Consider the following 46,431-nt stretch of genomic DNA (forward strand, 5'->3'; position numbering starts at 1 on the left):
ACCCGCCTTGCAGGCTTTTCGCTGATCGCTGTCGTTCTGCTGCTTTCCGGCTGCTATCACCACCACTACCGTGATGACGATGGCTGGCGCGATGACGACCGCGGCCACCGCCACCATCACCGACACGACCGCGATGACGACGACCGCCAATGGCGCGGTGACCGTTACGACCGCTGAAGCGTCTCCCCTACCCTGACCCGCCGCCCAACCGTGCGGCACCTTAACCTGATGATTCCTTCGAGGTTCCAATCATGCGTCTGACTCTACCTTCCCTCGCTCTTGGCCTGCTGCTGTGCCAGGGCGCTTTCGCCGGTGACGGTACTGCCGCCATTGGCGGCGGCCTGGGTGGTGTCCTGGGCAACGTTGTCGGCCAACAGCTGGGCGGCCGCACTGGCGCAGCCATTGGCGCCGGTGTCGGCGGTGCAGCCGGTAGCGCGGTGGGCGCGCGCAAAGGCAACCGTACCGAAGCCGCCATCGGCGGTGGCCTGGGTTCGGCCGGCGGTTCGCTGCTGGGTGGCGCGGTTGGCGGCAAGACCGGTTCGACGGTTGGCGCCGGCCTGGGTGGCGCGGCAGGGGGTGCCCTGGGCAACCACCTGGGCGACAACAACGGCAGCAAGAAGCACCGCCGCCACCGTCATCACTGATTGATCACACTCGAAAGGGCCGCTCATTTGCGGCCCTTTCTGTTTGCATTACCCACCCAGAAACTGCAGCACATCAACACCACCTTCACCGCAAGCTGCCACACTGACTGCTACTGTCTTTCGTGCCCCCTTGAGTGAAGGAACACCCCCACCCCATGAACCAGGAACTGCTCTGGGTCCTCGGCCTGCTGGCTGTCGTCGTCATCCTCTTCGTCATCAACCGGCCGCGCATGGACGTGGTCGCCCTGCTGGTGATCCTCGCCCTGCCGCTATCGGGCATCCTCACCGTGGAACAGGCCTTGGCCGGTTTCAGCGACCCCAACGTGGTGCTGATCGCCGCCCTGTTCGTGATCGGCGAAGGGCTGGTACGCACCGGCATCGCCTACCGCATCGGTGAGTGGATGAGTGAACGGGCCGGTAACAGCGAGGCCCGCCTGCTGATCTTGCTGATGGTGTCGGTGGCCGGCCTGGGCTCGGTGATGAGCTCGACCGGTGTGGTAGCGATCTTCATCCCGGTGGTGCTGAGTATTGCCGCACGTCTGAAGCTGTCACCCAGCCGGCTGATGATGCCGCTGAGCTTCGCCGGCTTGATCAGTGGCATGCTCAGCCTGGTGGCCACGCCCCCCAACGTGGTGGTGCACAGCGAGTTGGTACGCCATGGCGAGCGCGGCTTCAGCTTCTTCAGTTTCACCCCGTTCGGCCTGGTGGTGCTGGTGCTGGGCATCGGTTACATGCTGCTGACCCGCCACTGGCTCAATGGCGAAGTGCGCAAGGACGGCCGCGTGGAGAGCCGGCGCACGCTGCTCGACCTGGTGCTCGACTACAAGCTCAGCGGCCGCGAACGGCGCCTGCGCATCCGCCCGCAGTCGCCACTGATCGGCCATACCCTGGGTGAACTGGAGCTGCGTACCAAGCACGGCGCCAACGTGATCGGCATCGAACGCCAGCACAAGTTCACCACCCGGGTGATCGCCGCCGACTCAGGCACCGTCCTGCACCAAGGCGATGTGCTGCTGCTCGACCTGTTCGCCAATCGTGACAACCTGCGCAACCTGTGCCAGACCATGCAACTGGAACCGCTGCACTTCAAGGCGGCCTACTTCATCGACCAGTCCCAGGACCTGGGCATGGCAGAAGTGTCGCTGCCGCCAGGCTCGCAACTGATCGGCAAGAGCATTCTGGAGCTGGCCTTCCGCAGCCGCTACGACCTCAACGTGGTCGGCCTGCGCCGCGAACAGGCGGCCATCGAAGAGCAACTGGTGGAAGAGAAACTGCGCCTCGCAGATACCCTGCTGGTGGTCGGGCCGTGGAAGGCCGTACGCCAGTTGCAGAGCCAGCCCAAGGACTTCCTGGTCTTGAGCCTGCCGGCCGAAATCGATCAGGTCGCGCCCGCCCGCACACGGGCACCGCAAGCACTGGTCAGCCTGGCAGTGATGGTCGGGCTGATGGTCAGCGGTGCCGTGCCCAATGTCATCGCCGCGCTGATCGGCTGCCTGCTGATGGGCGCCGGGCGCTGCATCGACATGAACAGCGCCTACCGGGCCATTCACTGGCAGAGCCTGGTGCTGATCGTCGGCATGCTGCCGTTCGCCCAGGCACTGCAGAAAACCGGCGGCATCGACCTGGCCGTGGGCGGGCTGGTCAGCCTGCTGGGCGGGGCCGGGCCACTGGCGATGCTGGCCTGCCTGTTCACGGTAACGGCCGTCATCGGCCTGTTCATTTCGAACACTGCCACTGCCGTGCTGATGGCACCGGTGGCGATCAGCACCGCAACGCAGCTGGGTATGTCGCCCTACCCGTTCGCCATGACCGTGGCCCTGGCTGCTTCGGCGGCGTTCATGACGCCGGTGTCTTCACCCGTCAACACCCTGGTGCTCGGCCCGGGCCAGTACCGCTTTGGCGACTTCGTCAAAGTCGGCGTGCCCTTCACTGTGCTGGTAATGCTGGTGACGGTACTGATGGTGCCCTGGTTCTTTGGTATTTAGGCAATCTGGCAAGAAATAGAGGCCATTTGATATCAACTTGCACGATCACGGCAGATTGACATCAAGCACCCAGTGCCAACACACTGACACGTCAATACCCAGGTGCTTACAGCCGTTGTCCTGGATTTCGTTTCCGCTTGTCGGTCGAGCCTATGGTTTTTCCAGCACAATCGCGCTTGTTGCCTCACCTGGCCCTGTTCGCCCTGACCTTTGCCCTGACCCTCGGTGGGATCTTGGCCCGGCCGATCGAATCGTTATCGCTGTTCTGGCCGGTCAATGCGGTGCTGGCCGGCGTGCTCTTGCGCTACCCGCGCCAGGCCAGCCTGTTGGGCATTACCCTGGTGTGGCTGGCAATGGTCGCGGCGGACCTTGCCTGTGGCAGTGCCTGGGGGCCAGCCCTGTGGTTCAATTTGTGCAACCTCGGTGTGGTGGTGACGGTGTGGTGGCTGCTGTCGCGCCTGCCCCGCCCGCACCGGCGCATGCGCACTCCGCATGGGGTGCTCAGTGTGTTCGGTGCCTGCGCGGCGGGTGCCGTGGTGACGGCCAGCATGGCCTGCGTGATGGCCGCACCGTGGTTCGAAAAGTCCCTGCAGGCCACCTGGCTGGCCTGGTTCAGCGAACAGTTCTCGACCAGTGTGCTGGTGCTGCCCGTACTGCTCACCGCCCCTTCGGCGCGCGTGCTGATGCGCAGCGGCGCCCAGGTCATCCGCCTGGCGCCCTTGCTGGTGCTGCTGGCCTCACTGGCATTCAGCATTGCCTTCGGCGGGCCAGGCGCCATCGCCTTTCCGATTGCCGCGCTGTTGTGGTGTGCCTGGACGTACTCCCCCTTCCTGGTGTCGTTGCTGGCACTCACCGCCGGCAGCACGCTGATCGTCGCGGTGGCGCAGAACCTCATGCATTTCAGCGTGCCGCAGAGCGAACCGGGGGTCACCACACTGATGTCGGCACGCCTGGGTATCGCCATGCTGGTCCTCGGCCCACTGGTGGTCGCCTGCGTCAGCCAGGCTAATCGCAGCCTGCTGGCGCGCCTGGCACGCCAGGCCACCATCGACCACCTCACCGGCTTGCTCAGCCGCAGCGCCTTCACCCGCCGCGCCAATGCCCTGCTCGACAGCCGCCAGCAGCATGCGCTGCCGCTGACCTTGATGATGCTCGACATCGATCATTTCAAATCGATCAACGACCGCCATGGCCACGCAATTGGCGACCAGGTCCTGCGCCAGTTCGCCCGCACCTTGCAGGACCAGTTGCACGACGAAGAACTGCTGGCTCGCCTGGGTGGCGAGGAGTTCGTGGTGGTGCTCCCGGGGTTGGCACCGGAGCAGGCCAAATTCACCGCCGAGCGCCTGCGCCGTGCCGTGCAGGACCTGCACGCCTCTCAGGGCGATGCGCGCCTGCAGATCACTGTGAGCATTGGCCTGGCCGGCTGCGCCTCAGGCCAAACCGCGCCCAGCCTGGACGAACTGCTGGCACGCGCCGATCAGGCGCTGTACCGGGCCAAGGCCCATGGCCGCAATCGCGTCGAGCAGGCCGAGGCGCAACGCCAGGTGATCTGAATCAGCTCAGCAGGTCCCAGGACAGCTTCGCGATCAACACACACAGCAGAATCAGGAACAGGCCACGCACAAAGCCTGCGCCCTTGCGCACCGCCAGCCAGGTCCCGGTCAGTGCGCCGAGGATATTGCACGCCGCCATCGGCAGGGCAATGGCGTAAAGCACATTGCCCGACGGCACGAAGAACACCAGGGCCGCCAGGTTGGTGGCGATGTTGACCACCTTCGCCGACGCCGAGGCATGCAGGAAGTCCAGAGCGAAGAAGCGGATGAACAGGAAGATCAGGAAACTGCCGGTGCCTGGCCCGAACAGGCCGTCATAGAAGCCGATCGCACCCCCGATCAGTACCGCCAGGCACTGCTCCCGGCGGCCGATCTTCGCCGGCTTGTGCAAGGTGCCGAAGTCCTTCTTGCAGAAGGTGTAGATCGCCATCAGCACGATCAACACCAGCACCGCCGGGCGCATCACGCTCGGTGGCACCAGCGAAACCGTGGCTGCCCCGGCGAACGACATGACAAAGGCGCTGAGTGCCGCTGGCACGATCAAGCCCCAGTCCAGGGTCACCTTGCGAATGAACGAGCGAGCGGCAAAGGCCGTGCCGCACACCGAAGCCAGCTTGTTGCTGCCCAGCAACGCCGCCGGCTGCGCAGTGGGTAACACGTTGAACAGCGCCGGGATCTGAATCAGGCCGCCACCGCCGACAGCGGCATCGATCAGGCCAGCAGCAAAAGCAAACAGAGAAAGTACGGCGATATCCATCATGGCGCGGTTCCAGGCAGTGAAAACAGACTGCAGGCTAATCAAAGCGGCGCGCTTGTGTTGAAATGCCATATTGCGAAAACTGCAACAAGGAGCCTTCCATGGCATTGGACATGCTGCGCGAAATCCAAGCGTTCGTCAGTGTTGCACACAAGCGTAGCTTCGTCGCCGCCGCACGTGCCCTGGGTCGCTCGCCCAGCGCGGTGACCCGGGCGGTGCAAACCCTGGAAGACAACAGCGGCTGCAAGCTACTCAACCGTAACGCCAACGCCGTGTCCCTCACCGAAGCCGGTGAGCGCCTGCTACCCCACGCAGAACGCTTGCTGGATGTGCAACGCGATGCGGCCGATGAACTGGCCGCGCTTACCGGCAGCGCGCAAGGCTGGGTGCGCTTTGCTGCGCCGCAACTGCTCGGCGAGCATGTTTTGCCGGGCGTGCTGGCCAGCTTCAGCCAGCGCCACCCGCAAGTGACCCTCGACGTGCAATACAGCGACGCCGCCCTCGACCCATTGCACGACAAGTTCGATTTCGTGGTCCGTGGCGCCTTTCCGCAGTCTAGCGAACTGATTGGTTACCCCCTGTGGCGCTACCACCGGCACTTGTATGCCAGCCCGGCCTATGTCGCCCGCGCCGGCATGCCCGAGCGGCCCGAGCAGCTGGACAAGCATGCCCTCATCCTGCATACCGCCCCGCGCATCCTCAAAGCTTGGCACTTCTGCCGTGACGGCCAGATCACCAGCCTGCGCCCACACCCACGCTTGCGCCTGGGCTCTGGCGATGCGGTGTATCACAGCACACTCGCAGGTGCCGGCATCGCACGCCTGGCCGACTGGGTGGCAGAAGCACAGGTGAAGGTTGGGCGGCTGGTGCGGGTGTGTGCGGATTACCGGCTGACCTCAAGCACCGGCCAGGACCCGCAGATGCACGCGGTGTACCCCTCCGGCGAGCTGCCCGCCCGCGTGCGCGAGTTGCTGCTGGCCTTGCGCCAGGCGGGTGAAGCGGCCTCTGAACGGGCCGGCTAAAGGCTGCTCAAATTCTGCTCAATTTAACAGAACCCGCAAATTTACTGGCTTACAGAACTTTATCCACAGACCTACCCACGTTTTTTGTGGACAGATTTCCCCGAGCAATGAAGGACTTATCGCACGCTCAGCAGCGCGACATTCGCCGCCTTGACCAGCTCAATCCACTCCTGCGCACTGATCTCCCCGGACTGTTCCAGGGACCCGGCACAGCGTAGCGCCTGATCGTATTGATCCTCTTCAAGGATACCTTCGCTGAGAAAACGGCTACGCCACTCCAGCATGGCTGAAGTGCCCTTCTTGCATTCCATCTATGTACTGACTCCCAAGGCAAAAGACTGGTTCGCTGTATGCGACCCATTATGACGCAGCGGGAGACTACACGAGGCTTTTACACTTGAGAACGACTAGCACCTACCACTAGTCCAGCGGTACGGCGAAGGAGGACTGCCAGGATCTGGCAGCAATCTGGCCCATCTCGCGAGGTAGACGGGCCGGAGGGCATGGGGAGAATCAGCTTGGCGGAATGGTGCCCAACAGGCCAATCAGAATGGTCAACAGCAGAAAGCCACCCAGAAACAGCGCGAGCTTGCCCATCGAAACCTCTTCAGTGTGATAGCAGGGATGAAAAGCATTGTCGGCTTCAGGCTGATACGGTTACAGATTCAGGTTCGAAGAAAAAAAGCGGATCAGATGATGCGGCCCGGAGCAAAACCTGACACCTGTGCTAGGGTCAAACGCTCTCAGACAAGGAACGCTGCATGACCGCACTCGCCGCCAACGCTGCCTTGCTGCTGATCGACCTGCAAGTGGGAATCCACCACCCACGCCTGGGCCGACGCAACAATCCCGAGGCCGAATTGCGCATGGGCGAACTGCTGGCAGCATGGCGCCTGGGCGGGCGCCCAATCGTGCACGTACGGCACGTTTCCCGCTCGCCCGCTTCGGTGTTCTGGCCAGGCCAGGCGGGCTGCGAATTCCAGCCGGCCTTCACGCCGCTGGCCAGCGAAACCGTATTCGACAAGCATGTGCCGGATGCCTTCGCCAACTCGGGGCTGGAGCGCTGGCTGCACAATCGCGGTATCAGCGAGCTGGTGATCGCGGGTGTGATCACCAACAATTCGGTGGAATCCACGGCGCGCTCGGCAGGCAATCTCGGTTTCAGCGTGGTGGTCGTGGCAGACGCCTGCTTCACCTTCGACCAGCATGACCTGCAAGGCCGGCTCTGGCTTGCCGAGGATGTGCATGACATGTCGTTGAGCAACCTGGCTCTCGATTACGCACGGATTCTGGACAGCACCGACCTGTGCGCCTGTATCTCAATGTGTACAAACTGAGACCGGATACACAAGAACGCTCAGCGCAGCCGCAATCGACACATGCTCGATACAGCGATCGTCTTGAATGACTTGCATCCCATAGCGCCGATGGCCAAGCCAAGGAGACGCCCCATGCAAGCTCGCCGACTACCCTTCGCATCGACCGCACCCCGTCGTTTCAGCCGTTCCATCCTGTTTGCCTGTGCCCTCCTGCCACTGGCCGTCACGGCCGCCACCACACAGGCGGCGCAAGCGCAGCCTGCAGTCGAGGCAAGCGACGCGTTCGGCCCGCTGAAACATATCAAGGCGGGCGTCCTCGATGTTGCCTATGTCGAACAAGGCCCGGCGGACGGGCCGGTGGTGATCCTGCTGCACGGCTGGCCCTACGACATCCATAGCTTCCAGGACGTCGCCCCCGCTCTCGCCACCAAGGGCTATCGGGTATTGGTGCCCTACCTGCGCGGCTATGGCGAAACGCGCTTCCTTTCTCCTGACACGCCACGCAACGGCCAACCGTCTGCGCTGGCCAGCGACGTGATCGCCTTCATGGATGCACTGCAGGTCAAGCACGCCGTGCTGGCCGGCTTCGACTGGGGCGCGCGCACTGCCGATATCGTGGCGGCGCTTTGGCCCGAGCGGGTCAAGGCGCTGGTCTCGGTCAGCGGTTACCTGATCAGCAGCCAGGAAGCCGCCAAGGCGCCGTTGCCGCCGAGCGCGGAATTGCAGTGGTGGTACCAGTACTACTTCGCTACCGAGCGTGGCCAGGCTGGCTACGAGAAGAACCGCCATGATTTCGCCAAACTGATCTGGCAGACCGCATCGCCCAAGTGGGGCTTCGACAGCGCCACCTTCGAGCGCAGCGCCAAGGCGCTGGACAACCCGGACCAGGTCGCCATCACCGTGCACAACTACCGCTGGCGCCTGGGCCTGGCCCAGGGCGAAGCCCAGTACGACCCACTGGAAGCCAGGCTGGCCAAACTGCCCAGCATCGGTGTGCCAACCATCACCCTCGAAGGTGACGCCAATGGCGCGCCGCACCCGCCAGCCGAGGCGTACGCACAGCGCTTCACCGGCAAGTACGAGTATCGGCTGATCACTGGCGGTGTTGGCCACAACCTGCCACAAGAAGCCCCGCAGGCATTCGCCAAGGCAGTGGAGGATGCCGATCACCTCTGACCGGCCCACAGAGACGAAAAACGCACGCAGCAGACAGAATGCGCAGCCATTTGCGTTGCGCGGAAACTTGTAACATTCAGTTTCATCTTGCCCACGGACAGTAGCCAGCCCAACGCACCTGATCGAGGCTACTTCCGTGTTGCAACGTCTGTTCTGCTCCCTGTCCCTGCTCACCCTGGCCATTTCCGCTGCCCATGCCGCCGACGCGCTCGACACCCCGCGCCTGGCCGGCATGGACAACTTCCGCGACATCGCCGGCACCACCAGCGCCTACACCACCAGCCATGATGGGGTGATGCGTGCCGGGGTGTTCTACCGCTCCAACGCCTTGACGCCGACGGCGACCGACCTCGCCATCCTCAACGGCCTGGGCATCAGCGATGTCTACGACCTGCGCACTCCCAGCGAAATCGCCAGCACACCCGACACCCTGCCGGCCGGCGCCAGCTACACCAACATCGACATCATCGGCAGCACCACGTCGGGCTCGAACATCACCAGCATCTCGTTCACCAGCGCAGCCCAGGCGCGGGCGATGATGCAGGAAACCAACCGTGCCTTCGTCAGCGATGCCGGCATGCGCGGGCAGTTCAGCGTACTGTTCAACGAACTGGCCAGCGCCGACGGTGCCGCGCTGTTCCACTGCACCGCCGGCAAGGACCGCACCGGCTGGACCGCCGCCGTGTTGCTGAGCATCGCCGGGGTCGACGACGCGACCATCATGAGCAACTACCTGGCCACCAACGACTACACCGCCGCCCGCGTGGCCGCGACGCTGGCATCCATGCCGGCAAGCATGGCTGCGATCTACGCGCCGCTGCTTGGCGTCGAGGCCAGCTACTTGCAGGCCGGCCTGGATGAGGTCACCGCCGAATACGGGACCATGGACAACTACCTGAAACAAGGCCTGGGGCTGTCGCAGGAAACCATCTACGTGCTGCGCGGCAAGATGGTGCGCTATGGCACGCTGCCGGGCGAAGCCGGCCTGCTGGGCAACGCCGAGGCGGGTGCGCAGCTGCTGGGCCAACTGCAAGACACCTCGCTCTCGGGCAACTACACAGCCTACAACTACTACCTGCAGTCGGCCATCGACGCCGGGACGCTGGGTGGCGTCGAGTCGACCGTCGGTGGCCAGGTACATGCCGATGCCGTCAGCTTCCTGCTGCGCCAAGGGGCGATGATCGACCGAGCGGCCGCGCCCTTTGCTGATGGCAGCGACCTCAAGGTCGGCCAATCGCGCCTATGGAGCACCGCGCTGGCCGGCTACCTCGGTACCGATGGCTCTTCCCACGCCGCCAGCAGCAACGAGCACAGCCAGGGCCTGATGGTCGGCATGGCCCAGCGCTTCTCCGAGCAGCTCAGCGCCCATGCCGGTTTCGGCTACAGCAATGGCAATGTCGGTGGAGCCGGCGGCGAAGCGGACACCGACCTGACCTTCCTCAGCCTGGGGGCGCGCTTCGCGCCGAATGGCCTGGAGCAAGGCCTGTTCATTGACGCCGATGCCAGTGCTGGCTGGCTCGACTATTCGAGCAAGCGCGAACTCGGTGGCGGCCTGGGCACGGCCAAGGGCGACAGCCACGGCACCCTGGCCGCCGGCAGCCTGGCGCTGGGCTATCGCCTGCCCACCGGCGCGCTGGTGCTGGAGCCGAGTCTCGGGCTGCGGGTCAGCCGCGTTGACGTGAACGGCTTCACCGAGAAAGGCAGCGAGCTGGCCTTGGAGGTAGATGACCTGAAAGAAACCCGTCGCGCCGCCGTGGCCAACCTCAAGGCCTCCTTTGCGCCGATCGCCATGGGCAGCTGGCTGCTGGTGCCGGGGGTCGAGGTGGGTTACGAGCATGCGCTGGGCGATCATGAGGTCGACAGCGAAGGCCATCTGCTGGGGCTGGATATCGAGCAGCGCGCTGCCTTTGATAATCGTGACCAGTTCGTGGGCGGCGTGAACCTGATGGCCAACCTCGGGGCACTGAGTGTCGGTGCCGAGATGGCGGCCACGGGTGGCGGGGACAGCCATGGGATCAGTGGCAGCCTCAAGGCCAGCTATGCCTTCTGATACTTGAAGCGGGCTGCTTTGCAGCCCATCGCCGCGGTTCGTCGCCACGACAAGCGCGGCTCCCACAGGGATTTCACCGCACCTGAGATCGATACACCCTGTCGGAGCCGCGCTTGCTGGCGATGGACCACAAAGTGGCCCCGACTACCGGCGCCGTATCAAAGCCGGGCTGACACCAAAGGCTTGCTGGAAGTACTGGGCAAACCGCCCGGCGTTACTGAAACCATGGCGCAAGGCAACCTCAGCCACCGACCCACCCTCCCCGCGCGCCAGCACCTCTCGCGCCTGTTCCAGCCGCACCTGCCGCTGATAGCCGATGATCGATGTCCCTGCAAAACGCCGGAAGCCATCCTGCAAAGCCCGCAGGCTGACATTGGCCAATCCCGCCAGCTCGCTACCACTGACCTGCCTGGCTGGATGCTCGCGCAGATAGGCCATGGCCAGCTTCACATGCCGCGGTGCAATCGCCGGTGCCGGGTTGCGCAATGCCTCGCTGTAGTTGTGCGGCCAGGTTTCGAGAAGCGCGTCGACCAGCATCTCCTGCAAGCGCACAGGCATCAGCAGGCCGGTGATGATCAGCTGGTCGAACTCGGTCCCGGTCGCCAGTTCGAGCAAGGCCCGGATCCCCTGAAACGCCGGGTTGCCCAGGTCGACCTGCGGCGCAAAGCGAATCGGCGCGGGCAAGGGTTGTTCGAGCAGGGTCGAAAGCCGCTCGGCGAACGCGCCACGGCGGATCGACATGCCGCACTGGGCGTGCCCCTCGGTGATGCGCACCGAGCGGATGTCGAGCTTGTCGACTGCCAGGCCGACCAGAGCACCGCCGATCGACTCGCCGCGGTGGTCAAAGATGATCTTGCCCGCAGTGGGCAGCACAAAGGTAATTTCGTCCTGCGGTGCCGGCAGGACAATGGTGAAGTCGCCCTGGTAGTGCATGCGCCGCACGCTCATGCCGTCGAAACGGCCGTAGACGCCACCGATGGCGATACCTTCGCCCAGTGGCGCCATGTCGGCATACAGGTTGCCGTACAGTTGCGTAAACAAGGCGGCGAACTCGTCGCTGCGCATGTCGCTGGAACGGAGCATGAACTGCTTGCGGGTCGTGCCGGGATACACCGTTGCACACCTTGTGCCACGAAGGGGACCGGCACACTATCAGGAACGCATTACAGCCGCGTGACGCCCAGGCTCAGCCCAGCCAGCGCACCAGGGCAAAACCGGCGAAGGTCATCAGCAGCGAACCCAGCACATGCGCCGAGACCGTGGCGGCAGCCCAGCCGTAACGGCCATGCATGAGCATCGACAGCACTTCAGCGGAAAAAGTCGAGAAGGTGGTCAGCCCGCCACAAAAACCGGTGGTGATCAGCAGGCGCCAGGCCGGGTCGAGGTTGGGCCAGCGCATGAAGAAGGCCATGGCGCCACCGATGACGAAGCCGCCGATCAGGTTGACCAGCAGTGTGCCGAAGGGCATGCCCGGAAACAGCGAATTGAAGCGCAGGCCGAACCACCAGCGCAGCACGCAACCGCTGCTACCGCCGACGATCACGGAAATGAGGGAAAGGTACATCGGGTTACTCCACAAGGTATCGAAGGCCCTGTGGGTAAACGGCAGGCATGGCCTACGCGCCCTGTCACAGGGGGTGCGTAGGCATCATCAGCGCTAGGGCGGTTCAAGGAGGAATGCCATCTCCTGAAGCCGTGATCTTAATGGGCATCGCCGGGCAATGCCACTATCAACCTACCGATTTCAGTTGCGGCCGCCCTTCCACGCGCTCAAGCATGGTCGCGCAGTACCAGTCATCGAACTGGCAGACACCATTCTCGGCATTTTCGGAGAATGGGCCAGGCTCGTAGCTGGGCGAGGAGACGCCGGCGTGGGTGCCTTCGACCAGGCGACGATCCTGGTCGTTGGTGGCCAGCCAGACCTTGGTCAGGCGATCGAGATCGTAATCGACCCCTTCCACCGCAGACTCCGGCACCAGCCATTTGGTGGTCACCAGCGTCTCGCCTGGCCCGATGGGCAGCACGCGGAAACTCAGCGCGTGGTCGCCCAGGAAGTGATTCCAGGTGGAGGGGTAGTTGAAGTACAGCAGCGCGCCGATATCCGCCTCGCCACTCTTGTCCAGGCGGCCCGCAACGGCTGGCTTGCCATCCATGGTGTAGCTGACCGCACCGGCAGACAACGGAATGCGCGTCATGCGGAAGCGCCCCAGCGGGTCCATGTTCAGCCGGCTTGGCATGCCGGCGGCTTCACAGCGGCCCCAGTGCGCCACCAGCTCTGGGTCGTCATCGCCGCCGACGCCAGCAACCGACAGGTTCTCGACAAAGGAATTGAGCAACTCCGGGTGGGTGCCGTCGCAGTGGTAGCACTCGCGGTTGTTCTCGAAGACCAGTTTCCAGTTGCCCTTCTCGATCAGGTTCGACTCAAAGGCGACCTTGCAGTTTTCCAGGAAGTGCGGCGCGATGAAGGGACTGACGGCGGCGCGGAAGCTGGAGAAGTCCGGGGCCTTCTCCGCGACGCAAACATAGATGTAGGTGTGCACCACTTCGATATGCACCGGCTTCAGGCCGTAGTTGGACTTGTCGAAGTCGGCGCCCATGTTGCCGGCATAGATCAGGTTGCCATCGAGCTCGAAGGTCCACTTGTGGTACGGGCACACCAGCTTGGCGACCTTGCCACTGGCGTGCTCGCACACCTTGGCGCCGCGATGGCGACAGGCATTGTGGAACGCGCGCACCTCGCCATCCTTGCCGCGCACGACGGCCACCGGGTAATCACCGATCTGCAGGGTGAAATACTGGCCAGCCTTGGGAATTTCGAAGGTATGCCCGGCGAACACCCAGTCCTTGTGCCAGATCTGCGCGAGATCCTGCCGGTAGACCTCAGGATCGAGATAGAGCTCACGCGGCAACACATGGCGAGGTTTGCGCTGCTTGATCAGGCCAATCACGGATTCATTGCTGTTCATTATTATCCTCCGGACACTGCAAAGAACTGTAACTTCAATCGCTCCTTCGCATATTACGCCGCACTGAAAAACTTACACCGGCACTAAAATTACCGTACGCATAACTTTAATTCATGCGAGAAAACAAGCTGATTGACGCTGGACAATCGACTATCCACGACATTATGTTACGCAGCCATAACAAGGGGTTATCAAGAAAAGCCTGGAAAAGTCGTTAGACCAGCTTTGCGAATCACCCCTATATTAATGCGCACACTGATGGCAACTTCCGCCCTCTATAAGCATCGACATTCAATGAGTAGCTCAAGCATTGCGCCTGGGCTAAGGGGTGCCGCCATGAAAACAATTACAAGAGCGTTTAGCCGTACCTTCGCCGACCGTAACCTGGGCTTCATCTCCCACGAGCGGATCGAGCGAAAGACCTCCAGGGTAGGTTTTCTCCTGCTCGAGAACTTCTCGTTGCCCTGCTTCACCCAGGCACTGGATGTGCTGGTCACCGCCAATCTGCTGGCGCCGGGTGCGGTGCGCGTGCACACGTTCAGCCATGACCACCGCGAAGTCATGAGCGACCTGGGCATCCCGATCAGGCCCGACACGCCGCTGACCGACACTCGCCTGTCCGACCTCGACCTGATGATCATCTGTGGCGGCTTGCGTGCCGCCAGGACAGCACCGAACTGGTTGTCGGCCCTGCTGAAGAAGATTGCCAGAATGCCAATCGCCCTCGGTGGGCTGTGGAACGGGGCTTGGTACCTGGGCACCGCAGGCCTGCTGGATGGCTACCGTTGTGCGATCCACGCCGAGCAGCGCACGGCCCTGGCCGAACGGGCTCCGCATGCCAACGTGACCCATGAACCCCTGGTGTTCGACCGCAATCGCATGACATCCGCCACGCCCAGTGGCGCCTTCGAGATGATGATTCGCTGGCTCGCTTTCGGTTCTGCCCCCCAGCTTGCCGATGCCGTGCTGGATACACTGGACGCCGACCAGAGCAAGTACCGCAGTGTGCAGAAGCCACAACAACCCAAGGTGAGCAAGGTGCTGCGCGAAGTCATCGCGTTGATGGAGGCGAATATCGAAGAACCGCTGAGCCCGGACCAGCTTGCCGATGTCGTCGGCCTGTCGATACGGCAGATTCAGCGCCTGTTCAAGGACCAGCTGAACACCACACCGCAGAAATACTACTTCCAGCTCAGAATCACCGAAGCCCGCCGCTTGATACAAAACTCCAATGCCTCGATCTTCGATGTTTCGCTGGCGTGCGGTTTCGTCTCATGCACGCATTTCAGCCGATCCTACAGCGCTTTTTTCGGGCACCCGCCGTCGAAAGAAATCAGGTATGAAACCTGATCAGGTCAAGGACAGGCCTCGTTGTACAACAACAATAACGACAACTATCGCCCTCTGAGTTTATTGAGCGAGTCCGCCGTGAAATTCATTGTTCGCGGCGTTGCGCTGCCAAACTTCAAAAGCCTTGTATCAGGATATAAAAATGACGCGCCCTAATCTTTCAGTAGAAGATGTACCGCTCAACAACTTCCACCGGCTACTCACGCTGCGCTCGGGCGGCGGTTCGTTTGTCGACGGTTATGTGCTCAGTATCATCGGCGTGGCCCTGGCACACCTCAGCACTTCGCTGTCCTTGAGCAACTTTTGGGAAGGCCTGATTGCGGCATCGGCCTTGATCGGGATTTTCTTCGGCGGCTTCCTCGGCGGCTGGCTAACCGATCGCCTGGGCCGCAAGCGCTTGTTCTTTGTCGGCCCTACCCTCTTTATTCTTGCCTCCCTCGCTCAATTCTGGGCTGATAGCGCTGCAGCGATCTTTGTTCTGCGCCTGATCATCGGCATCGCCGTAGGCATCGAGTACCCGGTCGCCACTTCGTTGCTGGTGGAGTTCATGCCCAAGAAATACCGCGGCCCGCGCCTGGCGATGTTGACGATCCTCTGGTTTGCCGGCGCAGCGGCGGCCTACATCGTCGGTGAACTGGTGCTGCGCAGCGGTGGCGACGACGCCTGGCGTTGGGTACTGGCCAGTTCGGCCACCATCGGCCTGGCTCTGTTCCTGGTGCGTATCGGCACCCCGGAATCGCCACGTTGGCTGCTGAGCAAAGGCCGTGATGCCGAGGCAGAGCAGGTCATCAAACAGGTATACGGCGATGATTTCGGCCTGCACAACTTGCCGGAAGAGAGCCCCAACTACACCGTCAACGTGTGGAGCCTGATCTACTCGGGCTATGCCAAGCGCATGCTGTTCATCATCGTGTTCTGGACCTGCTGCATCATTCCGCTGTTCGCCGTGTATGCGTTCGCGCCCAAGGTACTGGCCGCGATGAACGTGAAAGGCGACAGCGCCTCCATCGGCTCTGTGCTGATCACCTTGTTCTTCGTGCTCGGCTGCATCATTGCCACCCGCCTGATCAATACCCTCGGCCGTCGCAACCTGCTGCTGTACAGCTTCAGCGTGTCGGGCCTGGCGCTGCTTTGCCTCGGCGCATTCAACAACGGCGCGGGCATCTGGGTACTGCTGTTCTTCGCCCTCTACGCGCTGTTCATTGGCGGCGCCCAGGTGCTGACGCTGGTCTATCCGAACGAAATCTTCCCGACCGAGATCCGCGCATTCGCGGTGGGCGTGGGCACTTCGATCTCGCGCATTGGCGCGGCGGTGGGCACCTACCTGGTGCCGATTTCGCTGGACACGCTCGGCATCGCCCAGACCATGTATGTGGCCGCAGGCATCACCTTCTTCGGCTTGCTGCTTTCTTGGCTGCTGGCGCCGGAGACACGCTCATTGAACCTTCAGCAGGCCTCAGCGCTGAGTTGAATGCGCTGAGGGCTATCGGGTTCTCCTGAGTTTTTCCGCCTTCAAGCGCCGATACAATGCCATCACCGGCCGCAGCATGGCCAGCCGGTCGAATATCGACAAGGCATGCAGGTCGGTGCGCGAAGGCCGTTGGTAACCGAGGTTCCAGGTGAAGTAGTAGGCCTGGATGTTCTTGTCGGAGTGAATCAGCGTATTGAGGGCCGCGTCATAGTGCATCGGCCCGCCGTCCGGATGCCCTGGCGGGCGCTGCAGGATCTGCGCGAGAAAGTCCCGCAGCTTGCCCACGCTCTTGCCGTTCACCGCATAGAAGTGCGACAGGTGGATGGGGCGATCGACCAGCACCCAGCCGGGGGTATCGGAATTGCCCTCGCAGGAATGGCCCAGGTAGGCAATGTCCCAGTCCATGCCCTGCAGGGACTCGATGGCCTTCTTGCCAAACGGGCCAATGCGCCGGGAGAACTGGATGTCGTCTTCCATGATGAGGATGTTGTCGACATTCAGGCGTACGGCTTCTTCCAGTATCTGCATGTGACTCATGAAGCAGCCCCGGGCGCCGATGCTGGGAAAACCCTCTTGGTCGGTAGGCGTCACTGCCGGGAAAAAGCCGATCTTCTGGTCATCGATGTGGAAGCCGTTGCGGGCGAACTCGGCTTTGGTTTCTTCGCGGCGGTCCGTTCTGGACGGGATATTGATGATTCGGGTCCGATCAAAAAAGTCGATCACATTCATCGTTAAGGTCCTTGGTACAGCCGATCAGAAGGCGAACAGGTGGCTGATGAACTGGCCACACAGGGCGCCAAACACCATGACGGGCAGCACCACCAGCTCACGCTTGATACTCAGCATGCCCAGCTGGTGGCTGACCTTGAAAATCAGGAACAGCGTGAAGAAGGTATGCAGGGCCACCCCCCACAGTGCGTAGGTCACCCCGCCAATGGCCAGCAGCAACGGCATCAGGGTGAACAGCGCCACCACCCGGATAATGTTGTCCATGGCCATGTACTTGGTCAGCCCCAGAGCCATCCATATCTGTTGCGTCAGGCCGTAGCGCAAGGTGAACAGCGACAGCGACAGGATCGCCATCATCTGCCCGGCGTCCTGGTACCGGGCGTCATACAGCCAATGGATGATCAGCGGGCTGGCGGTGAACAGGAAGCCGCAGGTGAACAGGGTCAGCACATCGAAGATCAGCCTGAAGCGGAAATACAGATTGCGCAGGCGCTCCATGTCGCCGGTCCTGGCCGCCTCGCTGAAGGCTGGCAAGGCCACGGCTCCGGCCAGCCGCTGCAGGCTGAGCTGGAAGGCCGCCAGAATGCCCACGGCAATCGAATACACCCCCAGCTGCGCCACGGTCATGCTGCCGCCGAACCAGATCCGGTCGCCCTGCATGGCCAGCACGCCGACGGCGGACGACAGGAACACCCAACGGCCGTAATTGACGATCTCGCGCAGGGCTGCAGGGTCCCACTGCGGGCGGTCTTTGTGCCCCGGGAAGATCAGGTGGCTGAGCACCGTGGTAACCAGGGTGGAGACCAGGCCTGCAGCCACCAGCGCCCAGATGGAACGGAAGAGGTAACCGATCACCAGCATCACCACCAGGCCGGCGATTTGCGAAACCAGCTCGACCAGCACCACTTTCTTCTGCTGGAAAGTGCGAATGGCCACGTCGATCTTGGTCGACTGGAAGGCGAAGATGATCGCGAAAAAGCCGGTAACAGCCAGTATCCCAGGCAGCTGAGGGTCAGCGTAGGTGGAATGCATCGGCCACATTTCGAAGTGCTGGGAAATCCACGACGCCAGCGCCACCAGCTGCATCACCACAAACAGCCCCAGGCCGCGAATGATCTGCAGCGACCAGATGGTATTGAGGAACAGCGGCTCGTCGCCGCGCGGGCTTTGAATGATGTTCTGCCGCAGCCCCACATCGGACAGCAACAGCAGCAACACCGAAACCGTGGTGGCGATGGCCATGAGGCCGAACATTTCTGGCAGCAGCAAGCGGGTGATGATCAGGTTGCCACCCAGGCGTATGACCTGGGAAGCGACGATGGAGCCGATATTCAGCGCCCCAGCCAACAACACGCGTTTGCGAAGACTTTGCGAGGACGACAGATCGATCGTAGACATGGCACCCACAGTCCCTGTTTTTAAGACGTTACTATAGTCTCAATCTGCCATGTTGCTATGGCGCCAGCGATCCTGCCCACCGATGGCGCCACCCTGCTCGGCATTGCCGGGCTTTACGGTAGTTACTGCGCTTTCAGGTAGCGCCTTGTATGCTTGCCTGCAGCCAGGAATGGCTATATGCCATGGCCTTCAATGATTGATCGCCAGCGTCGGAATTCGGATTTCCATCAGGTACCACCGTGAAGCGTGACATTCAACTCGTCGTTCTGCTGCTATCGGTCATTGGTTGCTCCCTCGCTTCGCTGACGCTTTGGAAAGTCATGGCTTCCCGCGAACGCGCCCTTGCAGAAGTCGACATCCATGGCCTGAACCTGACCCAAGCCCTGTCCACCTACTCCGAGGGGATTGTCCGGCAAAGCTCCATGATCCTGCTCGGGCTGGTCGAACGCCTTGAAACCGAAGGCAGCGGGCCGCGGCAAATCGAACGCCTCAGCCAGCTTGTCAGCAGGCAGCAACCGCTGATGCCGCAGTTGAGCGGGATCACCGTATACGACAGGGACGGGCGCTGGCTGATGTCGTCCAACCGCCCCATCCCGGCCGGTGCCAACAGCAGCGACCGGGCGTACTTCATCCACCACCGTGACGACCCTTCCCGCGAGCCTTTCATAGGGCTGCCCATACGCAGCCGCGCCAATCAGGAATGGGTCATCACCATCAGCCGCCGCTTCGACGACGCCACCGGGCAATTCGCCGGGGTGGTGGCCGTGACCCTGGGCGTGGAGAACTTCCTGCGCCTGTTCGGCCAGATCGACCTCGGCCACGACGGGGCCATCGGGCTGTCCTATACCGATGGTTCGCTGCTGGTGCGTTACCCGTTTCGCGAGCAGGACATGGGGCGCAATTTTTCCAGCTCACCCATTTATGCGAAGTACCTGATCGACAAGTCGGTGGGAACCGCTTCGTTCACGTCAAGCCTGGATGGCGTCGAACGCCTGTATGCGTTTCGCAAGAGCGACCAGCTTCCTCTGGTGACCACTGTCGCCCTGGGCAAGCGCGAGGCATTGGCGGCCTGGCAGCTGGAAGCGCAACTGTCGGCGCTGGTGGTGAGCGGCCTGCTGCTGCTGACTGGCAGTATCGGCTGGCTGTTGATCGGCGCCATGCGTCGTCGCAGCCTGGCAGAAGGTGAACTGCGGGTGACCCAACAGCAACTGCTCGACAGCAACCAGCAACTGGAGCGCCTGGCCATGCACGATGCGCTGACCGGGCTTGCCAACCGGCGCCGCTTCAACGAGACCCTGGCCCAGGAGGTCGGCAGGGCCAGGCGTAGTGGCAAGCCCCTGGCGCTGCTGATGATCGACATCGATCACTTCAAGCGTTACAACGACAGCCACGGCCACCTGGCCGGTGACGCCTGCCTGCAGCAAGTGGCCCAGCGCCTGGCGGCCTGCACGCGCCGGCCACCCGACTTGCTGGCGCGCTACGGCGGCGAAGAGCTGGCGGCGATCCTGCCGGATACCGACTGCGCAGGCGCGGCCAGGGTCGCCCAGGCGATGCTCGACTGCCTGGCCCTGGAACCTCTTGCCCACGCTGACAGTCCTTTTGAACAGGTGACCGTGAGCATCGGCGTCGCCAGTGCCCGGGGCTGCGATCTGGACAACAGCGAGGCGCTGCTGGCACGCGCCGACCAAGCGTTGTACGTCGCCAAGGAAGCGGGGCGCAACCGCCTGCATATCGGCTGAAAACGGCGCGGACGGCAACCACCCGGCGCGCCTCCCATGGCTTTTCGAGACTGCACGCTTGGAACCTTCAAGGCCACTCGCTTCGCAACACCGCGCCCTGGACTGGCTGAACTTCTTTCTTGCCGACGTCCGCGATGGCCTTGGGCCCTACCTGGCCATCTACCTGCTCGCGGTACACCAATGGCAGCCGGCAAGCATCGGCCTGGTCATGAGCCTGGCAGGCATCGTGGCGCTGCTGGCGCAAACACCGGCCGGGGCATTGATCGACCGCACCACGGCCAAGCGCGCGGTGGTGGTGATCGCCGCCGTGCTGGTCACCGGCAGCTGCCTGCTGCTGCCGTGGATTTCATCATTCGCCGGTGTGGCCTTGACCCAGACTGTCGGCGCCCTGGCTGGTTCGGTGTTTGCCCCCGCGATCGCCGCCATCTCGTTGGGCATCACCGGCCCCAAGGCCTTCACTGCTCGCGTGGGCCGCAACGAGACCTACAACCATGCCGGCAATGCCTGCTCGGCAATGTTGGCCGGCGTCCTGGCCTACCTGTTCGGCCCGGTGGTGGTGTTCTACCTGATGGCGGTGATGACCGTGGCAAGCATCGCGGCCGCGAGCCTGGTACCGGCAGCGGCGATCGACCACCAGCTCGCACGCGGGCTGGCGCAGGGCCCGGTCACCGACGAGCACCCCGCCGGGTTCAAACTGCTGCTACACAACCGTACCCTGTTGGTGTTCGCCGTGTGCTGCGCGCTGTTCCACCTGGCCAATGCGGCGATGTTGCCGCTGGTGAGCCAGAAGCTTTCGCAGGTGAACCTGCAGCTGGCCACTCCCCTCACCTCTGCCTGTATCGTCGCCGCGCAACTGGTGATGGTACCGATGGCACTGCTGGTGGGGGCAAAGGCCGACGATTGGGGGCGCAGACCCTTCATGCTGGCGGGTTTTCTCATCCTGCCACTGCGGGGGGCACTTTATGTGCTCAGCGACAACCCGTTCTGGCTGGTCGCAGTGCAGCTGCTCGACGGCATCGGCGCAGGCATCTTCGGCGCGCTGTTCCCGATTGTGGTCAAGGACTTGACCGAAGGCACCGGCCGCTTCAATGTCAGCCTCGGCGCGTTGACGGCAGTCTTCGGCCTGGGCGCCGCGCTCAGTCCTGGCATTGCCGGGCTGGTGGTGCAGGCAGCCGGTTACAATGCGGCATTCCTGACCTTGGCCGTGATTGCCGGTGCCGCTTTCCTACTGGTGCTGGTGGCGCTGCCCGAGACCCATCCAGGCGCATGGCCATCGCCCTCCTCTGCACCTTCCGGACACTGACCCAGCATGCCTTTGAGCGACAACGCAACGATCATCTGGACGGTGGCCGCCTTGGCCACCTGCGGCGTCATCTTGCGCCCCTGGCGCATCCCCGAATACGTCTGGGCCATGGGCGGCGCATTGCTGTTGGCCGGTCTGGGGCTGATCACCCCTGGCAACGCGCTGGCCGCCGTAGCCAAAGGCAGTGACGTCTACCTGTTTCTGATCGGCATGATGGTGCTGGCCGAGCTGGCTCGCCAGGAAGGCCTGTTCGACTGGCTGGCCCGTTATGCGGTGCACCATGCGCGGGGCTCCGGGCAACGGCTGTTCGACCTGGTGTTCCTGGTGGGCACGCTGGTTACCGTGTTCCTGTCCAACGACGCCACGGCAGTGGTGTTGACCCCGGCGGTGTACGCCGCGTGCAAGGCCGCCAGAGCCGAACCGTTACCGTACCTGTTCATCTGTGCCTTCATCGCCAACGCTGCCAGTTTCGTGTTGCCGATCTCCAACCCGGCCAACCTGGTGGTGTTCGGCAGCCAGATGCCACCGCTGCTGGACTGGCTGAGGCAGTTCAGCCTGCCATCGCTGGTGGCGATTGCACTCACCTACCTGACGCTGCGCCTGGCCCAGCGCCGGCAGATCCGCCAGCCGCTGGCCTTGACCGTGGATACCCAACCACTGACCGCAGGCGCACGCCTGAGCGCAGTGGGCATCGGCTTTACCGCAGCCTTGTTGCTGGGCGCATCGGCACTGGACCGGGCGCTGGGCCTGCCGACCTTCTGCGCCGGCGTGGCGACCACGGCACTGGTTCACATGCGCCAGCGGCGCAGCCCGATGCCGGTGCTGCGCCATGTAGCCTGGGGCGTCCTGCCACTGGTGGCGGGTTTGTTCGTACTGGTCGAAGCAGTCGCTCAAACCGGCGTGATCGTGCGTCTTGCCCAAGCGCTGGCAACACTGGCCGAGAACTCGCCGGGCACCTCCAGCTGGGTGGCGGGTGTGGGTGTCGCCATTGCCAGTAACCTGATGAACAACTTGCCGACCGGGCTGATAGCCGGGTCCATGGGTTCGCTGGTGCAATTGCCGCAGCAGGCGACCGCTGCTCTACTGATCGGCGTAGACCTGGGGCCGAACCTGTCGATCACCGGATCACTGGCGACCCTGCTCTGGCTGGTGGCAATCCGTCGCGAAGGCGAACATGTCAGTGCCTGGCAATTCTTGCGTCTGGGCCTGCTGGTGATGCCTCCAGCCCTGGCGGCTGCGCTGCTGGTGCTGTGGGTGTGAATCAGCGCGCCTGCCTTCCAGTGGTGAGGCATAAATCGGGCGGCGCTCGGTCGCATACGCGCTGCAGATACCGAAATGAACACAGGGTGTTGATGTTCTGCAATGATAGGGCAAGACGACTGCTCTCAAAACACGCGTAACTGTTGAATCGAGACCCCATGCTGACAGTGCAAGAGCTGATTGCCATTGCCCCCCTGCAATTACAGTTGGTGGCCGGCTTCGCGGGCATCACCCGAATGATCACCTGGGCCCACACGGTGGACCTGCCCGACCCGTGGCATTGGGTTTCGCCAGGTGATCTGGTCATGACCACCGGTGTCGGTATGCCGATTGGCGATTCGGCGCAGGCTCAGTGGCTGGAAAAGCTGGTGCAGAGCAATGCAAGTGCCCTGGTGATTGCCCCTCGCGAAGATGCCCCGGCCTTGTCGCCGAGTTTGCTGGAGACAGCTGATCGCCTGCTGTTCCCGCTGCTGCATGCAAGCTTCGAACTGGAGTTCGTCAAGCTCTCGCACCAGGTGATCGAAAGCGTACTGCAGGCGCAACGCGAGCGCTTCAACGCCAGCGAGCGATTGTTCCAGACCTACGCCCAGGCGCTGCGCATGGAACCTGACATGCCGGGGCGGCTGTCGGTCCTGGCCAGGAGCCTGGGCGGTCACCTGGCTATCGAGGATGCCATCACCGGCACCCGAATCGTCGAAAGCCAGCCGGCAGGGGATCAGGTACCGGTAAATGTCGAGCGCATCGCTATTGGCGGAAGAACCCAAGCCAACTTGCTGATCAGCAGGCGCCCCAACGTGTCGATGGACGATTCGATCCTGGTGCGCTCGCTGGTCGGTCTGCTGGGTGTGGAACTGGAGCGGCAAATGATTCACCGGGACCAGCAGCGCGAAGAAGGCGGAGCATTGCTGCGCAGCCTGCTCGACAGTGAAATCGAGCCGGCGCTGACCCGGCCCATGCTTGAGCGCCGCGGCCTCGGGGGCACCCTGGTCGCCCTGGCGATCCGCCCGGGAGGTGGCAGCATGCGCACCCCCGATGACATTCACCATGCCCCGGCGTTGCACGACGCCACGCCGCTATTGCTGAAGGAACGCTCGATGCTGTTAGCCATCGGGCGCGACGATGCCATCCTGTTTCAGGCCTTGCTCGATGGCCTTGGCCCAGGTACGCAGATAGGCATCAGCGGGCCCATCGCCACGGCCACCGGCTACCGGGAGGCCGCCCGGCAATCACGCCTGGCACTCACCCAAGCTGCAGAACTGGCCTTGCCGACATTGCGCTACGGCGATGCCGACACTGGCTTGATCATGGCACCCAAAACCCTGCCCGAAGCCCGGGCGCTGGTGGCGCGCTACCTGGGGCCACTCATCGAGCACGACCGCTTGCAGAGCGCCGCCTTGCTGAACACCCTCACCACGTTCCTGAAAAACGATGGCAACTGGAAGGCCAGCGCGCTGGACCTGGGTATTCACCGGCAAACCCTGGTTTACCGCATCAAGCTCGTGGAGCAACTCACCGGTTTCAACCCCACCACGACCCAAGGCATCGCACGCTTCTGGATCGCCCTGCAAGCGGGCATCAATTCAGGCCTGCTGGAACCGCGCTGAGGGCTGAATGCAAACGGCCCCGCTGCGTGGGCGGGGCCGTTCAGGCTCAGTCAGCCAAGTCGGTCAATGGCTGGTCGGCATCGCGAATTCCGCACCTTTGGCAATCGCCTGCGGCCAGCGCTGCATGATGCTCTTCTGCTTGGTGTAGAAGCGCACCCCTTCCTCGCCATAGGCATGCATGTCGCCGAACAGGCTCTTCTTCCAGCCGCCGAAGCCATGCCAGGCCATCGGCACCGGAATCGGCACATTGATACCGACCATGCCCACCTGAATGCGGCGCCCGAACTCGCGGGCGATATGCCCGTCGCGGGTGTACAGGCTGACGCCGTTGCCAAACTCATGGGCGTTGATCAGCTCGACCGCTTCGGCAAAATCCTTGACCCGCAGGCAGGCCAGCACCGGGCCGAAGATCTCTTCCTTGTAGATGCGCATGTCCGGGGTGACATTGTCGAACAACGTACCGCCCATCCAGAAGCCTTCTGCACAGCCCTCTCCCGCCGTCTGGCCGTTGAACGCTCGACCGTCGACCAGCAACGTAGCGCCTTCCTTTACGCCTTGCTCGATGTAACCGGTGATGCGCTCGTGGGCAGCACGGGTCACGATGGGGCCCATTTCAGCTTCGAGGTTGGTGCCGTTGAGCACCTTGAGCTCCAAGGTGCGCTCGATCAGCTTCGGCATGACTTTTTCTGCTGTCTCTTCGCCCACGAACACCGCCACGCTGATGGCCATGCAACGCTCGCCAGCAGAGCCGTAGGCCGCACCGATCAACGCATCGACAACCTGGTCGATGTCGGCATCGGGCATCACCACCAGGTGGTTCTTGGCACCGCCCAGGGCCTGCACGCGCTTGCCGTGGCGGGCACCGGTCTCGTAGATGTGGTTGGCAATCGGGGTCGAGCCTACGAACGACACGGCTTGCACATCGGGGTGTTCGATCAGCGCATTGACCGCATCTTTATCGCCCTGCACCACGTTGAACACGCCGTCCGGGAGCCCGGCCTGCTTCAGCAGGTCGGCAATGAACAGGCTCGGGCTTGGGTCCAGCGGGCTTGGCTTGAGCACGAAGGTGTTGCCGGTGGCCAGGGCGACCGGGAACATCCACATGGGCACCATCACCGGGAAGTTGAACGGGGTGATACCCGTGACCACGCCCAGCGGCTGGCGCAGGGTCCAGTTGTCGATGTTGGTGCTGACCTGGTCGGTGAAATCGGTTTTCAGCAGCTGCGGTGCACCGCAGGCGAATTCGACGATCTCGATGCCGCGCATCACTTCGCCTTGTGCGTCGGTGAACACTTTGCCGTGCTCGGCAGTAATCATTCGGGCCAGGTCGTCACGGTGTTCGTTGAGCAGCGCCAGGAACCTGTTCAGCACCCGCGAACGGCGCAGCGGCGACAGGTTGCTCCAGGCCGGGAACGCCGCTTTTGCCGAGGCCACGGCGGCATTTACGTCGGCGTGCGCCGACAATTGCACCTGGCCGGTAACGGCACCGGTGGCCGGGTTGTAAACGGGTTGCTGCAGGCCGCTGCTGGCATCGGCACGGGCGCCGGAAATCCAGTTGGTGATGGTGGTGGTCATGCATGTCCTCACAACTTGAGAAGGGAAACGGTGCAAGGCCTGGGCCTTGCACGTGAATCAGTAGATGGCGTAGACCTTGCGAACGGTCTCGATCACGTCCCAGCGGCCGGTCCAGCCCGGCGGCAGAATGATGAGATCACCGCCGGTCACTTCCACGACTTCCTGGCTCTGATCGTCAGTCAGCAAGGCGCGGCCGGAAATGATGTAGGTGAACTCGGTATCGGGCCGGTCGATCACTGGCCAGCCACCGGGTTGGCATTCCCAGACGCCGAGGTTGCCCACAGCCTCGGGGGCAAGGCGCTGAATGGCGATTTGTGGGTCGCCTTGGTCGGCGCCGGCGCGTTGGCCAGCAGGGTTCAGTGGCAACGATTGAATTGCCGCGGACTTGATGATCGTGAAAGTAGTCACGGTTGCTTCCTCTTAATGTGCACCAGTCAGCCTTTCCAGCAACATCGCAGTGCGAGATGGACGATGGGTGAAGCGCTCTTCGATATCGCTCAGCGAGGCGGCAGTGAGCCCGCTGTTGATGCCGAGCCAGCGCAAGGGTTCGCGTTCCCAGGACGGGGACCGGTGGTTGACCACCGGCAGGGTGTTTATCGCTTCGTCACGACCCAGAATCAGGTTGCGCAGCAGGCGGCCAGCCAGGTTGCTGGTGGCCACGCCGTCGCCTACGTAATTCCCGGCCCAGGCCATGCGGTTTTCCCGGTCGATGCTGACCGTCGGGCACCAGTCGCGCGACACCCCCAGGGCGCCGCCCCAGCGGTGGGTGACGCCGGTATCACGCAGGGCCGGGAAGAACTCGAGCATCGTGTGGTGGATCTTGGTGTGGATGCTGTCCACCAGGTCGGCCTGGTCAGGCATGCTTGAGCCCCACTTGTAAGGCGCGCCTCTGCCGCCAAACACCAGCCGCCCCTCAGCTGTGACCTGCCCGTATACACGCAGGTGGCGCATGTCGTTGAACGCCATGCGGTGGTCGAGGTTGAGTTTGGCCAGCAACGCGCTCGGTAATGGCTCGGTGGCCAGCACCAGCGAGTACAACGGAATCACGAAGCGGGACTTGCCCGGCTGTTGCGACGTAAAGGCCTCGGTGGCGCGCACGGTCATTTGACCACGCACCGCGCCGTGCTCAGTGCGCACCACGCCCGGCGCCATCTGCGTCACTGCCGATTGCTCGTAGATCTTCGCACCCAGGCTTTCCACCAGACGGGCCAGGCCACGCACCAGCTTGCCGGGGTGAATCAGTGCGCAGTGCTCGGTATACAGGCCGCCCAATACACCCTCGGCGCCGATGCGGTCGCGTGCCTGGCTTGCGTCGAGCAGCTGCCATTGCCGGGGCAGGCCAAAGCGTGCGGAACTTTCCACCGCAGCCCTCGCCCGCGCCATCTGCGGTGCGCTGCGGGCCAACGACAGAAAGCCCTGCTTGGCGTAATCGGCGTCAACGCCTTCCAGCGCAAGTACCCGGCCAATCTCGTCGACCGTGTCGTTCATCGCCGCCTGCAACTGCAAGGCCGCCTGGTGCGAATACAGCTGCTCGACCCGGTGCAGCGAGATGGGGAAGATCGCCGACGCCCAACCGCCGTTGCGCCCGGAAGCGCCGAAGCCGACTTCACGCTTTTCCAGCAACACCACGCGCAGGCCCGGGTCGCTCTTGAGCAAGTAGTACGCCGTCCACAACCCGGTGTAGCCGGCACCGACGATCACCACATCGGCCTGGGTGTCACCCTCCAGGCGCGCACGCGGCTGGCCAGGCTCGAACCACAGGGGCCGGTTGGGTAACTGGGATAGATCTGTTTTAGCTGACATGCGTTTGGCTTCCCGTTGATGCCTGGAACAGGGGTAATGGCGCGAGGGCGGTTCAGTCGATTGCCGGCTGGATAGCGCCCGGCGCGCGTTGCCGGCGCCTGCGCGACAACTGCAGGCAGCCGTAGGACACGGCGATGGCGAAGATGGCGACGATGCACTGCAACAGGCTCACCTGCATGGACGGGTCTAATGCCATGCTTGCCAGCACGGCGACGATCGAGGCGGTGACCAGCAGAGGCAGCCACGGGTGGCCCCACATGGCGAATTTCAGCGAGCCCTCGGCCACCCAGCGGCGGCGCAGCCTTAGCTGGGACAGGCAGATCATCAGGTAGACGAACAAGAACACCGTGCCGGACGAATTGATCAGGAACTGGAACACCGTTTCCGGCCACAGCGCCGCAATCACCACGCAGCCATAGCCCACCAAGGTGGAGGCGATGACACCCCGCACCGGCACGCCCTTGCGGTTCACGCCCGCGATCCAGCGTGGGGCTTCATTATTGGCAGCGAGCACGTAGAGCAGCCGCGAAGCGGTGTACAGCCCGGCATTGAGCACCGAGAGCACGGCCACCAGAATGACCACCGTCAGCATGTCGCCCGCACCCGGAATGCCGATGTGCTCCAGGGTGCTCACGAAAGGCGACTTGCCGGGCATGAGCACCGTCCAGGGTTGCGCGACGACGATGAAGAAGGTTGCCAGCACGAAGAACACCAGGATGCGCACCATCACGGTATTGACCGCCTTGCGGATATTGCGCGAGGGGTCCTCGGACTCGGCAGCCGCCAGGGTCGCCACTTCAACGCCGGTCATCGAGAAGATCACCACCACCACGCCGGTGAACAACGAGCCCACGCCATGGGGAAGGAACCCGCCGTGCTCGACGAGGTTGCCGAAGCTGGCATCCGAACCTGGCCACAGGTGCAACACGAATGCACCCGCCACTACCAGGAACACTACGATGGCGGCCACTTTCACGCCTGCGAACCAGTACTCGGCTTCACCGAACGAATGCACCGACATCAGGTTGAGCAAGGTCATCGTGACCATCAGCCCCAGGGCAATGCCCCACACCGGAATCGCTGGCAACCAGGCATTGATGATCTGCCCGCCGACGACCGCCTCGAAGCCGACGACAATGACCCAGAAGTACCAGTACAGCCAGCCGGTCATGTAGCCGGCCGGGCGCCCGAATGCCATCCGGGCGTAATCGACGAAGGAACCTTTGGCTGGGTGCGCTGCGGCCATTTCGCCCAGCATGCGCATGACCAGGGCGACGATGAGGCCAGTGATGGCGTAGGTGATGAAGGCGCCCGGCCCGGTGGAGGCGATTACCGCACTTGAACCCACGAACAACCCGGCACCGATAACGCCGCCGAGGGCGAGCATACTGATATGGCGGGTCTTGAGTGCACGTTTGAGGCGGGGGTCATGCTCTGACTGAATAGGCACTGGTTGTCTCCTTCTAATTATTAATGGTCAACACGGCCTGAGAAGGAGATTAAGCAGGTGGCTGGTTGATGAAAATCGACGGATTACGGAGTTGGGCAGGTGCCTTTGTACATTTGTACAAAGGGGGCATCACGACGGTCCCTTCCCAAGCATTGCAGCCCAGGCAGTGACGGCTGTGGGCTCGCCACCCACTACCCCAATCAACAGTGCAATTACCGGTGGGATGCCTGCCTTGATTCAGTGGTGAGGCATAAATCGAGCGCCGCCCGCACGGCGCTCGATCTCATAAGCGCTGAAGGTGTGGTGGCATGCACCTGGCGGTCCTGACGCGCCCTCAACCCCGGCCCATCAATGCCTCATGCCCAACTCGGCATCATCCATCAGCGCCTTGGCCATCGCGCTCAGGTAATGCGAGGCCCAGATCATCATCGGTTTTTCGTCCATCAGGCCGAGAATGGTCAGCTCGCGCACATAGCCCATGAGTTCCGAGGCTTGTTCGCGGGCATCGCGGCAGGGGATGCCGGGTTCGATGCGGAACAGCGGGTGGGTCTGGTTTTCACCTTGGAAGAAGGTGGTCTTGCCGACAGTGCATTGGGTGTCGTCTGTGGTCATGGTTCAATCTCCCTGAAAATTTGCTTTGCCTGGGCTGGCCTCTTCGCGGGACAAGCCCGCTCCTACAAGGGTTCGCGATTTCCTGTAGGAGCGGGCTTGCCCCGCGAAGAGGCCAGACCAAGCAGCACATCACCTGAGCTTCAGTGCAAGGTTCGAGGCTCGGTAGGCATCTGCACCTGAATCAACGCCGATTCGAGCAAGGCCCGCAGCGCCTCCATCTCATGCATCGAGGTCATCATCAGGATCGACGACGGTGATTTGGGATGTAGCAACAACGCCTGTTGCACCACGGTCGCCGCGCATAGCGCGTAGTCCGCAGCCTGAATAAGCGTGTCTTCGAGGGAATGAATATCGTGGGGTGGATCGGGGACGATCTTGAGCATGTGCGTACCTCTGTCGATGAGGCCGACACCTATCGCTGTCAAACAATTGGGTGGCAGCTGTGCATGGGTTGACAGACCGGTCGACAGAGATACCTAACCCGGCGCACACGAAGGTGCCCCACGCACAGCCACCATAGAGGTAAGCCGTACTTTTACTGTCGAAAACGGCCTGTCAAAGCCGTGTCGTTGAATGCAACGACAGGCCGAGACTAGAGCGCTGCGAGCGCAGCCGCAATGGATAACAGAGGGCAACAGTATCTTTGGGAAATGGACTACAAGGAAGGGAAAAAATCTGAATTTTTGTAGTAACCAGAAACGAAAAAAGACCCCGAAGGGCCTTCTTTCTTGCCTTACCGAAATACTTCGTTAAGGCCAATTTGGAGCGGGAAACGAGACTCGAACTCGCGACCCCGACCTTGGCAAGGTCGTGCTCTACCAACTGAGCTATTCCCGCGTCGTGATGGGTGCCATTCTAGCGATATCTGAAACGGCGTCAACCCCTTGATTCAAAAAACTTTTATTTTTGCTCGGAGCCTTCGCGCAGGTGCGGCCAGGCGGCCACCAGGTAGTGCACCATCGACCACAGGGTCAGTGCAGCCGCCACCAGCAGCAGGCCATAGCCCAGTACCACCCAGAAGCTCACCACCGGCGGGTTGGCCAGCAAGATCACCAGCGCCAGCATCTGCGCCGCAGTCTTCCACTTGCCGAGGTTGGACACCGCCACATGCGCCCTCGCCCCCAGTTCGGCCATCCACTCGCGCAGCGCCGAAACGACGATTTCGCGGCCGATGATCACCGCCGCCGGCAGGGTCAGCCAGAAGTTGGCGTGCACCTGCACCAGCAACACCAGGGCCACGGCCACCATCAGCTTGTCGGCCACCGGGTCGAGGAAGGCGCCGAACGGGGTGCTCTGCTGCAGGCGACGCGCCAGGTAGCCGTCCAGCCAGTCGGTGGCGGCGGCGATGGCGAACACCGTGCTGGCAGCCATGTAGCTCCAGTGATAGGGCACATAGAACAGCAGGATGAAGATCGGGATGAGCAGGACGCGTAGAACGGTGAGCAGGTTTGGAATATTCATCGGTACGACTGGCTGCGGGTTGAGCCCGGCATTCTACTCGCTATGCAGGCTGGCATAAATCGACTCGGCAAGCTTTTTACTGATGCCGGGGGCTTTGGCGATCTCATCGATACTGGCGCGGTTGAGCTCCTGCAGGCCGCCGAAATGTTTCAGCAGGTCGCGGCGGCGCTTGGGCCCTACCCCGGCGACGTCTTCAAGGCTCGATGTGCGGCGGGCCTTGCCGCGCCGCGCGCGGTGGCCGGTGATTGCGAAGCGGTGCGCTTCGTCGCGGATCTGCTGGATCAGGTGCAGCGCCGGGTTGTCGCCCTTGAGGGTGAACTCGTGGGCCACGTCGTTGAGGTACAGGGTCTCGAAGCCGGCCTTGCGGGTCACGCCCTTGGCCACGCCGAGCAGGGTCAGGTCGGTGAAGGCCAGCTCCTGCATCACTTCGCGGGCCATGTTCAGCTGGCCCTTGCCGCCGTCCACCAGCAGCACGTCGGGCAACTTGCCCTCGCCGTCCTTGATCCGCCCATAACGGCGGGTCAGGGCCTGGTGCATGGCGGCATAGTCGTCGCCACCGGTAACGCCTTCGATGTTGAAGCGGCGGTAATCCGACTTGATCGGGCCCTCGGGGCCGAATACCACGCAGCTGGCCACGGTGGCTTCGCCGCTGGAATGGCTGATGTCATAGCATTCCAGGCGCTGCGGCACTTCATCCAGGCCGAGTACTTCGGCCAGGGCCTCGAAGCGCGCGGCCATGTGCTGACGGTTGGCCAGGCGGGCATTGAGCGCCTGCTCGGCGTTGGTCACCGCCAGTTGCTGCCAGCGCGCACGGGTGCCGCGCACGCGGTGGCTGATGGTCAACTCGCGACCGCGCAGGCTCTGTACGGCTTCGATGATGGCCTCGAAGTCTTCGTGCACCACGTTGACGATCAGTTCGCCAGGCAGCTCGCGCTCGGCATTGCCCAGGTAGTACTGCGACAGGAACGCGGCCATGACTTCGGCCACCTCCTCCTCGATGCCCACCTGCGGAAAGAAGTTCTTGCTGCCCAGCACCCGGCCGCCGCGCACGCTGATCAGGTGCACACAGGCGCCGCCCGGGTTGACGAAGGCGGCGACCACATCGACATCACCGGAGCCGCCTTCGATGTACTGCTGGTCCTGGACCCGGCGCAACAAGGCAATCTGGTCGCGCAGTTCGGCGGCCTTCTCGAAGTTGAGGGCCATGGCCGCCTTTTCCATTTCCTCGTTGAGCTCGTTGCCCAGCTGCTGGCTGCGGCCTTCGAGGAACATCACCGAGTGACGCACGTCCTCGGCATAGTCCTCAGGCGTGACCAGGTTGGTGCACGGGCCTTTGCAGCGCTTGATCTGGTATTGCAGGCACGGTCGGGTGCGGTTGGCGAAGTAGCTGTCTTCGCACTGGCGCACGGAAAAGGCTTTCTGCAGCAGGCTGAGGCTCTCGCGAATGGCGCCCGCACTGGGGTATGGCCCGAAATAACGCCCTTTGGCTTTCTTCGCCCCACGATGAATGCCAAGGCGCGGGAATTCGCCGTCCGACAGGAACACGTACGGATAGGACTTATCGTCGCGCAACAGAATGTTGTACGGCGGGCGCCACTGCTTGATCAGGTTCTGCTCGAGCAGCAGCGCCTCGGTCTCGTTGGCGGTGATGGTGGTTTCGACCTGAGCGATGCGCCCCACCAGCGCGGCGGTTTTCGGCGCCAGGCCGGTCTTGCGGAAATAGCTGGCCAGGCGCTTCTTGAGGTTCTTGGCCTTGCCCACATAGAGCAGCCGCGCCTCGGCGTCGAACATCCGGTAAACGCCTGGGCGACCACTGCAGGTCGCCAGGAATGCGCTGGCATCAAAGATTTGTGACATGAAGGTTTACAGGCTTGCGTCAACCATACCGTGGCGAACGGCCAGCAAGGTCAGTTCGACGTCGCTGGTGACCGAGAGTTTTTCGAAGATCCGATAACGGTAAGTATTGACGGTCTTGGGCGACAGGCACAACTTGTCGGAGATGATCTGCACTTTCTGGCAGCCGACGATCATCAGGGCGATCTGGATTTCCCGTTCCGACAGCGCATCGAACGGCGACGCCTGCGGCTGGAACGACTTGAGCGCCAGCTGCTGGGCGATTTGCGGGCTGATATAGCGCTGGCCGGCAAACGCCAGGCGAATGGCCTGGACCATTTCGTCCAGCCCTGCGCCCTTTGTCAGGTAACCGGCGGCGCCGGCCTGCATCAGGCGGGTGGGGAACGGGTCTTCTTCACACACGGTAACCGCTACCACCTTGATGTCGGGGTGGCTGCGCAGCAGCTTGCGGGTGGCTTCCAGGCCGCCGATCCCAGGCATCTTGACGTCCATCAGCACGACGTCAGGCTTCAGTTCCCGGGCGAGTTTCAGCGCCGACTCGCCCGAATCCGCCTCACCTACCACCTGCAAGCCGTCGATATCAGCCAGCATGCGGGTAATACCGGTTCGAACCAGATCGTGATCGTCGACCACTAGGACCCTAATCAAGCAGACACCTCGTCAACAGGGCGATTGGATCCCGCCACCTTAACAAAATTTTTCATGGCGGACCTAGCGTAAAACTTCCTTCAGAAACGTCCGACGCTCATGACGTGGTTGCCGTGCCAGTTCACTGCTGCTGCTTTCACCCACCAGACGCCCCAGCAAGTGCCACAAAGCCGCCTTGTCGGCCGCCGGCAAACGCCGAAACGCGCCCAACAGACCGCTTTCATCCGCCGTCAGGCTTTCCAGCGGTGCCGGCGTGCGCTCACCGCTGAGCACATACAGCGCATCCACACCCCGGATCGCCAGTGCCGCCAGGTAGTCCGCCCGCGGCGTACGCTCACCACTTTCGTACTTACCCTGGGCGTTGGGCTCGACGCCACCGATATCACCGAATACCCGCTGGGTCATGCCCAGCCGTTCACGCTCTTCCCGCAGACGTGTACCGAGTCCTTTCATATGACGTTTCTCCTGGTTCCTTTGCCGTCATGGGTGCCGCTCACAATCCTGTAAGCAGTTGCAGACTGTGCAGTCACTATGCCCATCGCCGGCCAGCGTCGCAAGCCAGTATTGCGCCACCAGTCAGCCCTGCGAGGCCCTAATTTAGAGGGTTTGATAGGTCTGGCGGTACACGTCAGGCCGTACATCGCGAGGAATAAACCGCAAAGACGCCACGCCTTTGGCGTCACTTTATTGCCGCATGTAGCGCTAGCATTTTTTTGACGCCCAACTAACAACAACTTTAACTTATTGATTTTTAACGGTTTTTAAACTTTCACATAGAACTTGTAAGTTAATTTCAAACAAACATACATCAAGGCTTGCAATAAAAATAAAAACGCCTTTAGGCTGTAAAAAGACAACTAAGAAACAGCCTGCAACGCCACTTCTGAGCGCGGCTTACTTCTGCGCGTCTGCCATTTCGACAACTTCATGAACGATGTATCTCGGCCGGCTTTGCCGTGCCCCAGGGAGAGGGATCTATGAACATCAGCATCTTTGGACTTGGCTATGTTGGCGCTGTCTGCGCAGGGTGCCTGTCGGCCCGCGGCCACAATGTGCTGGGGGTGGACATTTCCCCGGCGAAAATCGAACTGATCAACCAGGGCAAGTCGCCCATCGTCGAGCCAGGCCTGGAGCAGCTGCTGCTGGATGGCGTCAGCAAGGGCCGCCTGCGCGGCACCACCGATGTGCAGGCGGCAATCCTCGCCACTGACCTGTCGCTGCTGTGCGTCGGCACCCCGAGCAAGAAGAACGGCGACCTGGACCTGGTGTACATGGAAGCGGTCTGCCGGGAAATCGGCACGGCCATGCGCGACAAGGGCAGCCGCCACACCGTGGTGGTGCGCAGTACCGTGCTACCAGGCACGGTGAAGAACGTGGTTGTGCCGATCCTCGAGCAATACTCGGGCAAACAGGCCGGCGTCGACTTCGGCGTGGCGGTCAACCCGGAATTCCTGCGCGAAAGCACCGCGATCCAGGACTATGACTTCCCGGCCATGACCGTGATCGGCGAATGGGACAGCCAGTCGGGCGACCTGCTTGAGTCGCTGTACAGCGAACTCGACGCGCCGGTCATCCGCAAGCCGATCGAAGTGGCCGAGATGATCAAGTACACCTGCAACGTGTGGCACGCGGCCAAGGTCACCTTCGCCAACGAGATCGGCAACATCGCCAAGGCCGCCGGCGTCGATGGCCGCGAGGTAATGGATGTGGTCTGCCAGGACCACAAGCTCAACCTGTCGCGCTACTACCTGCGCCCAGGCTTTGCCTTCGGTGGCTCGTGCCTGCCCAAGGACGTGCGCGCCCTCACCTACCGCGCCGCCAGCCTGGACGTGAAGGCACCGTTGCTCGACTCGCTGATGGCCAGCAACGTATCGCAGGTGCAGAACGCCTTCGACCTCATCGAGCGCCAGGACAAACGCAAGATCGCCCTGCTCGGCCTTGCCTTCAAGGCGGGCACTGACGACCTGCGCGAAAGCCCCCTGGTGGAACTGGCCGAGCGCCTTATCGGCAAGGGCTACCAGCTGCACATCTTCGACGAGAACGTCGAATACGCCCGCGTGCACGGAGCTAACAAGGAGTTCATCGAAGCGAAGATCCCGCATGTTTCTTCGCTGCTGCACAGCAACCTGGAGCAGGTGATCGACGACGCCGAGGTGATCGTCCTGGGCAACAACGACCCGCGCTTTGCCAGCGCCCTGCAAGCCGGCCACGGCAAGCAGGTGATCGACCTGGTCGGCTTCATGCCCGGCCTGAGCGACAGCCGCACCCAAGGCATCTGCTGGTAACCGCGCCGGCACCCACCGCGCTCCACCTGCCGCAGGCTCACGCCTGGGCGGGGTGGCGCGCGGGCACCGCAAAAACAGGAGTCAAGGCGACATGGATCGACAGCAACCACCCTTCGTGGCACCCGGCTACCTGCGCGCAGCCGCCAGCTTCTTCGGCTGGGCGTGCCTCGCCGGGCTGATCGCGCTGGCCTCGGAGATGGTCGCGCCGCAGTACCTGGACCCGAACCATCACCTGTTCATCTTCATCATCGGCACGCTGGGCATGTGGCGCTACGGCAACGCCATCGTCCACTACCTGCGCGGCATGTATTTCCTGCACTGGAAGTTCCCGCGCCTGCGCCGGCAGGTCGAGCGCCTGGGCGATGCCGCACTGCCCTCGCACATGTTCATGGTGGTGACCAGCTTCCGCATCCCGACCACGACCACCTTCAAGGTCTACCAGTCGGTGTTTCAGGAAGTGCAACGGCTGAACGTGCCGTGCACGGTGATCGCCTCGATCGTCGAAAAAGGCGACGAGACTTTCATCAAGGAGATCATGCGCAATGAGGTCAAGGACCGCGACGACATCAAGCTTGTGATCGTTCGCGCCCGTGGCACCGGCAAGCGTGACGGCCTGGCCCATGCCTTCCGTGCGCTGTCGCGGCAGATGCCGCTGAATGACGCGGTGGTCGGGGTGGTGGACGGCGACACCATGATGCTGCCCGGCTGTGTCGAGCGTGCGGTCAAGCTGTTCGCCGTACTGCCGGACGTGGGCGGCCTGACCACCAACGAATTCTGCGAAGTCGAGGGCAGCCGCTGGATGCGCCAGTGGCACTCGATGCGCTTCGTCCAGCGCCACATCAACATGTGCTCGATGGCGCTGTCGCACCGGGTACTGACCCTGACCGGGCGGCTGTCGTTCTTCCGCGCCGAAGTGATGACCGACCCCGAGTTCATCCGCGACGTCGAAGCCGACTTCCTCGAACACTGGCGCCTGGGTCGCTTCCAGTTCCTCACCGGTGACGACAAGTCGAGTTGGCTGAGCCTGATGCGCGCCGGCTGGAACACCTACTACGTGCCCGACAGCCACACCTTGACCGTCGAGCACCCGCCCAGCGACAGCTTCTGGATTGCCACCCGCCAGCTGATGTTCCGCTGGTACGGCAACTCGCTGCGGCAGAACTTCCGCGCCACCGCCCTGCTCGGCCGCGCCCGCCTGGGGCTGTTCACCCTTTACGTGCTGCTCGACCAGCGCGTGTCGATGTGGACCTGCCTGATGGGCCTGACCGCCTCGGTGGTGGCCGGCCTGGTGTTCGGCATCCAGTACCTGCTGGTGTACCTGTTCTGGGTGCTGATCTCGCGCAGCCTGGTGACGGTACTGTTCGTCTTCGCCGGCCACCCGGTCAGCCCGATGTACCCCTTCGTTCTTTATTACAACCAGATCGTCGGTTCGCTGATGAAGGTCTACGCGATGTTCCACATGGACCAGCAAAGCTGGACGCGGCAGAAGACCACCCTGGCCACTGGCAGCGTCGACTTCGACGCCCGCCTCAACCGCTGGTCCTCGAAGGCGATGCTGTGCTCGTCGATCGCCATCTTCTTCGGGGTCATCACCGTTCTCTTAGAACTCTCGCAACGTTAAGGAAAGGCGCCTGCACATGAGTACCACGAACATTCCCGCGGCCCCGGGCAAGACAGCGGCCAACATCGTCCACGAAGCGGTCGACGAGCGCCAGTACGTGCGCACCCGCATGAACGCGCGGGTGCGGCTGGCCAGTGCCGGGCAGGCCCCGTTCGAAGTGGCCCTGCAGGACATTTCGCTGGGTGGCCTGGGCCTGACCCACGACGCGCCGCTGAAAGTCGGCACGCTGTACGACGCCTCGATCCGCCTGCGCCTGAACCAGGTGGACCTGAACATCGACAGCAAGATCCGCATCGTCTCCCAGCGTGGCAGCGAAGTGGGCGCGCAGTTCGTCGAGCTCGATGCGCAGAAGCGCGACATCCTGCGCTACCTGATCAGCGCCTACATGTCCGGCGAAATCGCTGACATCAATGGCCTGTTCAATGTCATGCAGCGCGAGAACTACATCAAGGAACGCAAGCACAAGTACGCCAGCGCACGCACCCCGGGCGCCCGCCTCAAGGCCTTGACCGGCACCTTGCTGTACACCGCCGCCGGCGTCGCCGCGCTGGCATTCGTCGGCTACAAGGGCTACCTGCTGTTCTTCCGCATCCCGGCGCTGCAGGCCCAGGTGGCGACCAACGCCCAGGTCATCACCATGCCCGACAACGGCTATGTGAAGTACCTGCTGCCCGCCGGCGCCACCGACGTGCAGGCCGGCCAGCCGCTGGCCAGCATCTCCACGCAGCTGGCCACCAGCTTCACCAGCCCGGCCGACATGAAGGCGGTTGCCGACCTGTCGCCTGGCGACCTGCAGACCCTGCTCGGCCGCGCCACCATCGAGACGGTGATCAACAGCCCTTGCGACTGCACGGTTTACTACCCGAACCAGCGCCTGGACGGCTACGGCTACAAGGAAGCCCCGCTGATGCACCTGCTGCCCAAGGACCAGGGCCTGTTCGTGCGCGCCAACGTGCCGTTCGACAAGCTCGCCGATGTCGACCGGGTGAAGTCGGTGGACATGCAGGTGTTCGGCCTCGACCAGCACTACAGCGGCAAAGTGGTCGACGCACGCGTCGACGAGGTCAATCGCAACCTGGCACTGACCATCCAGCCTGACAGCCCGCTGCCGGCCGCGGCCTACCAGAAAGCAGTGGCGGTCGACCTGTTCATGGGCCTGCCGTTCGGCACAGCGCGCTAAACGGCCGAGGACGAAGACGCCATGACCGCCAATATGCCTCCCCGCCTGCTGCTGGCCGGCCTGGCCCTGGCCTGCGCCACCACAGCCAGCGCCGGGCAGAGCCTGGAACAGATCCGCTACGCGCTGTACAAGGACCCGTCGGCCGAGGTCACCACCGACCTGCGCGAACTGGCTGCCCGTGGCGACCTGGCCAGCACCCTGCTGCTTGGCGATGTGCTGGCCGGCCGCGAAGACGCCAGCCGCGCAGAAGTGCTGGCGCTGTACCAGAAGGCCTTTGCCGACGGCCATGGCATGGTCCCTGCACTGGCTTCGCTGGCCCGCCTGATCGACCGCACCCCGAGCCTGCGCGAGGCGCAGCGCCCGTGGATGGCGCAGGCACTGACGCGCTACCCGGCCAATCTCGACCCACGCAACACCAGCACCACGCTGGAAGTGTTCCTGACCTACCCGGAGCTGGTCGACACCGCCCAGGCCGCCCAACTGCTGGCGCTGTACGAGCAGGCCTGCCTGCTCAACTGCCGCCCCGAGCTGTACCACGCCGTGCTCGCCGAGCGCCAGGGCGACCGCGCCAGTGCCGAGCGCTGGTATCGCCAGGCGGTACGCGTGGACGTGCGCGCCCTGGACCGCTACTACGCTTTCCTCGGCGAGCAGCAGGACCGCCTGTTCCCGCCCTTCGCCGACCAGCTCGAAGCTGAGCGCGAGCAGTTGCCGGTGGAGATCATCCACCGCGTCGCCGCGCTGCTCGACAGCATCACCAGCGTGCAGCGCGCCGAACAGGAAGCCGACCGCTACGAGAACCAGGCCAGCGCACCCGGTGCCGAGAAGCTGCCACCCACCCCGGAACAACTGGCCCGCGAAAAAGCCCAGAGCGATGCGCTGAACCTGGCCACCGCCCGTGTCCAGCGCTGGCGCGATGTGGCCGTGGCCCGCGGCTTCGTGCCGGCCATGGTGTCCAAGGCCAACTACATGATCTCCAACCCGACCGAGCACAACGCCGAGGAAACCCAGGCGCTGATCGACCAGGTGCGCGAGCGCGAGCCGACCCGGGCCAAGGCCCTGCAGGCGCAGTTCTACATGGTCAACAACTGGCTGACCCTGGATCCGGACAAGGCCCGCGCACTGATCGAAGAGCTGCGCGCCAGCGGCTACCCCGGTGCCGGCCTGCTGCTGGGCGAGTACTACAGCAAGGGCGTGGCGGACCAGCCCGACCAGGAAAAAGCCCTGGCGCTGTTCCAGGCCGAAGCCGACAAGGGCAACACCGCCGCCTGGTACCGCATGGCCACCCTGCACGCCTACGGCCGTGCCCTGTGCCACGACCCGGTCAAGGCCTACACCTACGCCCGCGTCGCTCTCGACCTGGGTGAGCGCAGCGCGCGCAGCCTGATCAAGCGCCTGGAAAAGACCCTGCCAAAGGATGACATCGAGCGTGCCCTGGCCGCTCGCAACGGGCTGTTCAAGGAGGCCACCCTGTGAAAGTGCATCACCCCCTGTTCGGCGCCCTGCTGGCCCTGGCACCGCTGCCAGCGGCCTTCGCCGCAGAAGAAATCACCGGCCCCGAAGCCGACAGCAACGAACCGGTGCGCGTCGCCGCGCTGGATGGCAGCGAGCCGGTGATCACCTCGGAAGTGTTCAACAAGCTCACCGTGCAGACCGGCTACGGCCCCGAAGACTCCCAGGTCGGCAGCGACCGCGAGATGTTCTACAGCCTGCGTTACGAGCCATCGTTCGCCTGGTACTCGCCGGAAAAGCGCTGGGCCAAATGGATGGTCTATGGCCGCCTGTGGCTGAACTACGACTCCAGCCAGTCGAGCAACCTGACCAACGAAGCGTCCAACGCCAACGAACGCGAGCAACCCGAGGGCTGGTACGCCGAACTTCGCGAGCTATACGTCAAGCGCAATCTGATCGGCGACGACCCGCGCTTCTCTGCCTCGTTCGGCCGTCAGCGCTTCTATGACGACTACGGCATCTGGTGGGACGACAGCCTCGAATCGCTGCGTTTCAATTACCAGGACACCTTCAGCGAGGCGTTCTTTGCCGTCGGCCAGAAGTTCCACAACTACAACACCGACGTCAACCGCCTGGCTGACAGCGAAGAGCGCACCACTTACCTGATGGGCCAGTACGCCTACCGCTGGAGCCAGAACAACCAGGTCGGTCTGCGCCTGATGCACGAGAACGACCACAGCGGCCACGAGGCCGACGACCGCTATGACTTCAAGGGCATGCGCTACGGGCTGTTCTTCAAGGGCGACAACCTCGCCTACCCGGTGCTCAGCGACTACCACCTGGAACTGGCGGCGCTGGACGGCAAGATGGACAACACCGACGGCAACGGAGTCACCACCACCGGCCACAGCAGTAAGGGCTGGGCGGTGCTGGGCGAAGTCGGCAAGCGCTTCGACAGCCTGGCGTGGACCCCGCGCGTGGCGCTGCGAGGCGGCCTGACCGACAAGCCCAGCGACGAGAACGACGGCTTCCGTCTGAACGCCATCCAGTCCGACCGCATCACCCGCACCGGCTCCTACAGCACGCGCCTGACCAGCTCGTTCGTCGCCCTCGACCTGCGCAACCTGAGCTACTACGGCTTCGCCGTGGAGACCCGCCCCACCCCGCGCAGCGCGCTGGACCTGCGGGTAACCCAGCTCGACCTGCGCGATGCCGACGGCACCCTGCCGATCCGCATGAACGGCGATCAACGCGCCGAGCGCAACCGCGCCATTACCCAAGGCAGCAACGGCAACGGGCGCAATGTCGGGCAGATGATCGACCTCAACTACTACTGGAAGATGTTTCCGGTGGCTATCGATGGCAAGCACCTGGACGTCAACGCGCTGGTCAGCGCCAGTTACCTAAATGCCGGCAGTGCATTGGAAACCGGCGATGACTACCAGCTGAGCGTCGGCGTGGTGATCAGTTACTAAGGAAGGGCCGTGCCATGATCTTCGCCTCCAACGTGTTCCTGTTCCTCTACTTGCCGCTGTTCCTGGCCGTGTACTTCCTGGCAAAGGCGCAGTGGCGCTCCACTGTGATCGTGGCCGCCAGCTATATCTTCTATGCCTGGTGGCGGCCGGACTTCCTGATGCTGTTCGTTGGCATCACCTACTGGAACTACTGGTTCGGCCTGCGCATCAAGGCACGCCTGGACGCCGGTAACAAAACCATGGCCCTGCGCCTGCTGTGGATCGGCATCGCCGGCAACCTGTCGACCCTGGGCTACTTCAAGTACGCCAACTTCGGCGCCGAGGTGCTGGCCATGCTGCTGGCGCCGCTGGGCATCAACACCTGGACGCTGGAGAACATCTTCCTGCCGCTGGGCATTTCGTTCTATGTGTTCCATGCCCTGAGCTACATCGTCGACATCTACCGCAAGGACGCCACGCCAACGCGCAACTTCATCGACTTCGCCGCCTTCGTCGCGCTGTTCCCGCACCTGGTGGCCGGGCCTATCCTGCGCTATAGCCAGCTGGCGCCGCAGCTGCGCGAACGCACCCATTCGCTGGAGCTGTTCTCGCTGGGTGTATGCCGCTTCATGCTCGGCTTCATCATGAAGGTGCTGATCGCCGACCGCCTGGCGCCGATCAACGTGCTGTTCGTCAGCGAAGGCACGCTGCAGTTCGCCGATGCCTGGTTCGGCCTGGTGATCTCGACCCTGCAGCTGTACTTCGACTTTGCCGGCTACAGCCACATGGCCCTGGGCCTGGCACTGATGATGGGCTTCCGTTTCCCGGAAAACTTCAACCAGCCCTATGTCTCCCAGAGCATCACCGAGTTCTGGGCACGCTGGCACATGACCCTGGCGCACTTCCTGCGCGACTACGTGTACATGCCACTGGTTCGCAAGCGCGTGGCCGGTGCCCTGCCGGCGCTGATCTGGACCATGCTGCTGTCGGGCCTGTGGCACGGCGCGAGCTTCGCCTTCATCTGCTGGGGCCTGTTCTTTGGCGTGGGCATGGTGATCGAACGCAAGTTCAACCTGGCGACCAAGGTCAGCACCCCCTACCACCTGGGCCGCAACCTGCGCACCGGGGGGCTGATCCTGCTGAGCATGCCGCTGTTCTTCACCATGGACCTGCGCCACAGCATCGACATCTACCAGGCGCTGTTCGGCCTCAACGGCTTCGGCTCGCTGGAACTGTACGTGCTCGGCGCCTCGAAGATGGCCATGGCCTTCGCCCTGGTGGCGCTGGCCTGGCTGGTACTGGCGGGGATCAACAACGTGCGTTTCTACGCCGGCAACAAGGACGGCTACTTCATGCGCCATGTCGGCGCGCTACACAGCGTGTTGCTGTGGGGCGGTTTCCTGCTGGCGCTGAGCAGCCTGGCGGCCAACTCGTTTTCGCCCTTCCTGTATTTCCAGTTCTAGGAGACGGCCATGTACCCGGTGATGAATTCGGCCAGCAAGGCCAATGGCATTCTGTTCGTGGTGGTGTTGGCGGCAATGTTCGTCTATTCGCTGCCACCGGTATTCAGCTTTGCCCGCACCTCGACCGACACCTGGAACCTGTTCGTCGACGGCAAGCTGCTGCGCAAGTTCGAACAGGCCTACGACAAGCGTTTCTTCCTGCGTGACCCGTCGGTGGAGCTGTGGGCCGATGCCCAGTTCCACCTGTTCGGCGAAGGTACCAAGGGCGTGGTGCTGGGCAAGGACGGCTGGCTCTACACCAACCAGGAATACCGCGTGCCCAACGACCTCGAGGCCAACGTGGCGAGCCAGCTGGAGCAGATCGCCAAGGTCCGCACGCAGCTGGCAGAGCATGGCAAGCAGCTGGTGATCCTGCCGCTGCCGATGAAGCTGGACGTGTATGCGGCCCATGCCCAGCATGCCTTCGACCCACGGGTGACCAGCCTCTACGACCACTTCGTCGGCGAGCTGCAAAACCGCCATCTGGACGTGGTGCCGCTGCGCGGGGCCTTCCTCGCCAACCTCGACGGCCCGCAGCTGTTCCTCAAGTCCGACACCCACTGGAGCCCGGAAGGCGCACGGCTGTCGGCCTACGAGCTGGCGCGCCAGCGCCCGCAACTGCTGGGTGACCAGGTGTACGTGTCGCGCAAGGCCGGCGAGAAGAGCGTCAAGGGCGACCTGATGAACTACATCCAGTTCGACCATGCGCGCCTGGCGCCACAGTTCGGCCCCAACCCGATCGCCCTGTACGAAACCCTGAAGGCCTCGCAAGGCGCCGACGACCTGTTCGCCGAGGAAAACCAGAGCCTGCTGCTGGTCGGCACCAGCTACAGCAAGATCGACGACTGGAACTTCGTCGGCTTCCTCAAGGAGGCGCTCAACCGCGACCTGCTGAGCGTCGCCGTAGAGGCCCGTGGCCCGTTCGAGGCAATGAACCAGTTCCTCGCCAGCGACCAGCTGGCCAACACGCAGATCGACACCGTGGTCTGGGAATTCCCCCTGCGCACCCTGCTCGCCCACCGCCCCGGCTCGCTCAGCCGCAGCGCTGCGCCCCAGCATTTCTGACGATTCAAGGAGAGCCTGATGAAACTTACCCAACTGTTCACCACCATCGCCCTGGCCGCTGCCAGCCATGCCGCCCTGGCCGCCGAAGGCAACGCCGACCTGTACGATGCCGTGGCCCCGGCCGACTCGGCGTTCGTCCGCGTGCTGAACCTGTCCGACAGCAACATCGACGTCACCCTCAGCGGCAAGGTCAACCCGCAGCGGGTCGCCGCCGGCCAGCTCAGCGGCTACCGCTTCACCCCTGCCGGCCCGCACAAGATCGCCGTCGGCGGCAAGTCGATCGAGCCGCAGCTCAAGGCCAATGCCGCCAGCACCGTGGTCTACGACGGCAAACAGCTGAAGCTGATCAGCGACAAGTACGTCAACGAGCCGAAGAAGGCACAGATCGCCTTCTACAACCTGACGGCCAACCAGGCCGCGTTGAAAACCTCCGATGGCAAGCACGACGTGGTCGAAGCGCTTGGCAATGGCGAGACCGGCACGCGCATGGTCAACGAGATCAAGATCGACTTCGCCGCCTACCAGCAGGACACCAAGGTCGCCAGCTTCGACGAGCAGTTCCTCAAGAAGGGCCGCTCCTACAGCTACGTGCTGCTGCCCGGCAACCGCAGCATGACCCTGGCCAACAGCATCGACCCGACCGAGTGATGATTGCCCTGCAAGGATGAATGGCACATGAAGACCCTTGTACCTTTTGGCCTGAGCGCTGCCCTGGCGTTGCTCAGCCTGCCCGGCCAGGCCGCGCAGCCGGCCCCGGCTGCCCAGGTGGCCAAGCCTGGCTGCGAGAACCTGCAGTGCATGGTCTGCCCGGCCTTGAGCGACCCGCAACACTATGCTGAAGGGCGCATGAAACTGATGCGCGAGATCGTGCCTGGCAAGGACCGCTGGCTGTTCCGCTCGGCCGTCGACCTGACCAATGACTTCGGCATCCCAGCGCCAATGCGCCCGGAGTTCGCCCGCCTGATGCAAGCCTTCGAGCGCCAGGGCATCCATGTGGCCATGGCGATCCAGCCGACCCGCGGGCTGATGCACCGCGACAAGCTGTTCGCCGACCAACTGCATGGTTTCGACTACGCCCGCGCCAGCAACAGCCTCAGTGCCTACCTCGGCCAGTTGCGCCAGGGGGGCGCGGTGGTGGCGCCGATGATGCAGCTGGTGCAGCAGCCGCCGAAAGGCGAGTACTTCTTCCGCCGCGACCACCACTGGACGCCCACCGGCGCCGAGGCCACCGCGAAACTGATGGCCGAAGAGATCCGCCGCCAGCCGTTCTATGCCGGGCTGACCAAGAAGGCATACCGCACCGAGCCGGGCGTGATGGTGCCCAAGGACGGCACCATGAACCTGGCGATGAGCAGCATCTGCGGCAACAACTACGGTTTCCAGTACGTGCGTGGCTACCAGACCATCCCCGTGGCCGCAGGCGCCGACGCGCTGTTCGACGAGGCTCCGGACCCGCAAGTGATCCTGGTCGGCGACAGTAACGCCGCGGCCCGTGAGGACGAGAGCAAGCAGTTCAACTTCGATGGCTACCTGAAACAGTATCTGGATGTCGATATCCTCAACTACGCCCTGCCTGGGGTGGGTGAAGATGGCTCGCTGCTGGAGTACCTGTTGTCCAGCGACTACAAGCCCAAGGCACCGCCCAAGCTGATCGTCTGGGAGCTGCCGGCCAACTACCGGCTCGATTCGCCGCTGATGTATCGCCAGCTGGTGCCGGCGGTTCAGGGTGGTTGTTCGGCAAGCAAGGAAGTGCTCGGCGCGAAATTGCAGCGCCCGGCCTTGAAAGTGGGTGAGCGCATCGAGCTGCTGAGCAATGCCGGCAGTGGTCGCCAGGCGCTGTCAAAAGGGTTCCTCGACATTCGCCTGAGCGACAAGAACGTCAAGGACTTCTACATCATCGTCTATTACGACAACGGCGCGCGGGACAAGGTGTGGTTCCGCCGTGACGCGGTGGTGACCGGTGGCCAGTACTACCTGGAACTGAACAAGGCACCGGAGTTTGCCGGGGCCAACCTGTTGTCGGTGTTCATGGAGCCGACCAAAGCCGGGACTGTGGCGACCGATGTGGAGACCCGGCTATGCCTGTAATACCGCTGATTGGGGCCGCGTTGCGGCCCTTGGGGGGGGGGGGCGGAAAAGGAGG

At 63.1% G+C, this 46,431-nt stretch carries 40 protein-coding genes, 1 tRNA gene and 1 riboswitch (1 of these 42 cut by a window edge); of the genes, 23 read left to right on the forward strand and 18 right to left on the reverse strand.

Annotation, left to right across the window (positions count from 1 at the left end; all coding sequences use genetic code 11):
* The 4 genes from ACLEJU_RS17375 to ACLEJU_RS17390 all read left to right on the forward strand — a co-directional run.
* Window positions 1–177: the 3' portion of a hypothetical protein gene (locus ACLEJU_RS17375; protein WP_440776706.1), read on the forward strand. Its footprint begins 3 nt before the window's first position; the window shows 177 of its 180 coding nt (coding positions 4–180); the start codon falls outside the window, past its left edge; the stop codon is at window positions 175–177.
* A gap of 74 nt (window positions 178–251) precedes the next feature.
* Window positions 252–644 carry a glycine zipper domain-containing protein gene (locus ACLEJU_RS17380; protein WP_440776707.1) on the forward strand — a complete coding sequence of 131 codons (393 nt, stop codon included), beginning with the start codon at window positions 252–254 and terminating at the stop codon, window positions 642–644.
* A gap of 155 nt (window positions 645–799) precedes the next feature.
* A complete protein-coding gene (locus ACLEJU_RS17385; RefSeq protein ID WP_440776708.1) occupies window positions 800–2,629 on the forward strand; it encodes an SLC13 family permease in 1,830 nt (609 codons plus the stop codon).
* A gap of 137 nt (window positions 2,630–2,766) precedes the next feature.
* Window positions 2,767–4,185: a diguanylate cyclase gene (locus ACLEJU_RS17390; protein ID WP_440776709.1), complete on the forward strand. Its 1,419-nt coding sequence runs from the start codon at window positions 2,767–2,769 to the stop codon at window positions 4,183–4,185.
* Between the two features lies 1 nt (window position 4,186).
* On the opposite strand, the gene ACLEJU_RS17395 is transcribed toward ACLEJU_RS17390, so the two are convergent.
* Window positions 4,187–4,945 carry a sulfite exporter TauE/SafE family protein gene (locus ACLEJU_RS17395; protein WP_440776710.1) on the reverse strand — a complete coding sequence of 253 codons (759 nt, stop codon included), beginning with the start codon at window positions 4,943–4,945 and terminating at the stop codon, window positions 4,187–4,189.
* Between the two features lie 98 nt (window positions 4,946–5,043).
* Between ACLEJU_RS17395 and ACLEJU_RS17400 the strand changes: the two genes are divergently transcribed.
* Window positions 5,044–5,964, forward strand: a complete 921-nt coding sequence (locus tag ACLEJU_RS17400) for a LysR substrate-binding domain-containing protein (protein ID WP_440776711.1) — start codon at window positions 5,044–5,046, stop codon at window positions 5,962–5,964.
* 116 nt (window positions 5,965–6,080) lie between these two features.
* Here the strand turns inward: ACLEJU_RS17400 and ACLEJU_RS17405 are convergent, their stop codons facing one another.
* Window positions 6,081–6,275, reverse strand: coding sequence for a hypothetical protein (locus ACLEJU_RS17405; protein ID WP_440776712.1), 195 nt, complete (start codon window positions 6,273–6,275; stop codon window positions 6,081–6,083).
* Between the two features lie 450 nt (window positions 6,276–6,725).
* On the opposite strand from ACLEJU_RS17405, the gene ACLEJU_RS17410 reads away from it, so the two are divergent.
* The 3 genes from ACLEJU_RS17410 to ACLEJU_RS17420 all read left to right on the forward strand — a co-directional run bounded on the left by ACLEJU_RS17410 (window position 6,726) and on the right by ACLEJU_RS17420 (window position 10,509).
* Window positions 6,726–7,301, forward strand: coding sequence for a cysteine hydrolase family protein (locus ACLEJU_RS17410; protein ID WP_440776713.1), 576 nt, complete (start codon window positions 6,726–6,728; stop codon window positions 7,299–7,301).
* Window positions 7,302–7,415: 114 nt separating this feature from the next.
* A complete protein-coding gene (locus ACLEJU_RS17415; protein ID WP_440776714.1) occupies window positions 7,416–8,459 on the forward strand; it encodes an alpha/beta fold hydrolase in 1,044 nt (347 codons plus the stop codon).
* A 136-nt stretch (window positions 8,460–8,595) separates the two neighbouring features.
* Window positions 8,596–10,509 (forward strand): tyrosine-protein phosphatase, encoded by a 1,914-nt coding sequence (locus tag ACLEJU_RS17420; protein WP_440776715.1) that lies wholly within the window; start codon window positions 8,596–8,598, stop codon window positions 10,507–10,509.
* Between the two features lie 144 nt (window positions 10,510–10,653).
* On the opposite strand, the gene ACLEJU_RS17425 is transcribed toward ACLEJU_RS17420, so the two are convergent.
* The 3 genes from ACLEJU_RS17425 to ACLEJU_RS17435 all read right to left on the reverse strand — a co-directional run bounded on the left by ACLEJU_RS17425 (window position 10,654) and on the right by ACLEJU_RS17435 (window position 13,475).
* The gene (locus tag ACLEJU_RS17425) at window positions 10,654–11,592 is read right to left on the reverse strand and encodes an AraC family transcriptional regulator (protein ID WP_440776716.1); all 939 of its coding nucleotides are present in this window, start codon (window positions 11,590–11,592) and stop codon (window positions 10,654–10,656) included.
* A gap of 103 nt (window positions 11,593–11,695) precedes the next feature.
* Window positions 11,696–12,073, reverse strand: a complete 378-nt coding sequence (gene crcB / locus ACLEJU_RS17430; protein WP_440776717.1) for a fluoride efflux transporter CrcB — start codon at window positions 12,071–12,073, stop codon at window positions 11,696–11,698.
* 71 nt (window positions 12,074–12,144) lie between these two features.
* Window positions 12,145–12,206, reverse strand: a riboswitch (Fluoride riboswitch).
* A 33-nt stretch (window positions 12,207–12,239) separates the two neighbouring features.
* Window positions 12,240–13,475, reverse strand: a complete 1,236-nt coding sequence (locus ACLEJU_RS17435) for an aromatic ring-hydroxylating oxygenase subunit alpha (protein WP_440776718.1) — start codon at window positions 13,473–13,475, stop codon at window positions 12,240–12,242.
* Between the two features lie 336 nt (window positions 13,476–13,811).
* On the opposite strand from ACLEJU_RS17435, the gene ACLEJU_RS17440 reads away from it, so the two are divergent.
* Entirely contained in the window at window positions 13,812–14,825 is a 1,014-nt protein-coding gene (locus ACLEJU_RS17440) for a GlxA family transcriptional regulator (protein WP_440776719.1), read from the forward strand.
* Between the two features lie 142 nt (window positions 14,826–14,967).
* Window positions 14,968–16,296 (forward strand): MFS transporter, encoded by a 1,329-nt coding sequence (locus tag ACLEJU_RS17445; RefSeq protein WP_440776720.1) that lies wholly within the window; start codon window positions 14,968–14,970, stop codon window positions 16,294–16,296.
* 12 nt (window positions 16,297–16,308) lie between these two features.
* Here the strand turns inward: ACLEJU_RS17445 and ACLEJU_RS17450 are convergent, their stop codons facing one another.
* On the reverse strand, window positions 16,309–17,025 hold the full coding sequence (locus ACLEJU_RS17450; protein WP_440776721.1) for a glycosyltransferase family 25 protein: 717 nt from the start codon (window positions 17,023–17,025) through the stop codon (window positions 16,309–16,311).
* Between the two features lie 24 nt (window positions 17,026–17,049).
* Complete coding sequence (locus ACLEJU_RS17455) at window positions 17,050–18,423, reverse strand: oligosaccharide flippase family protein (protein WP_440776722.1); 1,374 nt, start codon at window positions 18,421–18,423, stop codon at window positions 17,050–17,052.
* Between the two features lie 239 nt (window positions 18,424–18,662).
* On the opposite strand from ACLEJU_RS17455, the gene ACLEJU_RS17460 reads away from it, so the two are divergent.
* The 4 genes from ACLEJU_RS17460 to ACLEJU_RS17475 all read left to right on the forward strand — a co-directional run bounded on the left by ACLEJU_RS17460 (window position 18,663) and on the right by ACLEJU_RS17475 (window position 24,329).
* Complete coding sequence (locus ACLEJU_RS17460) at window positions 18,663–20,162, forward strand: sensor domain-containing diguanylate cyclase (protein ID WP_440776723.1); 1,500 nt, start codon at window positions 18,663–18,665, stop codon at window positions 20,160–20,162.
* Window positions 20,163–20,220: 58 nt separating this feature from the next.
* Window positions 20,221–21,465, forward strand: coding sequence for an MFS transporter (locus tag ACLEJU_RS17465; protein WP_440776724.1), 1,245 nt, complete (start codon window positions 20,221–20,223; stop codon window positions 21,463–21,465).
* A gap of 6 nt (window positions 21,466–21,471) precedes the next feature.
* Window positions 21,472–22,725, forward strand: a complete 1,254-nt coding sequence (locus ACLEJU_RS17470) for an arsenic transporter (protein ID WP_440776725.1) — start codon at window positions 21,472–21,474, stop codon at window positions 22,723–22,725.
* A 158-nt stretch (window positions 22,726–22,883) separates the two neighbouring features.
* On the forward strand, window positions 22,884–24,329 hold the full coding sequence (locus ACLEJU_RS17475) for a PucR family transcriptional regulator (protein ID WP_440776726.1): 1,446 nt from the start codon (window positions 22,884–22,886) through the stop codon (window positions 24,327–24,329).
* A gap of 63 nt (window positions 24,330–24,392) precedes the next feature.
* Here ACLEJU_RS17475 and ACLEJU_RS17480 read toward each other — a convergent pair whose 3' ends face one another.
* The 11 genes from ACLEJU_RS17480 to ACLEJU_RS17530 form a co-directional block, all read right to left on the reverse strand.
* A complete protein-coding gene (locus tag ACLEJU_RS17480) occupies window positions 24,393–25,904 on the reverse strand; it encodes a CoA-acylating methylmalonate-semialdehyde dehydrogenase (protein ID WP_440776727.1) in 1,512 nt (503 codons plus the stop codon).
* A gap of 57 nt (window positions 25,905–25,961) precedes the next feature.
* Complete coding sequence (locus tag ACLEJU_RS17485; RefSeq protein ID WP_440776728.1) at window positions 25,962–26,312, reverse strand: cupin domain-containing protein; 351 nt, start codon at window positions 26,310–26,312, stop codon at window positions 25,962–25,964.
* Between the two features lie 12 nt (window positions 26,313–26,324).
* Window positions 26,325–27,707 (reverse strand): NAD(P)/FAD-dependent oxidoreductase, encoded by a 1,383-nt coding sequence (locus tag ACLEJU_RS17490; RefSeq protein WP_440776729.1) that lies wholly within the window; start codon window positions 27,705–27,707, stop codon window positions 26,325–26,327.
* A gap of 52 nt (window positions 27,708–27,759) precedes the next feature.
* Window positions 27,760–29,157 (reverse strand): amino acid permease, encoded by a 1,398-nt coding sequence (locus ACLEJU_RS17495; protein ID WP_440776730.1) that lies wholly within the window; start codon window positions 29,155–29,157, stop codon window positions 27,760–27,762.
* 348 nt (window positions 29,158–29,505) lie between these two features.
* The gene (locus ACLEJU_RS17500; RefSeq protein WP_099814584.1) at window positions 29,506–29,769 is read right to left on the reverse strand and encodes a DUF3077 domain-containing protein; all 264 of its coding nucleotides are present in this window, start codon (window positions 29,767–29,769) and stop codon (window positions 29,506–29,508) included.
* 140 nt (window positions 29,770–29,909) lie between these two features.
* Window positions 29,910–30,152: a hypothetical protein gene (locus tag ACLEJU_RS17505; protein WP_435424659.1), complete on the reverse strand. Its 243-nt coding sequence runs from the start codon at window positions 30,150–30,152 to the stop codon at window positions 29,910–29,912.
* Between the two features lie 378 nt (window positions 30,153–30,530).
* A tRNA-Gly gene (locus ACLEJU_RS17510) sits at window positions 30,531–30,606 on the reverse strand.
* Window positions 30,607–30,669: 63 nt separating this feature from the next.
* Window positions 30,670–31,230, reverse strand: coding sequence for a CDP-diacylglycerol--glycerol-3-phosphate 3-phosphatidyltransferase (pgsA, locus tag ACLEJU_RS17515; RefSeq protein WP_028626065.1), 561 nt, complete (start codon window positions 31,228–31,230; stop codon window positions 30,670–30,672).
* A 33-nt stretch (window positions 31,231–31,263) separates the two neighbouring features.
* Window positions 31,264–33,087 carry an excinuclease ABC subunit UvrC gene (gene uvrC, locus ACLEJU_RS17520; RefSeq protein ID WP_435424658.1) on the reverse strand — a complete coding sequence of 608 codons (1,824 nt, stop codon included), beginning with the start codon at window positions 33,085–33,087 and terminating at the stop codon, window positions 31,264–31,266.
* Between the two features lie 6 nt (window positions 33,088–33,093).
* Entirely contained in the window at window positions 33,094–33,732 is a 639-nt protein-coding gene (gacA, locus tag ACLEJU_RS17525; RefSeq protein WP_054884910.1) for a response regulator transcription factor GacA, read from the reverse strand.
* Between the two features lie 63 nt (window positions 33,733–33,795).
* The gene (locus ACLEJU_RS17530) at window positions 33,796–34,185 is read right to left on the reverse strand and encodes a helix-turn-helix domain-containing protein (protein ID WP_435424657.1); all 390 of its coding nucleotides are present in this window, start codon (window positions 34,183–34,185) and stop codon (window positions 33,796–33,798) included.
* 524 nt (window positions 34,186–34,709) lie between these two features.
* On the opposite strand from ACLEJU_RS17530, the gene ACLEJU_RS17535 reads away from it, so the two are divergent.
* From ACLEJU_RS17535 to ACLEJU_RS17575, 9 genes are all read left to right on the forward strand, one after another.
* Window positions 34,710–36,017, forward strand: coding sequence for a nucleotide sugar dehydrogenase (locus ACLEJU_RS17535; protein ID WP_435424656.1), 1,308 nt, complete (start codon window positions 34,710–34,712; stop codon window positions 36,015–36,017).
* Between the two features lie 91 nt (window positions 36,018–36,108).
* Window positions 36,109–37,638 (forward strand): glycosyltransferase, encoded by a 1,530-nt coding sequence (locus tag ACLEJU_RS17540; protein WP_435424655.1) that lies wholly within the window; start codon window positions 36,109–36,111, stop codon window positions 37,636–37,638.
* A 16-nt stretch (window positions 37,639–37,654) separates the two neighbouring features.
* Window positions 37,655–38,818 carry a PilZ domain-containing protein gene (locus ACLEJU_RS17545; protein ID WP_435424654.1) on the forward strand — a complete coding sequence of 388 codons (1,164 nt, stop codon included), beginning with the start codon at window positions 37,655–37,657 and terminating at the stop codon, window positions 38,816–38,818.
* A gap of 21 nt (window positions 38,819–38,839) precedes the next feature.
* Complete coding sequence (locus ACLEJU_RS17550; protein WP_435424653.1) at window positions 38,840–40,291, forward strand: sel1 repeat family protein; 1,452 nt, start codon at window positions 38,840–38,842, stop codon at window positions 40,289–40,291.
* Window positions 40,288–41,742: an alginate export family protein gene (locus tag ACLEJU_RS17555; RefSeq protein ID WP_435424652.1), complete on the forward strand. Its 1,455-nt coding sequence runs from the start codon at window positions 40,288–40,290 to the stop codon at window positions 41,740–41,742. Before ACLEJU_RS17550 ends, ACLEJU_RS17555 begins: the two co-directional genes overlap by 4 nt.
* A gap of 14 nt (window positions 41,743–41,756) precedes the next feature.
* On the forward strand, window positions 41,757–43,184 hold the full coding sequence (locus ACLEJU_RS17560) for an MBOAT family O-acyltransferase (RefSeq protein WP_435424651.1): 1,428 nt from the start codon (window positions 41,757–41,759) through the stop codon (window positions 43,182–43,184).
* Window positions 43,185–43,193: 9 nt separating this feature from the next.
* Entirely contained in the window at window positions 43,194–44,288 is a 1,095-nt protein-coding gene (locus ACLEJU_RS17565) for an alginate O-acetyltransferase (RefSeq protein ID WP_435424650.1), read from the forward strand.
* Window positions 44,289–44,306: 18 nt separating this feature from the next.
* A complete protein-coding gene (locus tag ACLEJU_RS17570) occupies window positions 44,307–44,936 on the forward strand; it encodes an alginate O-acetyltransferase AlgF (protein ID WP_435424649.1) in 630 nt (209 codons plus the stop codon).
* Window positions 44,937–44,963: 27 nt separating this feature from the next.
* Window positions 44,964–46,376, forward strand: a complete 1,413-nt coding sequence (locus ACLEJU_RS17575; RefSeq protein ID WP_435424648.1) for an alginate O-acetyltransferase AlgX-related protein — start codon at window positions 44,964–44,966, stop codon at window positions 46,374–46,376.
* Window positions 46,377–46,431 lie beyond the last annotated feature (55 nt).

Origin of the sequence: Pseudomonas sp. SMN11, from assembly GCF_052041945.1 — a bacterium.
In the GTDB taxonomy this organism is placed as follows: Bacteria; Pseudomonadota; Gammaproteobacteria; order Pseudomonadales; family Pseudomonadaceae; genus Aquipseudomonas.

Coding starts and splice junctions, on each gene's coding strand:
- uvrC (WP_435424658.1), bottom strand. CDS start 33,087: ATGTCACAAATCTTTGATGCCAGCGCATTCCTGGCGACCTGCAGTGGT.
- ACLEJU_RS17445 (WP_440776720.1), top strand. CDS start 14,968: ATGACGCGCCCTAATCTTTCAGTAGAAGATGTACCGCTCAACAACTTC.
- ACLEJU_RS17550 (WP_435424653.1), top strand. CDS start 38,840: ATGACCGCCAATATGCCTCCCCGCCTGCTGCTGGCCGGCCTGGCCCTG.
- ACLEJU_RS17400 (WP_440776711.1), top strand. CDS start 5,044: ATGGCATTGGACATGCTGCGCGAAATCCAAGCGTTCGTCAGTGTTGCA.
- ACLEJU_RS17480 (WP_440776727.1), bottom strand. CDS start 25,904: ATGACCACCACCATCACCAACTGGATTTCCGGCGCCCGTGCCGATGCC.
- ACLEJU_RS17535 (WP_435424656.1), top strand. CDS start 34,710: ATGAACATCAGCATCTTTGGACTTGGCTATGTTGGCGCTGTCTGCGCA.
- crcB (WP_440776717.1), bottom strand. CDS start 12,073: ATGTACCTTTCCCTCATTTCCGTGATCGTCGGCGGTAGCAGCGGTTGC.
- ACLEJU_RS17545 (WP_435424654.1), top strand. CDS start 37,655: ATGAGTACCACGAACATTCCCGCGGCCCCGGGCAAGACAGCGGCCAAC.
- ACLEJU_RS17450 (WP_440776721.1), bottom strand. CDS start 17,025: ATGAATGTGATCGACTTTTTTGATCGGACCCGAATCATCAATATCCCG.
- ACLEJU_RS17575 (WP_435424648.1), top strand. CDS start 44,964: ATGAAGACCCTTGTACCTTTTGGCCTGAGCGCTGCCCTGGCGTTGCTC.
- ACLEJU_RS17415 (WP_440776714.1), top strand. CDS start 7,416: ATGCAAGCTCGCCGACTACCCTTCGCATCGACCGCACCCCGTCGTTTC.
- ACLEJU_RS17530 (WP_435424657.1), bottom strand. CDS start 34,185: ATGAAAGGACTCGGTACACGTCTGCGGGAAGAGCGTGAACGGCTGGGC.
- ACLEJU_RS17440 (WP_440776719.1), top strand. CDS start 13,812: ATGAAAACAATTACAAGAGCGTTTAGCCGTACCTTCGCCGACCGTAAC.
- ACLEJU_RS17570 (WP_435424649.1), top strand. CDS start 44,307: ATGAAACTTACCCAACTGTTCACCACCATCGCCCTGGCCGCTGCCAGC.
- ACLEJU_RS17505 (WP_435424659.1), bottom strand. CDS start 30,152: ATGCTCAAGATCGTCCCCGATCCACCCCACGATATTCATTCCCTCGAA.
- ACLEJU_RS17470 (WP_440776725.1), top strand. CDS start 21,472: ATGCCTTTGAGCGACAACGCAACGATCATCTGGACGGTGGCCGCCTTG.
- ACLEJU_RS17395 (WP_440776710.1), bottom strand. CDS start 4,945: ATGATGGATATCGCCGTACTTTCTCTGTTTGCTTTTGCTGCTGGCCTG.
- ACLEJU_RS17540 (WP_435424655.1), top strand. CDS start 36,109: ATGGATCGACAGCAACCACCCTTCGTGGCACCCGGCTACCTGCGCGCA.
- ACLEJU_RS17385 (WP_440776708.1), top strand. CDS start 800: ATGAACCAGGAACTGCTCTGGGTCCTCGGCCTGCTGGCTGTCGTCGTC.
- pgsA (WP_028626065.1), bottom strand. CDS start 31,230: ATGAATATTCCAAACCTGCTCACCGTTCTACGCGTCCTGCTCATCCCG.
- ACLEJU_RS17425 (WP_440776716.1), bottom strand. CDS start 11,592: ATGCTCCGTTCCAGCGACATGCGCAGCGACGAGTTCGCCGCCTTGTTT.
- ACLEJU_RS17405 (WP_440776712.1), bottom strand. CDS start 6,275: ATGGAATGCAAGAAGGGCACTTCAGCCATGCTGGAGTGGCGTAGCCGT.
- ACLEJU_RS17380 (WP_440776707.1), top strand. CDS start 252: ATGCGTCTGACTCTACCTTCCCTCGCTCTTGGCCTGCTGCTGTGCCAG.
- ACLEJU_RS17475 (WP_440776726.1), top strand. CDS start 22,884: ATGCTGACAGTGCAAGAGCTGATTGCCATTGCCCCCCTGCAATTACAG.
- ACLEJU_RS17455 (WP_440776722.1), bottom strand. CDS start 18,423: ATGTCTACGATCGATCTGTCGTCCTCGCAAAGTCTTCGCAAACGCGTG.
- ACLEJU_RS17435 (WP_440776718.1), bottom strand. CDS start 13,475: ATGAACAGCAATGAATCCGTGATTGGCCTGATCAAGCAGCGCAAACCT.
- ACLEJU_RS17490 (WP_440776729.1), bottom strand. CDS start 27,707: ATGTCAGCTAAAACAGATCTATCCCAGTTACCCAACCGGCCCCTGTGG.
- ACLEJU_RS17500 (WP_099814584.1), bottom strand. CDS start 29,769: ATGACCACAGACGACACCCAATGCACTGTCGGCAAGACCACCTTCTTC.
- ACLEJU_RS17410 (WP_440776713.1), top strand. CDS start 6,726: ATGACCGCACTCGCCGCCAACGCTGCCTTGCTGCTGATCGACCTGCAA.
- ACLEJU_RS17560 (WP_435424651.1), top strand. CDS start 41,757: ATGATCTTCGCCTCCAACGTGTTCCTGTTCCTCTACTTGCCGCTGTTC.
- ACLEJU_RS17565 (WP_435424650.1), top strand. CDS start 43,194: ATGTACCCGGTGATGAATTCGGCCAGCAAGGCCAATGGCATTCTGTTC.